Below are 57671 nucleotides of genomic sequence, written 5' to 3' on the forward strand. Positions count from 1 at the left end.
GGCGGCGCGGGCGCCGACACGATGATCGGCGGGATGGGCAACGACACCTACTACGTCGACTCGGCCAATGACAAGGTCATCGAGACCTCGGCCAAGGGCGGCATCGACACGGTCATCTCCAGCGTCACCCGTACCCTGGGCGACTACCAAGAGAACCTGACCTTGTCCGGCAACGCGCACCTCAATGGCACCGGCAATGCCTTGGCCAACACGCTGATCGGCAACGCCGGCAACAACGTGCTCAACGGTGGCGCAGGTGCCGACACGATGATCGGCGGGATGGGCAACGACACCTACTACGTCGACTCGGCCAACGACAAGGTCATCGAGACCTCGGCCAAGGGCGGCATCGACACGGTCATCTCCAGCGTGACCCGTACCTTGGGCGAGTACCAGGAGAACCTGATCCTGTCCGGTACGTCCGCGCTCAACGGGACGGGCAACGCCCTGGCCAACACGCTGACGGGCAACGCCGGCAACAACGTGCTCACCGGCGGCGCTGGCAATGACACCCTGATCGGCGGTGCCGGCAATGACCGACTGATCGGCGGGCTGGGCAAGGACACCCTGACCGGTGGCACCGGCAAGGACACCTTCGTCTTCACCACGCTGAACGACATGGGGCTGACGCGTGCCACGTGGGACGTCATCACCGATTTCAAGCGCGGCGAGGACAAGATCGACCTGGGGGCGCTGGACGCTAACGCCGCGACGGCGGCCAACGAGGCGTTCCATACCTTCATCAAGGGCACGGCGGCGTTCACCAGCGCCGGGCAACTGAAGTTCCAGGACGGCGTGCTGTACGGCAACACCGATACGGACAGCGCGCCGGAGTTCGCCATTCAGATGGTGGGCATCACCAGCCTGACGGCGTCGGACTTCGTGCTCTAGTCGAAGCACAGGGCGGCCAGCAGACGCCTGGCCTATGGTCGCCCCTTCTGACTCATCAGCACACTGGCAGCTCAGTCGACGCTGGGCAACCGCAGTTTGCGGATGCTCAGGCAGTCGCGCTGCTGTTGCTCGAGCGAGGCACGGGTCTGTTGCAGGGCCGTGTCGGCGGCGTCTTTGAGCAATTGCCAGTCTTGCTCGCCAATCAGGCCGCTGGCCTTCATTTCATCGGCGCGCTCGAGAAGCGTGGCGTGGTAATCGTCCGGCCAGTCCAGGCGGTAGCTGTCGTCTTCCAACAGCAGGCGCCAGGCGGTGATGGCGTTTCGCAGGGTGGTGTCGGTCATGGCGGGTCTCCAGAATGGCTGGCTGCAAGCAACAGACTGCCAGAGGTTTGGAGCGATTGAATGGATTGCATGGGTTCGCGACAAGTGGTGATAAGGCTGTCGCATTAGCGAGATCAATGAACACTGCGCGCCGGCAGAAGGTGCTTCGTTGCGGTATCTGTACAGGTAGATCTGACGCATCGCGTGGCTGATTTCATGGGCCCTTCGGTCCCAATCGCGGTACAGGGGCCGCTCCCCGTAGCTACACCGTAGTGGGAAAGCTTCGCTATTCCCTGTGAGCGGCCCCTGTGCTGCGATTGGGCCTGAAAGGCCCACATTGGCCTCCTGTCGAACCGCATGCAGCGCCCCATACTCGCCTGTTCCGCTCACCACCGATGATGCGCCATCAGGAAATCCACGAACACCCGCACCCGCGCCGGCATTGCCGCGCCGCCGACGAACACGGCATGGATAGGCTCCTGGTCGCCCGGATTCCAGGCCTCGAGCAACGGCACGAGCACGCCGCTGCGCAGGTCGTCGGCCACGCTGAAGGCGCCAATGCGGGCGATGCCAGCGCCCTCCCGGGCCAGCTGGGCCAGTGCTTCGCCGCTGTTGCACTGGATGTTGCCGGAGATCTTCAGGGAAAACGTCTGGCCGTCGCGCACGAAGGGCCAGTCCGGTTCGGCGCGGCGAAAGTTGAACCGCAGGCAGTTGTGCTGCAGCAGGTCCTCGGGCGTGTGCGGGGTGCCGTGGCGGGCGAGGTACTGGGGTGAGGCCACCACCACCTGGCCCGTGACGCCCAGGTAACGCGCGGTCAGCGGGCTGTCGGCCAGCTGGCCGAAGCGGATCGCCACGTCAGCCTGACCCGCCAGGATATCGACCACTTCGTCGCCCAGGGCCAAGTCCACCACGATGTTCGGGTAGCGCGCACTGAACGCCGCCACCAGCGGCACGATGGTCTTGCGGCCATGGCCGAGGGCGGCGCTGACCCGCAATCGCCCTTGCGGCACGCCCTGGTCGGCGATGGCCTCCTCCACTTCGGCCAGGTCCGCCAGGATGCGCCGTGCCGCGCGCAGGTAGGCCTCACCTTCGGCCGTCAGGGCGATGGCGCGGGTCGTGCGCAGCAGCAGGCGCGTGCCCAGGCGCTGTTCGGTGCGCGCGATAGAGCGGCTGATGGCCGAGGGCGTCACGTGCAGCGCCCGTGCGGCCGCCGACAGGCTGCCTTCTTGTACCACACGGTCGAACACGACCATTTCTCCCGACCGTCCACCCAGGTCCATTCGTGCCTCCCACGCACAGGTGCATACCAGAATCACCGGCTACCGGCTTTCGTGGCGGTAGCTTAGCATTCACCGCATAGATAAGGAGCTGTTCACATGCGTATCAACCCCCCTCTTCTGGCCTTGGCCACCGGCGCCTTCGGCATCGGCGTCACCGAGTTCGCGCCCATGGGCATGCTGCCCGGCATCGCGGCGGACCTGGGCGTCTCCATCCCGGCGGCTGGCCTGCTGATCAGCGCCTACGCCCTTGGCGTACTGGTCGGCGCGCCGCTCATGACCCTGACCACCGGCCGCATTCCTCGCCGGTACCTGCTGATCGGCCTGATGGCCATCTTCACCTTGGGCAACGTGATGTCGGCCCTGGCTACCGACTACACCAGCCTGCTGATCGCCCGTGTGGTGACCTCGCTGAACCATGGCGCCTTCTTCGGCGTCGGGGCACTGGTGGCCGCGAGCGTGGTGGCGCCCGACAAGCGGGCCGGGGCGGTGGCCGCCATGTTCATGGGGTTGACGCTGGCAACCATCGGCGGCGTGCCCCTGGCCACCTGGTTCGGTGAGCTGCTCGGCTGGCGCCAGGCGTTCTGGGGCATTTCCGGGCTGGGCGTGCTGACCATGGCGGCGCTCTGGTTCGCCTTGCCCAACGTGGCCCTGCCCCCCAGCGACGGCGTACTGGCCGAGCTGCGCGTACTGGGCCGTGGCCCGGTGCTGGCGGCGCTGGCGCTGACTGTGGTCGGCTCGGGCGCCATGTTCACCGTGTTCACCTACATCGCGCCGATCCTGACCCGTGAGACCCAGGCCTCGACCCTGTTCGTCACCGCCATGCTGGTGCTGTTCGGGATCGGCCTGACCCTGGGCAATCTCTGGGGCGGCAAGGCGGCGGACCGCTCCATCGACCGCACCCTGATCGCCTCCTTGAGCGTGCTGATCGTGGTGCTGCTGGCCTTCACCGTGCTGATGCGCTGGCCACTGCCGGCCGCCGTGGCCATCCTGGTCTGGGGCATCGCCAGCTTCGCCCTGGTACCGCCGCTGCAGATGCGCGTGATGGAAGCGGCCAAGGATGCCCCCAACCTGGCCTCGGCGGTCAACATCGGGGCCTTCAATTTGGGCAATGCGGTCGGTGCCGCCTTGGGCGGTGCGGTGATCAAGGCAGGTTGGGGCTACCCGGCCATTTCGCTCGCCGGCGCTGGGGTGGCGGCCCTGGGCTTGGCAATGGTGCTGGTCTTCGCCTGGCACGGCAAAAGCCGGTCGCGTCTGGCCGCCGCCCAGCCTGGCATCACGCCGGGTTGAGCAACCCTGTCACCCCTGCGCGAACGCGTGCCTGGCGCAAGGTGACGGCGCGGGCACTCAGCCTGCCATGCCGCCCACCCACTGCCGCCAGGCCGCCGCGCTCATGCGGCCAAGAACGCGCGCCTGGCCACTGCCGGTGACCGACACGAACAGCGCGCTGGCAAAGGCGCCGTGGTGCTCACCGAGGGGCACCGGCGAATGTGGTCGTGAATCGCCGAGGTCCACCTCCGTGCCCTGCTCTGCTGGCACCTGCGCAAGGCGCCTGCCCGCGTCGGCATCGCACCAGGCAGGCGAGGCCACCAGAAAATGCGCTCTGCGCAGGTGCAGCCTCTCGGCGGGGCCGTCCATGCAGATCGGCAGGGCTTCGTCACTCTCCCTGGCCAGGCCGATCAACACCCTCCCCCCTTGCTCGGCCCACGACCCTTCGAGGCCTTGAAGACTCAACGTCATCTGCTCTGTGCTCAACGGCATGGGGCAACCCTCGGTGACGAACACGCACGCCAAGCGAACGCCCCTGCTCCCTGGACATCGACGCCGTCGATCGCGTTGGCATTGAAAACACGAACCCGCGCTCCTGGAACCGTCATGGCGTGCGCGACGACGGCCTCAAGGCCTGGCCCCACGCTTGGTCCTTGTCATGCCGCCAGGCCCGGTCGGCCTCGCTGTCGCGCGCCAGGCGACGTTCGGTCTCGCTGTCGGCGCGCGCCTGGCACTGGCGAAAGCCATCGTCCCAGCCCAAGGCGTAGTCCGGTTGCTGGAGGTAAGCCGGCACGTTCTTGCGAAAGGCATCCAGCTCGCCAGCGGCATGGCGACCACTGGCGCAGCCATCGGCGAACCCGTCGACGAACACGGGTGGATAGCCTTCGGCCAGCAACCGCTCGGACGTGCTCTGGCAACCGCCCGAGAGGCTCAGCGCCATCAGCACGATCAGACCACGACCGACGGCAAGGCCCCTGGAAGCGCTGGACTCACGTCGGACACTGCATTGCTTCATCGCGTTTCTGGCCAAGGCCCACCTGCTCGCATCGAACCCCGGGTTGGGGTACCGCCAAGGTTAGGCACGCACGCCTTGCGAAGACGTCAACGCGATGTCAAAAAAATCGTGACATGGATCAAGGAAATCAATAATGGCGATAGACACAACCTAAAGATCGCCAGCCATGAGCCGAGTCAATATAAAACGCCCAGGGTTCACGCCATGTTACTACGCCAGCTCAACCTCGCCCCCCGCTCCATCCTCTGCTTCGGCTTCTTCTGCGTGATGATCGTCGCGCTGGGGCTGATCGCGCTCAAGCAGGCCTCGAGCCTGAACGACTCCGAGAAGTTCGTGGAGACCAACGTGGTGCCCAGCATCGCCTTGCTCGGCTCGCTCGACCGTGAGTTCGTCAGCATCCGTGGCGACAACGCACGCCTGCGCAACCCCGTCGAACCCGAGAGCCGCAAGGCCCAGGCGTTGGCGGACGTGCGCAAGACCCGCGCCAATATCGTGGAACTGCTGGCACGGCTGGAGCTGTTCATCGTCACGCCGGCCGGCAAGCAGCAGTTCGGCCAGCTGTCCCAGCACTTCACCGCCTACGAGCAGTCCCAGGACCAGTACCTGACGCTGATCACCGCCGGCAGCCTGGATGAAGCCGTCACCCTGGCCAGTGGCTCGATGAAGCAGGTCGCCGATACAGTAGCGGACGACATCAAGGGCCTGATCCAGCTGAACAACGACAAGGCCAAGCGGGCCGGTGAAGAGGCCACCCGCACCTACGAGCAGGCCACCTTCATCGTGATCGCGTTCATCCTGGTCGGCACATTGGCCGCCGTCGTGCTCGCCCTGCTCTACACCCGCAGCGTCACCACGCCGATCAGCCAGTCGCTGGCGATTGCCGAACGCATCGCGGCCAATGACCTGAGCGAAGTCATCGACGCCCAGGGGCAGGACGAAGTGGCGCGGCTCATCCAGGCCCTGAGGGCCATGCAGCAGGGTCTGCGCACCACCTTGGCGTCGATCTCCGACTCGTCCAATCAACTGGCCTCCACCTCCGAGCAGATGCACGCGGTGACCGAGGATGCCAGCAAGGGCATGGTGCGCCAGAACCACGAAGTGGAAATGGCCGCGACTGCCGTCACCGAGATGAGCGCGGCCGTCGAAGAAGTCGCCCGCAACGCCTCGGCCGCCTCGGAAGCCGCCAACCGCTCCAACGATGCCGCCGTTGCCGGACGTGAGCGCGTCGACGAGACCGTGCAGGCCATCAACGTGATGGTCGCGCGTGTCCAGGACGCGTCCCACGAAGTCCAGGGGCTGGCCAGCATGGCCACCGACATCAGCCGCGTGCTGGACGTCATCCGGGCGATCGCCGAACAGACCAACCTGCTCGCGCTCAATGCCGCGATCGAGGCTGCCCGTGCCGGTGAGGCCGGACGGGGCTTCGCGGTGGTGGCCGACGAGGTGCGCGCGCTGGCCCATCGCACCCAGCAATCGACCAGCGAAATCGAGCAGATGATCAGCTCGATCCAGAAAGGCACCGAGGCTGCCGTCTCGGCGATGGACCACACCACGACCCAGGCGCAGAAGACCCGCGACACCGCACAAGGCGCTGGCAGTGCCCTGGTGGAGATCACCGAGTCGATCGGCAACATCACCGAACGCAACGTGCTGATCGCCACCGCGTCGGAAGAGCAGGCCCAGGTGGCCCGTGAAGTGGACCGCGGCCTGATCAGCATCCGTGACCTGTCCAGTCAGGCGTCGGAAGGCGCCGGCCAGACCGCGATCGCCACCTCCGAGCTGTCGCGCCTGGCGGTGGAGCTGAACAGGCTGGTCAAGCAGTTCCGCATCCAGGGCTGACCGGGCGCCCCACGACCGCCGCCTGCGTTGGACAGCTGGCGGTCAGAGCGCTGGATCGGTCTGCGGCACGCCATGAATCGAGCGCCAGTGGGCGATCTGGCGGTCGATGTTCCAGTGGATGATGGCGGTGTACAGCGACTCGATGAACGCCGCGTCCAATTCGCTGCCGGCTGCCCAGCGCACACGGTCCTCGAGCATCGCCGCCACCCGCCCGGGCGCCGGTATCGCCTGTTCGTTCGGCTTGAACCGGGTCGCGGCCTTCACGTAGGTCAGGCGCTGGCACAACGCCTCGAAGATCTGTCGGTCGTGGAAGTCGATACCGGCACGGATGTCGGACAGGCTGGTGCAGGCGTCGGCCGCCTTGAGGTCGGGCATGGTGGAGTCCTTGGACATGGAAAAAGCCTCAGATGACATCGAATTGTGCAGAGGTCGTTCGCTCGCACGCCAGGCGCTGGCTGGCCGAGGCGGCAGGCCGGCCGTTCGACGGCCGGGTCAGGATGCGGTGCTCGGCGATCAAGGCATCGATCAGCGCATCCAGCCGACTGCGATCGTCATGGTGCGGCGTGGTGATCAGGTGCGCGACATCGCCGGAGGTGGCCAGGCTGTAGTCGTGTGCGATGGCGGCCGAGGGCCGTGGGAAGACCACGGTGATCGAGTTGTCATGACGCCAGGCAGGAATGCCCCCGGCTTGCAGGCGATCGACCGCGTACTGGGCCGCTTCCAGGCTGCGCCGGATGCGCTGGCGCCATTGCGTCGGTGAGTGGCTGCGCAGCGCGGCCCACAGGATCATCGGCGTATGCCCGTTGCGCGAACCGCTGATGGTCTTGTCGTGCGCGGCGATGTAGTCGACCTCCACCGAGATCCGCTCGACGTTCTCGCGCTTGGCCACCACGATGCCGCAGGGGATCGGCGAACCGATCATCTTGTGCCCGGACACGCAGATCGAGTCGATGCCATCGGCGAAGGTGAACGGCTGTGGCCGGTCGACGAAGGGCAGGATCATGCCGCTGAGCGCGGCGTCGGCGTGCAGGTAGTAGTCGTCGCGGGCGATGCCGGCCTGCGCCATCAGGTGCTGGATCCGGGCGATGTCGTCCACGGCACCGCGCACGGTGGTGCCGATGTTGGCGAAGATGATCGGGTGACGCTCGCCGTCGGCCACCACCTTGTCGTACAGGTCCTGATAGTCGATTTCGCCGTTCGGCAGCGACGCGACCGCGCGGTACGGAATGCGCAGCAGCTTGACGATCTTGGCCACCGAATAGTGGGTGTCCCTGGAGTAGTACAGGGTGCCGTCCGGGAACAGCTCGCGCGCCAGGTAGCAGCCGAACATGTTGCCCTCGGTGCCGCCGTTGGTGACGTAGCCCCAGCTCTCGGCGAGCGGGATGCGGAATAGTTCGGCGAACTGCGCCATCACCTCGCGCTCGAAATCGAAGGAGTTGAGCACGTAGTTGCTCGACTCGCCCCAATCGCCGCAGTTGTTGATGGAGAACCGGAAAAAACGGTGCAGCGGCGCATAGTCGAAATCGGCGTTTTCCGGGTAACCGATGTTGAAGTACTGGTTTTCCAGGCAATGCTGCCAGAACGCATCCAGTCGGCGTTGGTCCTCGTGGGTCAGGATCATGTTCAACTTCCTTGAATGAACCCGCCGGCCATGCCCGATGAAGGCACGGCCGGCAGGGGGCGTCAGGCGGCTTTCTGACGTGACTCGACCAGCGACCACCACTGCTCGAGGGTGGGCGAACGGGCCAGCTCCTCGAAGCTCACCTCGACCCCGCGGGTCTTGAGTTCGGCGGCCAGCTTCATCACGCTCAACGAATCCAGCCCGTAGAAGATCAGGTTTTCCTGCGGGTCGAGCGTTTCCCCGTCTTCGATCAGCTGGCGCAAACGGGCCTGCAGCCAGGTGCGGGTCGTGTCCACGCTCAGCAGATGGCGCAGGCGCTGCTTGTCGATCTTGCCGACCGGGGTCAGCGGCATGCGCTCGATCAGACGGATGCGATCGGGCAGCTTGTACTCGGCGATCCCCAGCTCGAGCAGATGCCGGCGCAGCGTCGACGGCTTGAGGGCGGGGTCGCGCGCCACGACGAAGGCGCAGCTTTTTTCACCCAGTGCCTCGTCCGGCATGGCCACCAGGCCGGCGTGGGTGACGTCCGGATGCAGCACGATCAGGTTCTCGATTTCCTCGGAAGCGATCTTCTCGCCGCCACGGTTGACCTGGTCCTTGATGCGCCCGACCACCCGCAGGTCGCCGCTGGGCGTGAGCTGCACCAGGTCGCCCGAGTAATAGAAACCGTCCTGGTCGAAGGCGCTGGCGTTCTGCTCGGGGCTTTCGTAGTAGCCGCAGAAGGTGTACGGGCCGCGTGTGGCGAGCATGCCGGGCTGCCCAGGCGGGACCGGCGCACCGGCCGCATCGACGATCTTGATCTCGTCCGCCGGGCTGATGGGACGGCCCTGGGTGGTGAAGATCTGCTCCTCGCTGTCGTCCAGCCGGGTGAAGTTGATCAGCCCTTCGGCCATGCCGAACACCTGCTGCAACTGGCACCCCAGCACGCTGGGCACCTGGCGCGCCAGCGAGTCGGCAAAGACCGCACCGCCCACTTGCAGGTAGCGCAGCGAGGCCAGCTGCTCGCGATGCTGCGGCGCGGCCTGCAGCCACAGGGCGACGGCGCTCGGCACCAGGGCCACGGTGTTGACCGCGTGGCGCTGCACCAGGTCGAAGCAGGTGGCCGGTTCGGGGTTCGCCGCCATTACCACGCACCCACCGGCATGGAACACCCCCAGGGCGCCCGGCGAGCTGAGCAGGAAGTTGTGCGGCGCCGGGACCGCGCAGAGAAAGCGTGTCTCGGTATCGAGCGCGCACACTTCGGCGCAGGCACGCGCGTTGTAATGGTAGTCGTTGTGGGTGCGCGGGATGAGCTTGGGCGTGCCGGTACTGCCGCCGGACAACTGGAACAGTGCCACCTCCCCCGCTGGCGTCGGCGTCAGGGCGACCGGGCGCTCGCTGGGGCGCTCCAGCCAGGCCTGCAGGTCTTCATCGGTCGGGGTGGCGTGCAGGAACAGGCTCAGCCGTGGTTGCGCGTCGCCCTGCGCCAGAGCTTCACGGTAGGTATCGTCCTGGAAGAACGGGTGCTCGCGCGAGGCGATCAGCACGGCCGGACGGATCTGCCGGGCATAGGCGGTCAGCTCCAGCTTGCGGTGGCTGTACAGCGCATTGAGCGGGACGATGCCGGCCTTGAGCAGGGCGAACAGCACGAGGTAGAACTCGGCCAGGTTGGGCAGCTGGACCAGCGCCGTGTCGCCCTGGCCCAGGCCCTGCTCCGCCAGGCGCGAGGCCAGGTTGGACGACAGCCGGTCCAGGTCGGCGTAGGTGAAGCGGCGCTCGCCACACAGGATGGCCGGCGCGTCGGGGGCGACCTGGCAACGGTCGGCCAGGATCCGGGTCAGGGGCTGGTCGATCCAGTAGCCGCAGTCACGGTAGCGTTGCGCCCGTTCGGCGGGCCAGGGGGTGAACTCGATGGTCATGGGTCGGTTTTCCAGAAGCGTTGAAATCAATGGGTCAGGCCACAGGCCCGCAGCATGGTGCGCAGCTTGGTCTGCACTTCGGTCCACTCGGCGTCGGGCTGCGAGCTGTCGACGATGCCGGCGCCTGCGAACAGCCGTACACGCTCGTCCTTGAGGGTGCCGCAACGGATGGTCACCACCCACTCCCCGTTACCTTGGGCGTCGCACCACCCGACCATGCCGGTGAACAGGCCGCGTTCACCGGGCTCGACGAAGCGGATCAGGTGCCGGGCCCGCTCGGTGGGATGGCCGCACACCGCCGGGGTCGGGTGCAGCCGACACGCCAGGTGCAACGCCCCGAGGGCAGGGTCGGCCAGGGTGCCTTCGATGCGCGTGGACAGGTGCCAGAGCGCGGGCGTGCTGATCAGCGAAGGCCGCGCCGGCACGTCCAGCGCGGTGCACAGCTCACCGATGCGCGCGGCGATGTCTTCGGTGACGAAGCGGTGCTCATGGTGGTCCTTGTCCGACGCCGCCAGGGCTTGGGCGCTGCGTCGATCGGCATCAGGGTCGGCCATGCGCATCGCCGAACCTGCCAGCGGGTTGGAGACGAAGCGCGTGCCCTCCTTGCGCACCAGCAACTCGGGGCTGACGCCCAGCAGCGTCGCGCCATCGGCCATGGGCACGCGGAAGTGATACCCGGTCGGGTTCTGCACACGCAGGTTGTGCTGCACGGCGTCGACGCTCACCGGCTCGGCGAACACCAGTTCGCGCTGCACCGAGAGCACCGCCTTGCGCACGTCGCTGAGCTGGAAGTTGACCAGCGCATGCTCGACCGAGCGTTTGAAGGCCTGTGCTTCGGGGCAGTTGCGCTGCTCGAGCAGGCTTGGCAACGCCTGCAGCGCAAGGTCGCTGACCGGGGCCAGGGCACGCCACTGGGCGTTTTCGGGCACGAACAGACACGACGGCTCGCCCGCATCGAAGGGAAGCGCGCCCACGACGATCGGGTTGGGCTGGCCGGCATGACGTGCCTGCTCGAACGCGTCCGCGATCGCCTGGGCAAACACGCTGCGCGCTGCCTCGCTGTGGCCTGCCGGCGTACTGACACGCTGCGCGATGCCCGTGCAGAGCAGCTCGCGCTCACCCGACACGAACGAGAAAACATCATTTTTTTCAACGGCTTGTGATGGCTCCCACACTGGAGCCTTGAGTGTGGCTGTACTCATCGAACGACCTGCCTCCCTGCAAAAAGATTAACAAATTGTTTAAATCTAAACACGAATCGTTTTTAATACGGGACGACATTATGTTTGGTTTGTCAATCACAAGGAACGCGTGAGTCATGAAAACATTGACGCCGATGCAGGCCGCCTGCTGGAGCGGGCGGGCCGCTTCCGCCGAGTTGGGCAACGTGGCAGCGCACCTGTACGTCGAGTTCGAAGGGCCTGCCCTGGAGGCCGAACGCCTGGAGCGAGCGCTGGCGCACGTCTCTCGTCGTCACCCTATGCTGCGCCTGCGCCTGACCGCCGACGGGGCGCAGGTCATCGCCCCGCTGGACGCCGGCCCCGTGCTCGAGGTGGAAGACCTGGGCGCGATTCCTGCCGGACAGGCGGCCGCGCACCTGGCGCGCAAACGCGAGCGCTGGACCCACCAGCAGCTGGACCTTCGCCAACGGTCCGGCCTGCGCATCGGCCTGACCCGCCTGCCCGACCGGCGCACACGCCTGCACATCGATGCCGACATGATCGCCATCGACCCTTCGAGCCTTCGGGTGCTGGTCGAAGACCTGGCCATCGCCTATGAAACGCCTGAGGCAGCCTGGCCGGCTGCGCCCGCTTTCTTCGACTGGTGGGACGTCGCTCGGCACGACGCTGCGCTCGCCGCTGCCCGTGACCGCGATCGCCAGTGGTGGCGCCAGCGTCTGGATCGGATCGCTCCAGCGCCGAGCCTGCCGCGGCTCGAGGACCCCCGCCCCACACGGCCCCACAGTGAACGCCTGCATGCCTGGCTCTCGCCTGTGCAGCGCCAGGCCCTGCAACACCTGGCGCGGGCACAGCGGGTCAGCCTCTCGACACTGATGCTGAGCCTGTTCGCCACGGTACTCGGCGCGCACACCGGTGACCGCCGACTGCGCCTGAACGTGCCGAGCTTCTGGCGAGCGCCGCTGGTGGCGCAGGTGGAACGCATCGTCGGCGAATTCGCCAATGTCCTGATCGTCGATGTCGACCTGGAGGCCGCTGCACACCCGGCCGCGCTGTGCCAGCAACTGGCCGACCAGTTGATCGAACGGCTCGAGCACAGCACCTGGTCGGGCGTCGACCTGATGCGCGAGCTGTCGCGTCACCACGGCTCGCCGCAGTTGACACCGGTGGTCTTCACCGCCGCCCTGGACGTGCCCGGAGGGTCGCTGTTCTCGCCACGCGTGCATCGGCTCTTCGGTCAACTGGCCTGGACCATCTCACAAGGGCCGCAGGTCGCCCTGGACGTGCAGGTCGCCTGCGCCGATGACGGCATCCTGATCAACTGGGACGTGCGCCTGGATGCACTGCCGCGTGCCTGGGTAACGCAGCTGTTCGATCGTTTCATGCACCTGGTACAGACGGTGAGCGCAGACCCCGACGCCCTGACGCGGCCGCTGCCCGATCGCGCCCATGAACGCCCGCTCAACCCGCTGCAGCAGGCCTACCTGCTGGGCCGGGGTACGCAAGTGCCGCTCGGCGGCGTGGCGATGCAGGAATTTCGCGAATACCGCGGCCCCCTGAACGTCGCGACCCTGCGCGAGCGCCTCACAGGCATGGTGCGGCAGCACCCCGGCCTGCGTACCCACATCGACGCACATCGACGCGTGCAGTTCGTGCACCCCGACGTCGTGCTCAACCTCGACGAGGTCGACCTGTCGCACCTGCCCACGGCCGAGGCCCTCGACGCCATCGCTGCCCGGCGCGAGGCCTACGCCCACGCGCACTTCGCCCTGGATCGCTCGCCCTGGAACGTCACCGTCTTTCGTCTGCCGTCGAACGAATGCGTGGTCTTCGCCCGCCTGGACGCCTTGATCGTCGATGGCCGCGCCATCGCCGCGCTGCTGGTGGAGCTGCTGCAAGGCCAGGCGGCCGACGTCCCTGCCGCGCCCACGCCCGCCCCGGACGTCGCACCGACGCCTGAACAACGTCAGGCCGACGCAGCCTACTGGACGCACAAACTGGCGCCGGTGACCGGCGTTCCTCGCCTGCCCTGGGCCCGCCCGCTGGAACAGCTCGGCTCTTCGCGCTACCAGCGCCAGCGCCTGCGACTGCCGAAGGCGGACTTCGCTGCGCTGTGCCGGCTGGGCGCTCGGCAGGGGCTGTTCAACCATGCCACCTTGACCGCCGTGGTACTGGACGTGTTGTCCCACTGGCTGCGTGACGGTGACCTGTGCGTGGCCATGCCGGTGGCGGCGCCGAGCGAGGCCGCGCTGGCCAACCGTTCGAGCTTTCTGGCGATCAACTGGGCCAGGGCCTCAGGCGATTTCGCCAAGCGGGCCGCCGCGCTGCAGACCGATGTGCTCGAAGGGTTGCAGCACCTGGCGTTCTCGGGCGTCGACCTGGCGCGCCTGCTGTTCGAACGTCACGGCCCCGGCCCGGTACTGCCCGTGGTGATCACCAACGGGTTGTCCTGGCCGGCACTGCCGGCCGACAGCCCGATGCGTCTGCTGGGCGGCCTGACGCAGACCCCGCAGGTGGCGCTGGACGTGCGTTTCTCACGCGATGCCAGCGGCGACCTGCTGCTGGAGATCGACCACGCCGTCGAGGCGCTGGCACCTGCCTGCGTGAGCGCCATGCTGCAGGCCCTGGAGCGTACCTTGCACCAGATCGTGGCCAGTGGCGACTTCGCGATCGCGCCCGGCACCGTGGTCGACACCCGCCACTACCGGCTCAACAGCCCGCTGGAGGAAGCCTGCGAAGCGCCCTTCCTGCGGCAGATCGCACAGCGATTGTTCGACCCGGACAACACGGCAACGGCCTTGATCAGCGGGGAACGTCAGCTCAGCTACGCCGAGCTGGGCCAGCAGGTGGCGCGCGCCATCGCGGCCTTGCGCGGGCGTGGCCTGAGCGCAGGCCAGGTCGTGGCGATCTGCCTGCCCCGTGGCCCGGCCCACACCACCCTGACCTTGGCCTGCGCCCTGACCGGCCTGGTCTGGGTGCCGATCGATGCCGCCGCACCGGCCCAGCGTCGCCAGTACCTGCTGGACAACTGCCGGCCCGCGCTGGTGGTGCTGGGCGACGGCGAGGCCCAGGGGCATCCGGCGAGCGATGTCGAGGCCCTGCTGGCCACGCCTGCGCCACTGCCTGCCGACCTGCCGGACCTGTCGCTCGACGAGGCGCCGGCGTACTACCTCTACACCTCTGGCACCACCGGCCGGCCCAAGTGCGTGGTACTCGACAACCGCGCCACCGCCAACGTGATCGGCCATACGCTCGCCGACTGGGCCGTGACCGCCGACGATGTCCTGCTGTCGGTGACGCCGCTGCACCACGACATGTCGGTGTTCGACGTGTTCGGCAGCCTCGCGGCCGGAGCCACGCTGGTGCTGCCGCTCGCCGATGAAGAAAAGGACGCGCTGCGCTGGCACGCGTTGATCGCGCGCCATCAGGTCAGCCTGTGGTGCTCCGTCCCGGCCATGCTCGACATGCTGCTGGCCTGTCGGGGCGACCGGGCGATGACAAGCCTGCGCCTAATCGCCCAAGGCGGCGACTACCTCAAGCCAACGGTCATCGCCGAGCTGCGCGCCCAGCTGCCGAGCGCACGCCTGGTGTCCCTGGGCGGGCCGACGGAAACCACAATCTGGAGCATCTGGCACGCGATCACCGCACAGGACCAGGGCCAGGTGCCCTACGGCCGCCCCTTGCCAGGCAACCGCTACCTGGTGCTCGATGCCCAGGGCGAACATTGCCCGGTCGGGGTGGTGGGTCGCATCCACACGGCGGGCGTCAACCTGGCGCTGGGCTACCTGCAGGACGGCCATCTGCTGCAGACCGACTTCGTCACGGTCACCGACGAGCACGGCGAACCTGTGCGCGCCTTCCGAACGGGCGACTGTGGCCGTTACCGCGAGGACGGCGTCCTGCTGTTCGACAGCCGGGTCAACGGCTACGTGAAGATCCGCGGTGTGCGTGTCTCGCTGCCGGATGTCGAAGCCGCACTGGCCAGCCATCCGGCGCTGCGTCAGGTGCTGGTGGTCGATCACCAGGCGCCAGGCTCGGACGACCCGTGCCTGGGAGCCCTGTACGTCTGCGCCGAGGGTACCGCCCCCAGCCTGGCCGAACTGCGCGCCCATGCCCGCCAGCACCTGCCGGGTTCGCACGTGCCGACCCGTCTGCTGCCCGTGGCAGCGCTCCCGCTGTCGCAGAACGGCAAACCTGACCGATCTACCGCACGCCAGTGGCTGGAGGTCGCGCCGCCGGCCGCGACCCGCCTCCTGCCTGCCAACCCGGTGCTGGACGTCTACGCCAAGGTACTGGCCCTGCCGCCCGGTCAGGCGACGGATGCGTCGGCGAGCTTTCTCAGCCTGGGCCTGCGCCCCCAGCACCTCAAGGCCATCGCGGCAGGGCTGCACCAGCGCTTCGCGATCAGCCTGTCACCGGCGCAGCTGCTGCGTTGCCGCGATGCCCGGGACGTGGAACGCCTGCTGGCCGACGCGCGTGCCTGAACCATCGGACATCGACGTCACGGGCGTACCGACCACAGGGTCGGTACGTACACCGACCCCACCTAAGGAGAGGGATCGCATGAACGACACACCCCTGGTAGACATCACCGGGATTGGCCTGGGGCCTTTCAACCTGGGACTGGCCGCACTGCTGGAAGACCAGCCTGCCCTGAGCGCGACCTTTCTCGAGCGCAAGGCCGCGTTTCGCTGGCACGAAGGCCTGCTGCTGTCAGGCACGACCCTGCAGGTCCCCTTCCTCGCCGACCTGGTGACCATGGCCGACCCGACCCATCGCCTGAGCTACCTCAATTACCTGCATCAGCACGATCGCCTCTACGGCTTCTATTACTACGATCATTTCCAGGTGCCGCGCCGCGAGTACGACCATTATTGCCGCTGGGCCTCGCAGCAGTTGCACACCTGCCGTTTCGGCGAGCACGTCAGCGACGTTCGCTACGAGGCCGACGGTGAGTACTTCCGAATCGAGACCCAGTCGCTGTCCGGGTTCAAGCGCCATTACCACAGTCGCCACCTGGCCGTGGGCGTGGGCACCGCGCCGATCCTGCCAGCGTGGGCACGCCTGAGCGGCACGGCACCGATCATGCACTCGGCCGAATTCGGCAAGCGCCGCGCCGAGCTGGCGCACTGCAAGCAGGTCACGGTGGTCGGGTCGGGCCAGAGCGCCGCCGAATGCGTGCTGGCGCTGTTCAGCGAACTGACGCCCGAACAGGTGGCCGCCGGGGCGTCGATTCGCTGGATCACCCGCTCGCCGGGCTTTCACCCGATGGAGTATTCCAAGCTCGGGCAGGAATGCTTCACGCCGGCCTACATGCGCTACTTCCACAGCCTGCCGCGCGAGCGCCGCCGGGACGTGGTCGCGGATCAGGGCTTGCTCTACAAAGGCATCAGTTTCTCGACGATCGCGGCCATCTACGACCTGATCTACGAACGCTCGATCGGTGGGATCGAGCCGGGCCTCACCTTGCTGTCGAACTGCGAGATCGAACGTGTCGAGCAGGTCGATGGCACGTTGCGCCTGGCCTACCGCCACCGCGAACTAGAGCAGACCAGCACCCTGCAGGCCGATGCGATCGTGGCGGCCACGGGCTACGGCCATGCCTGGCCGAGCTGGTTCGAACGGCTCAAGGACGAGGTACTGGTCACCGACGCGCACGGCGACTGCATCGTCGAGGAGGACTTCACTGCACGCCGACGCGACGAGGGCGCGGGCCGTGTGTTCGTGCAGAACGCAGAAATCTTCCAGCACGGGGTCGGCTCGCCCGACCTGGGCATCGCCGCCATTCGCAACGCGACGATCGTCAACAAACTGCTGGGGCGGGCCCATTACCGGCTGCCGCGGCGCTCATCGTTCCAGCACTACGGCATGCACGACGCCTGACGCAGCGCCCCTGCCGGCAACCCGCGCCGACAGGGGCATGACGCCTTCACACCTTCATGCCATGACGTGCTGCACCGACAGCGCGGCCGTCTCGTCCCGGGTGAACGCCGCAAACACCTGCTCGATGGCCTGGCGGACACGGGCCATCTGCGCCTCGCTGTAGCGCGCCGTCAGGTAGGTCACCACCAGGCGCAGGGTGCGCTTGCCGTCCAGGACGTTTTCCAGGATCTCGAACTGGAGGCCGAACATGGACTGGCTCTTGTCCGGGTCGATCTGCCGATAGCGGATCGCCTCGCCTGCCGGCGTGGACAAGGCGCCGTTGAGTGCATTGTTGGCGTGGATCTGGATGTACACGTCGAACAGCAAGCCCTGGTCGGGCGTGCGCCCGAGCGCCTGCTGGATCTGCTCCAGCGGCACGTCGGCATACGCCATGGAATCGTTGATCAACCGGCTGACGCCTTCGATCAGCTCGCCGACCGGCTGGCGGGGCTCGAAACGCACCGGGTGCGCGACCATGGTGGTGAAGTAGCCCACGGTGTCGTAGTAGACCGGGTCGGTGCGCCCCGACGCCGACGTGCCGATCACCAGCTCGCGCAGGTTGCCTACCTTGTGCAGGGCCAGGGCGATCCCGGTGTAGAGCACGCCGAACAGGGACGCGTCGTTTTGCCGGGCAAAGGTGTACAGCCCATCGATGGTGGCCTGGTCAGGCTGGATCTCGAACCAGCGTGCCTCGGTCGAGCCCGCCTCGGCCGGCGCTTGGGCGGCGCCTGTGGGCGATGTGACCGCAGGCAGGTGCAGGCCGGGCGTGACATCGCGCAGCAGGTCGGTCCAGTACGCCAGGTGCCGAGCGTCGATCCCGCGGGCGCTGGCCTGCTGGGCATAGACCTGGAACGCCGGCGCCGGCGCCGCCCAGACCGGGGCGCGGTCGGCCGCCCTGGCGGCGTACGCCTGGGCCAGTTCCTGCATCATCACGTTGAGCGACCACTCGTCGATGGCCATGTGGTGCACCAGCAACGACAACTGTTGGCGGCCGGTCTGCGGGTCGCGCAGCACGCGCACGCGCAGGGGCAACTCGCGGGACAGGTCGAAGCAATGGGTGGCTTCGCTGGCCAGGGTAACGCCCTGGCTGCGCGCGCTCGACCAGAACCAGCTGTACGGCCCCAGCCGCTCAACCGGCACCTGGCGCTGGCAGGGCGTCGGTGCGTCGAAGTGATAGGTGGTGCGCAGGCTGGCATGCCGGTGCAGCAGGTCGGTGAAGGCCTGCTCCAGCACCGCTTCGTCCACCGGGTCGACAAAGTCCATGGCGAACGGCAGGTTGAAGATCGTACCGAAGTCGAAGGCCTGGTAGGCGCGCCCGAGCGAGGCCTGGGCCGGCGCGAACGGCGCCTGCGAGACATCGTCCGACAGTGCCAGGGACGCTTCGTCGTGCTCGGCCTCGGCCAGTTGCGCCCGAGCAGCCAGGGCCGCTGCCGAAGAGGCACTGAAGAAGTCGTTGAAGCGCACCTGCACGCCATGGGTGCCGGCGAGCCGCCCGACGATGCGCGTGGCCAGCAGCGAATGCCCACCAAAATCGAAGAAATCGTCGTTGGCGGTCATGCCCGGCTCGCCCAGCGCCTGACGGAACTCGTCGAGGATCAACGCCTCGACGTGCGTCTGCGAGGACGCCTGCGGCGCGCCAGCAGGCGTCTGCACGTCGGTCTGCGCAGGCGCCTGCCTGCTGTCCAGCCAGGGCAGGTCGGGCCGCCCGACCGGCTGCCCGGCATAGGCGTTCAGGGTCATGCGGTACAGGTCGTCGGCCCGGCAGACGGGGTCGAGTATCGAGTGCAGCACGAAGGCCAGCAGCAGACTGTCGCCCGTGTCCACGATCCGTGCCGCGAGCGGCGGCTCGCTGGCCGGGTCCCAGGGCTGCGCCTGCAAGGCCGACAGGCGTTCACGGGCCTGCGCATCGCCCGAGACCTGCCACACGTGCACGCAGTCGCGCCAGTGCGCGCCGGCCAGCTTGAGCAGGTCGCCTTGATCGTCGAACCGGTAGCGCGCGTTGAGCACAGGCAGGCTGTCGATCACGGCGGCGAGCGCCGCTTCCAGCCGGGAAGGCTCGAGCGTGTCGGTCAGGCGCCAGGCCGTGACGTGCTTGAGGGTGAGTTCAGGGTACTGCGTCTGGAGCAGCCACACATGGGCTTCGTGTGGCGTGGCGGACAGCGCCGGGGGCGTGTCCGGAGAGCGTTCCATCATGGAAATATCCACCTTGTCGAACGGGACCCAGGTCGGCAGAGACGGCCAGCAGGCCGGCAGACCCCTCCTCGGTCTGGCGAGAAGCCCGCGCATGCGGGCCGTGCAGAGTGACCGACACGTTGCATCGCATCGGCCGACGGCGTAACCTTAATGCAAATCATGTCTATTTGCACGCTGCTTCGGCGTCATCCCAGGAGGGTCTCGTGGACAACGGAACGTTCGCGCTCAGGCAACAGGTCGAGCGGCTGTACATCGAGCATCATCGCTGGCTGACCACGCTGCTGCGCCGCAAACTGGGCAACTCGATCGACACGGCCGACCTCGTCCAGGACATCTTCCTGAAGATGATCCGGCGTGGCGTCGTGCCGAACGCTGCCGAATCGCGTTGCCACCTGGCGCAAATCGCCAAGGGCCTGGTGATCGACCTGTATCGCCGAAGACGCCTGGAAGCCAACCACCTGGCCGGACTACGCGAGCACAGCGAACCCCTGGTGCCCTCCGAAGAGGTGCGTGCCCTGGCGCTGGAACGGCTCGCCCACATCGATCGTACGCTGCGCACCCAACCGGCCAAGGCCCGGGAAGCCTTGCTGCTGCACCGCCTGGCCGGCATGCCGCATCGGCAGATCGCCGCTGAGCTGAACGTCTCGGTCTCCTCCGTCGAAAAATACATCGCCGCCGGCATGCGGGCCTGCAGTGCGCATGCCTGATGGCGAGCGATTGAGGATCCTGCGCGCTCGTACGGAATACCCCGCAGCACCCGTCAGCGTCGCGACAGCCCCTGACACCCAGGACACTGCCGGTCATCGCCGGCCGCCATGAACAGGAGAGTCGATGAGCGTCACCGAACACCCCCAAGCCACTGTCGCGCCCAGCACGGGCGTGTCCGACGTCCTGCGCCCCGTCCGTGGCCGCTTGATCCAGGCCGGCCTGCTGGCAGCGGTAGGCAGCCTGCTCACCCTGGTGCCACTGGCCGGTATCGCGTACCTGGCCCGGCTGATGCTGAGCCCACCTGCGTCCGGACCCAAGACAGGGCTGCTCGCCGACACCTGGCTGGTGATCGGTGCCAGCCTGGTCTGCCTGTTCGCGGGCATGGCGCTGATGGCGCTGGCCGAAACGCGTGCCCACCTGGCGGACAACCAGATCACCGGTCACCTGCGCCAGGCCATCGCCGAGCGGTTGGCCAGGGTGCCCCTGGGCTGGTTCACCCAGCAGGCCTCCGGAGAGGTCAAGCAGGCCATGCAGGACGACATCGATACCCTGCACAGCCTGACGGCGCACTTCTACACCACGCTCGGGCGTGCGCTGGGTGCGGTCCTGGGGGCAGTGGTGTACCTGTTCGCCATGGACTGGCGCATGGCGCTGGTGGCGCTGCTGCCCTTCCCGCTGTTCTTCCTGTTCGTCAAGCGCGCCACCCGCGCCAGCGCTGCCAACCTGCCAGCCTTCGGGGCCGGCATGGCCCGGATCAACAACGCGGTGGTGGAGTTCGTCCATGGCATCCCGGTGGTCAAGGCCTTCGGTGCCGAGGGCCAGGCCCATGCCAGCTACCACGGCGCAGTGGACGCCTTCGCCGCGGCGTTCACCGACTTCACGCGCCCGCTGGTCAACGCCATGGCCAATGCCCATGCGCTGCTGACCCCGGTCGCGGTACTGGGCGTGATTCTCACGGCCGGCCTGCTGTTCACCACCCTGGGCTGGATGCAGCCGCTGGACCTGCTGCCCTTCGTCCTGGTCGCACCCGGCCTGTGCGCGCCCCTGCTGCTGCTGAGCTACATCACCCACGACCTGCAGAATGCCACGGGTGCAGCGCAGCGTGTCGGCGCGCTGCTGCGCACGCCGGTGCTCGAGACCTTGCCGGCCGATCCGTCCACCGTGCCGCAGGACAACGCGATTGGAGTGGAGCGGGTGAGCTACCGCTACGGCGACACCCCGGTGCTCGAGGACGTCAGCTTCACCCTGGCCCCCGGCACGGTCACCGCCCTGGTCGGCCCATCCGGCGCTGGCAAGTCGACCCTGGCACGCCTGCTGCTGCGATTCTTCGACCCCGACAGCGGGCGCATCACCCTCGGCGGTGCGGACCTGCGTACGCTGGACAGCACCCAGCTCTATCGCCACGTCGGCTTCGTGCTGCAGGACGTGCGCCTGATCGACGCCAGCCTGCGCGACAACATCGCGCTCGGTCGGCCGACCGCCACCCAGGACGAGGTCGAGGCGGCCGCCCGCACCGCCAACATTCACGAACGCATCCTCGCCCTGCCGCGCGGCTACGACTCGGTGATCGGCGAAGACGCTCACCTGTCCGGGGGCGAACTGCAACGGGTGAGCATCGCCCGTGCCGTGCTGCTCGACCCGCCGGTACTGGTGCTGGACGAAGCGACCGCTGCCGCCGACGCCGAGAACGAAGTGCAGATCCAGAGCGCCCTGTCGCGCTTCGCCCAGGGCCGCACCGTGCTGGTGATCGCCCACCGTCTCGACACCGTGATGCACGCCGACCAGATCCTCCTGCTGGCCGACGGCCGCATCGAGGAGCGTGGCACCCACGCGCAACTGCTGGCGCACCAGGGCCACTATGCCCGGCTCTGGGCGCTTGGAGATGAATCGCAGAACCGCCAGGAGGCGCCCTCGCCATGCTGAAGACCTTCATCGCACTGCTGGGCGCGGACGCTCGCGTGCTGTACCGCTACCTGGGGCTGACCCTGGTCTACGGCCTGCTCAGTGGCCTGACCATCGTGACCGTGGTGCCCGTGCTGTCCCATCTGCTGATCGGTGCGCCCGGACCCGCTGCCGGCTGGCTGGCCGTGCTGCTGGCTGGCGTGGCACTGTGCTGGTGGCTGCGCCGGGTCGTGGAGAAACTGGGCATCCGCGTCGGCATCGCCGTGTTGCAGGGGGGCCGTCACCGCCTGGGCGAACACATGGCGCAGCTGCCGGTCGGCTGGTTCGATGCGGCCAACACCGCACGCCTGAACCACGTCACGACCCAGGGCATGATGACCCTGGCGCAGTTGCCCGCCCACGTGTTCACCCCGCTGCTGACGGCGATCGTCACGCCGATCACGGTTGGCGTGGCGTTGTATGTACTGGACGCGCGCCTGGGGATGATCGCCCTGGTGGCCTTGCTGGTGCTGCTGGCGTTGTTCGCCGTCACCGCACGCCTGGGTCAGCGCGCAGACGCCCGTCACCATGCACAGACCGCACGCGCCAGCCAGCGGATGATCGAGTTCGCCCAGGCCCAGTCCGTGCTGCGCGCATTCAACGGCGATGCCGGGGGCACACGCTTCTTGCAGCACGCCCTCGACGAGCAGCAGCGCGCCGGCAAGGACCTGATCCGGGTGTCGGCCATGTCGGTGGTGGTCAACACCGGCGCGGTACAGGCGGTGTTCGCCCTGTTGCTGGTGGGCGCCGTGCTGACCCTGGGCCATCTGGGCGGTTCGGGTATGCCGGCCAGCACCAGCGTGGCGTTGGTCATGGCCCTGCTGCTGACCACGCGTTTCGTCGACCCGCTGCTGGAGGTCGCCAGCTACAGCGACGTGTTGCGTGGCGCGCGCAGCCAACTGGCCACGGTTGCCGACCTGCTCGCCGCGCGTCCCCTGCCCCTGCCCCTGCCCCTGCCCGAGCATGCCCAGGCGCCAGCCGACGCCAGCGTCGAACTGCGCGGCCTGAGCTTCGCCTATGGCCCCGACCAACCCCGAGTGCTCGACGGCATCGACCTGACCTTTCCGGCCGGCAGCATGACCGCGCTGGTGGGCGCCTCCGGCTCGGGCAAGAGCACGGTGATGCGCCTGATCGCACGGTTCTTCGACGCCGAGCAAGGCAGCGTGCGCATCGGCGGCGTGGACGTCCGGCAGATGAGCAGCGCCCAGCTGGCCGGGCAGATCAGCCAGATCTTCCAGGACGCCTACCTGTTCCAGGGCAGCATCGCCGACAACATCCGCCTCGGCAAACCCGATGCCACCGATGACGAAGTGCTCGAGGTGGCGCGTCAGGCAGGGATCACGGAAATGCTCGAACGCCTGCCCCAGGGCCTGGCGACGGCCGTCGGCGAAGGCGGCGCGCGCCTGTCGGGCGGCGAGCGTCAACGCCTCTCCATCGCACGCGCGCTGATCAAGCCGGCGCCGATCCTGCTGGTCGACGAAGCCACCGCAGCGCTGGATGCGCACAATCAGGCAGCGATCACCGAGACCTTGGCGCGCCTGAAGGGCCAGCGCACGGTGATCGTGATCGCCCACCAGCTGTCCACCGTGGCCATGGCCGATCGCATCGTGGTGCTCGACCAGGGTCGGGTCTGCGAGCAAGGCACACCGACAGCGCTGCGTGAGGCAGGTGGGCGGTATGCGCACTTCCTGGCTCAGCGCCAGGCCGCCAAGGGGTGGCGCATCGCCGGGCAGCCTGTGGACGAGGCCTGCGTTTGAGACCGTCCGTACTCGTGGTGCTGTTCGGCGTGCTGTGCGGCGTGTCGCTGATGGTCGGGGTCGGCCGGATGACCTGGCTCGACCTGGCGGGCCTGTCGGAGGACGCGTGGCTGACACTGACCGCCAGCCGCCTGCCACGCCTGGCTGCCCTGGTGCTGTCCGGTGCCGGCCTTGCGGTGTGCGGGGTGGTGCTGCAACAGATCGTGCGCAACCGCTTCGTCGAGCCGGCCACCAGTGGTGGCCTGGACGCGGCCAAGCTCGGCATCCTGATCGCCGTGAGCGCCTTTCCGGGCGTCGGCACCGTCGGCAAGATGCTGATGGCGCTGGGCGTCAGCTTCGCCGCCAGCCTGGCCTACGTGGCGATGATTCGGCGCATCCGCTTCAAGAGCCTCGTGCTGGTGCCGGTGCTCGGCCTCATGTACGGCAGCGTGCTCAGCGCCGTCGCCGAATTCTGGGCCTACCGTCACCAGTTGCTGCAGAGCCTGCAAGGCTGGTTGATGGGCGACTTCTCGCGCATCGTCCAGGGCAACTACGAAATCATTTTCGTCATCCTACCGGTGGTGGTGCTCATCTACCTGTTCGCGCAACGCTTCACCGTCCTGGGCATGGGTGAAGGCATGGCCAGCAGCCTGGGCCTGAACTACACGGCGACCGTCACCCTCGGGTTGCTGCTGGTGGCGCTGACGGTGTCGGTCACGGTGATCACCGTCGGCGCGATTCCGTTCGTCGGCCTGGTGATCCCCAACCTGATCGCCCTGCGCTATGGCGAGAACCTGCAGCGCACGTTGCCGCTGGTGGCCCTGTGCGGCGCCTCGATGCTGCTGTGCTGCGACATCCTCGGGCGTCTGTTGATCTACCCCTTCGAGGTGCCCATCGGTCTGGTGGCCGGCAGCGTGGGCGGCGTGCTGTTTCTGGTGCTGCTGCTGAGGAAATCGACATGAGCCGCCTGAACGCGCGCCAGGGCATCTGGCTGCTGGTCGCTGTCCTGGCGGTGGCGTTCGTCCTGCTGGGTTCGGGGCTGGACACGGCCTACGTCATCCCCCGGCGCCTGACACGCCTGGCGGCGATCGTGGTCGCCGGCGTGTGCATTGGTTGTGCCTCGGTCATCTTCCAAACCTTGACCGGCAATCGCATCCTGACCCCGGCCATCATGGGCTACGAGGCCATCTACCTGTTGTTCCAGGCTCTGCTCATCCTGCTGCTCGGCACCCACAGCCTGGTGCTGCTCGGCCGGCACGGCAACGTCTGGCTGTCGATCGTGCTGATGCTCGGCTACTCCTGGCTGCTGCACCGCTGGCTGTTGCGCGACGGCCGCCAGAACGTCTACCTGCTGTTGCTGGTGGGGCTGGTGCTGAGCCTGGTGCTGAGCACCCTGACGCAGTTCATCCAGCTCAAGGTCAGCCCTGGGGAATTCTCGATCCTGCAAGGCTTCAACTACGCCTCGTTCAACAAGGCGCAGCCGCTGCAAGTGGCCTACTCCGCCGTCCTGGCCGCCCTCGCCTGCCTGGTGGTACGGCGCACGCTGCCGGTGCTGGACGTGCTGGCCCTGGGGCGCGACCAGGCCATCGTGCTGGGGGTCGATCACGGGCGTGCGGTCAGCCTGCAGATGGCCGTGATCGCCGTGCTGGTGGCGGTGTCCACCAGCCTGGTGGGGCCGACCGCCTTCATGGGCGTGTTCGTCGCCAACCTCACCTACGCACTGGCACGGACCTTCCGCCACCGCGCGACACTGCCGCTGGCCAGCGGGGTGGCCATGGCGCTGTTCATCGTCGCGCAGTACCTGGTCGAGCAGGTCTTCAACTACAACATGTCGGTCAACATCCTGATCAACCTGGTCTGCGGGGTGTATTTCCTGGCCCTGATGACGCGCACACGAGGTACCGCATGATCACCCTGAGCCATGTGTCCAAGGCCTATGGCCAGAACGCCGTGCTGACGGACGTCAACGTGCGCTTTCCGAGCGGACGGATCACCTCGCTGATCGGCCCCAATGGCGCGGGCAAGACCACGCTGCTGATGCTCATCGCCCGGCTCCAGCAGGCATCGGCCGGCGAACTGTGCATCGACGGGCAGGCAATCGGCCAACTGGCCGTGCGCGACTACGCCAGGCGCGTCGCGACCCTGCGCCAGACGCCGGACTTCAACCTCAGGCTGACCGTGGACGAGCTGGTCGCCTTCGGCCGCTTTCCCTACAGCCAGGGCGCGCTCACTGTTGAAGACAGACAGGCCATCGACGAGGCCATCGCCTTTCTTTCGCTGGAGCACCTGCGCGGGCAGTACGTCGACGAGCTGAGCGGTGGCCAGCGGCAGATGGCGTTCCTGGCCATGACCATCGCCCAACAGACGCCCTACCTGTTGCTGGACGAGCCGCTGAACAACCTGGACATGAAGCATGCCGTGCTGATCATGCGCGCGCTGCGCCGGCTGTGCGACGAGCAGGGCCGCACGGTGATCCTGGTGGTGCACGACATCAACTTCGCCGCCAACTACTCCGATCACATCGTGGCCATGAAACGGGGCACGGTGTGCTTTTGCGGCCCGGTCGCCGAGGTGATCGACGAGGCGCGCCTGCGCGAGCTGTTCGACCTGGATTTCGAGATCCTGCCCGCCGGGCGTGGATTCGTTTGCAACTACTTCAACCCATCGCTTTCGCCGGAGCTGCCATGAAACCCTTCGCCACGTCCCTGCTGACCCTGGCCGTCGCCCTGTCCCTGGCCGGATGCGACCAGCCCAAGGCCGATGCGCCGAGCGCGGCGGCCACGTCCAGCGCCGACTACCCGCCGGTGCGCATCGAGCACGCGCTCGGCACCACCGTGATCGAGGCGCCGCCACAGCGCGTGGTGGCCTTCGACATGAGCGAGGTCGACAGCGTCGTGCAGTTGCAGGCGCCCCTGGTGGGCATGGCCAAGGACTACGTGTCGACGTTCCTGCTGCCCTACCGCGATGACCCGGCCATCGCCGACGTCGGCACCACCATCCAGCCCAACCTGGAGCGCCTGCACGCGCTCAAGCCGGACCTGATCCTGATCTCGCCGCTGCAGGCGCAAAGCTATGCCGAGCTGAGCGAGATCGCGCCGACCGTCTATGACGATGTCGACCTGACCAACCAGCGCAGCGACTTTCTCGACACCGCCAAGGCCCATGTGCGAACGCTCGGGCGCATCTTCGGCAAGCAGGCCCTGGCCGAACAGAAGGTCGCGCAGATGGACGCCACCATCGCCCGCACGCGCCAGGTGACCGAGGGCCGCCCGGAAAAAGCCCTGATCGTGCTGCACAACAATGGCGCCTTCACCTCCTACGGGGTCAAGTCGCGCTATGGCTACGTGTTCGACACCCTGGGGGTCAAGCCGGCCAGCACCGACCTCCAGGCGAGCCTGCACGGTCAGCCGATCTCCAACGAGTTCATCCGCGAGGCCGATCCTGACATCCTCTACGTGATCGACCGGACCGCCGTGATGGAGCGCCGGCCCGCGCTGAACCTCGACAGCCTGGACAACCCGCTGCTACGCCGCACGAAAGCCTGGAACAGTGGCCGCGTGGTGTTCGTCGATGCGCAGACCTGGTACCTGTGCACCGCCAGCGTGACCTGCCTGGAGCGCATTGCCGACGACGTGGTGAAAGGCTATCGCGTTCAAGATACCCAGGCGGCGCGCTGAAGACGTTCCACGTCTTTCAACTGCTAATGATTTGCATTGCGGGATTTCGCGACTGGTTCGGATAGTCAGTGCATCACTTCCATTCTGGGTCGAAGCCAAAGGAATCCCGCAATGTCGTCACGCTGCACCCCTGTTTGCCTGGCGCCCGCCGCCTGCCCGTCGCCCCTACCGCGCCTGGCGCCTGATCGCACCTGCCTGGCTGTGCGCCTGGCCTTGCTAGTGAGCCTGGGGGCGACGACGCACTCGGCACTCGCGCAAACGCCCGCCCCCCAGGCCCCGAGCGAATCGACGCAGACGCACCTGGTCCTGTCGGACATCACCGTCGAGGCGACCGAGGACGCGGCAGACGATCTGCCGCCGGTCTACGCTGGCGGCCAAGTCGCCACCGGCGGGCGCATCGGCCTGCTGGGCAACAAGGACCTGATGGAAACCCCCTTCAGCACGCTCAGCTACACCGAGCAGTACGTGCAGGACCTCCAGGCCCGGGACATCACCGACGTGATCGCCGCCACCGACCCGTCGGTCTTCACCAACGGGGTGAAGAACACGCACAGCGAGAGCTACGCCATCCGCGGCTTCAACACCAGCCCCAGCGACATGACCGTCGAAGGGCTGTTCGGCATGGCGCCCTTCTACCGCGCCTCGCCGGAGATCTACGAGCGGATCGAAGTGCTCAAGGGCCCTTCCGTGCTGCTCAACGGCATGCCGCCGAACGGTTCGGTGGGCGGCACCATCAACCTGGTGCCCAAACGCGCCGGCGACACGCCGTTGACCCGCGTGACCGGCACTTTCGAGTCCGACTCGCAGCTTGGCGGGCACTTGGACATCGGGCGCCGTTTCGGCGAGGGCAACCAGTTCGGGGTGCGCTTCAACTCGGTCTACCGTGACGGCGATACGGCCACCGACGACCAGAGCCACCGGGTCGGCGTGAATGCCCTGGCACTGGACTGGCGCGGCGAGCGGGCGCGGTTGTCCCTCGACCTGTTCGACAGCGACGACACCACCGTCGGGCAGAACCGCGGCATCGGCCTGGCCGCTGGCCTGTCGGTACCCAAGCCCCCCAGCGCGGACACCTTGCTCAGTCCGGACTGGGGACGTGTACGCACCCAGGACAAGGGTGTGATCCTGCGCGGTGAGTACGCGCTGAGCGATCGACTGACCGCCTATGGCGCGGTGGGCACCAGCAAGACTCACTACCAGTACAGCGGGGCCATGTCGGCCACCGTGATCAATGCCCGGGGTGACCTGTCCACGACCCTGGGGCAACTGCGCCAGGAGTTTCACAAGACGTCCGCCGAAGTCGGCCTGCGCGGCCAGTTCGACACGTTCGGCATCGGCCACCAGTGGTCGGTCAACGCGACCCAGTACAGCGACAAGGAGCGCGACTGGGGGCGTCGCGGCATTCCGAACACGACCTGGGTCACCAACCTCTACCACCCCGTGTGGGGCCCCAAGGCGCCGGAGGCATGGCCCTACATCATTCATAACGAGAACGACCTCAAGAGCTACGGCATTGCCGATACCTTGTCGTTCCTCGACGAGCGTGTGCAGTTGACCCTGGGGGTGCGCCGTCAGGAAGTGGTGTCCGACACGTACAACACGGGCACCGGCGCGCGCAACCGACCGGGCTACGACGAACACGCCACCAGCCCGGCGGGGGCCATTCTGTTCAGGCTGACCGATGAGCTTTCGCTGTATGCCAACTACATCGAAGGCTTGAGCAAGGGCAGCTCGGCCCCCTTGACCGCGGCCAACGCCGGCGAGATGTTCGCACCCTACGAGTCCAAGCAGCGCGAGATCGGCGCCAAGCTGGACCTCGGCACCTTCACCCATACCCTGGCGCTGTACGAGATCAAGCGCCCCAACGGCTACACCGACCCGGCCACCAACCTCTACTCCTTCGGCGGCGAGCAGCGCAACCGCGGCGTCGAATGGAGCTTCTTCGGTTCGCCGATGATGGACGTGCGCCTGATGGGCGGCGTCGCCTACGTGGACCCGGAGGTGACCAAGGCCAGCACGAGCACCCAGGAAGGCAAGACCGCCACCGGCGTGCCGAAGCTGCAGGGCAAGCTGGGGGTCGAATGGGACACGCCCTTCGTCGAGGGCCTGACCCTGACCGCCAACGCCACGTCGTTGTCCAAGCAGTACATCAGCGCCGACAACGCCCAGTCGATTCCCGGCTACACGATCTTCGACGCCGGCGCGCGCTATGCGATGAACGTCAGTGGCAAGCCGGTGGTGGTCCGCGCCGGCGTCTCGAACCTCGCCAACAAGAACTACTGGGGTGTGCCGCAGACGTCCAGCCTGGCCCTGGGCGAGCCGCGCACATACCAATTGTCGGCGACGGTGGACTTCTGATCCCTGCCTGACGCCGCCCGTGCGCACGCCTTGAGCGAGCAAGTGGCGCCGATCGGCCACCGGGCTCGGCCACCAGGCTACAACGCCGTGCGCAGCGCCTGTTCCAGGCGTTCGCCCTGCGTGTCCTGGGCCGGGCCGACCACGGCGAAGTTGTAGGCGCCGTGGGACCAGTAGCGTGCCTCGAGCGCGCCCTCGCGCCGCTGCCCGCTGGCCATGTGGCCGAAGTGCCGACCCGGCGCACGCAGAAACACGCTCAGGCGCCCGCCCTGGGCGTCTTCGTACAGCAGCAAGGCTGCCGGGCCATTTTCGTTGGCGAGCAGGCGCGCCCCGACCGGGACCAGGCCTTGTTCGGCCAGGTCCGGCAGGTCGCCGACCTGGGTGAAATGCCGGGCGAGCCAGGCACGCAGGCGGGCCGGGTCGCGCGCCTGGATGTCCAGAGCCGCCGTCTCGGCGAACAGCCGGTGGGCCTGCACGGCATCCGCCATCGGCGGCGTACCGGCCAGCCAGGTGGCTTCGCGGGCCTGCCAGCCTCCCAGGCTGCCCAGGCCCAGGGTCAGCAGCAGGAGAGCTGCCGTGGCCAGGTGCTGCCGGCGCCGCCTGACCAGTCGCTGGCGCACCGTCGCCAGCGACGGACCGGCATCGGCACGGGCGTCGTACCCGCCGGCCAGGGCCGCGCGCAAGCGCCGGGCATCGTCGCGCCAGCCATCGACCATGGCCTGCTCCTGGGGATGCGAGGCCAGCCACAGGGTGATCTGCGCGCGCCGCGCCGGGTCGAGACGGTCGTCGACATAGGCGTGCAGTTCATGCTCGCTCGGGGCCGAAAAAATCATTTGAGCCTCCGCAACGCCATCGGCGCGGGCGTTTCTTCGGTCAGTTCACGCAGTGCCGCACGGGCACGGGACAGCCTCGACATCACCGTACCGATCGGGATGTCCAGGGCCTGGGCGACCTCCTTGTAGCTCAATCCCTCGACGCTGACCAGCAACAGCAAGGCGCGCTGTTGCTCCGGCAGGCGGGCGAAGGCCTGCAGGTCGGCCTGGGCGAAGACGCTCGACTCGGTGGCGTCATGTCGCGATGCCTCGCTGGTGCTACCGAGGCCGATCCAGCCCAGCCAGCGGGCATGCCGCTTCTCCCGGCGCTTGCCGTCCAGGAACAGGCGATACAGGATGGTGAACAACCAGGGCCGCAGGCCGTCGCGCTCGCGTTGCTGAGCGCCGCGGCTCAGGGCGCGCTCCAGGGTCGCCTGCACCAGGTCGTCGGCGCTGGTGGCATCGCGGGCCAGCCACAGGGCGAAGCGACGCAGGCTGTTGAGCAGGTCGCGCCATTGACGTTCATCCAGGTCATGCATGTTCAGGTTCGAGGCTCGGGGAAAAGGACTGACAACAGACGCCTGGCGAGCGAAAGCATTCCCTCGGGAATAGAATTTTCGCTCGAGCGTCGTACTGGCCTGTCCCCTCACGAGAACCTGCGCATGACCACTCCCCTGCAAGGGCGCCGCAAAGCCCTGCGCTTGTTCGGCATCGGCGCGGTGCTGGCGTCGGCCGGTGCCGGCTTCGCCTATGCCGCCGGCTGGATCGGCGCTCCGGCACTGACCCCGCAACGCATCATCGACACCTTCGAAGCCCAGGCCGGGCATCACCCGGGGTATCGCAAGAACCACGCCAAGGGCCTGTGCGTCAGCGGGTACTTCGAAAGCACCGGGCTCGCCGCGCCGCTCTCGAGCGCCCGGGTCTTCAGCCAGCCGCGTGTGCCGGTCATCGGACGCTTCGCCCTCGGTGGCGCCAACCCGCACGTTGCCGACGCCGCCGTGCCGACGCGCAGCCTGGCCCTGCAACTGAGCACCGACGACGGGCAGCGCTGGCGCACCGGCATGAACAACCCGCCGGTGCTGGCCGTCAACAGCGTCGAAGGCTTCTATGACCAGGTCCTGGCGAGCACACCGGACCCCACGACCGGCAAACCCGACCCGGCACGGCAGACAGCCTTTGCCAAGGCGCACCCGGAAGGCGCCGCGTTTCGTCAGTGGGCGGCCCAGTACCGGCCCAGCGACAGCTTCGCCAACACCGCCTACAACAGCATCAATGCGTTTCGTCTGATCGACGGCCAGGGGGCGGTGCAGCCGGTGCGCTGGCGCCTCGAGCCTCACACGCCGTTTCAGAACCTGCCCACGGGCATCGCCGACCCGGACTACCTGCAACATGACCTCCAGGCCCGCGTGAAGCAGGGCCCACTGCGCTGGACCTTGCGCCTCACCCTGGCCGAGCCTGGCGACGACATCGACGACCCGGCCCAGGCCTGGCCGGCGCAACGGCGCACGGTGGACGCCGGTACCGTGGTCATCGACCGGGTCGAAGCGCCGGAGCAAGGCGCCTGCCGTGACCTCAACTTCGACCCCCTGATCCTGCCGACCGGCATCGCGCCGTCCGATGACCCGATCCTCGCGGCCCGCTCGGCCGCCTATGCCGAATCCTTCAACCGCCGCAGCCGCGAACGCCTCGAGACAGGAGCACGCCCATGACCCCCAGCACCTTTCATCCACTGAGCCGGGCGGTGCACTGGCTGATGGCCGTGCTGATCCTGGCGATGCTGTTCATCGGGGTGAACATGGTCGGCAACCTGTCGCCCTGGCACCCCACCCTGGTCACGCTGCACAAGGCCACCGGGCTGGCGCTGCTGGTGCTGGTGCTCCTGCGTATCGTGCTGCGCGTGAGCCTGCCGCACCCGCCCCTGCCACGCGACCTGCCGCCGCTGCAGCGCTGGGCCGCCGGCGCCTCGCACCTGGCCCTCTACGGGTTGATGCTGGGCATGCCGCTGCTGGGCTGGGCGATGTTGTCGGCGGGTGACTACCCTCGTCCGCTGGGGCTGCCGGCGATCGCCCCGCACGACCTGTGGCTCTATGCCGTGCTGCGCCAGGCGCACGGCTGGGCCGGCTACCTGCTGTTCGCCACGATCCTGGTGCACGTGGGCGCCGCGCTGATGCATGCGCTCGTGCGGCGGGACGGGGTGATGCGTGCGATGTGGCCCGGTCGGGCCGGGCGTGCGCCGGCGCCGCCGCCGGTCGAGCGTTCGCGCTCTGAACGGTGACCGGCTCGGACGACCCAGAGAGACGGCCCGTCGATGAAGGATTCGTCATGCACGAAAATAACTGCGCGCCCCGCTCAAGGCCGGACACGGATGACCGATAACCGAGCGAGTGCCCAGGTTTTCTGACCTGTGGCAATTCGCTCTCTTTCGGTCCCTCTTCCTGGATGCCTCCATGCACTGGCTACGCGATGCAAAACTCTCCACCAAACTGATCGCCGCCTTTGGCTTGTGCGCGCTCATCACCCTTGCGGTGGGCGTGCTCGGCAGCCGCGGCATTTCCCAACTGTCGGACAGCCTCCGGTCGGTCTTTTCCAACAACCTGGTGTCGGTGTCCAAGGCCGCTGAAGCCAAGAGCAAGGCCATCGCGCAGCAGAGGGACCTGTACGCATTGATCGGCGCCATTGCCTCGAATGCTCCACAGGCGAGCCGTGATCAGGTTCTGCAGAGCCTGGAAGCCAACCGCACCGACAGCGAAAAGGCCTTCGCCCTGTACCGCACCACGCCCCTGGCAGACGATGAACGCGCTGCCGGTGATCGCATGGAGCGTGATTGGCCGGCCTATCAGGCCCAGGTACAGCGTGTGCTCACGGCGCTGCAGGCCGGTGATGTGGACACCGCTCGAAGCATCATCGGCAGTGACGTGCAACAGCACTATCGGGTCATCCTCGATGAATTCAGCGTGATCATCGAATCCAATAACCGCCAGATCGTCGAAGGCGGGCAACAGGCCAGCGCCAGCGAACGCGCGGCGACGACCGTGCTGTACACCGGCGTCGCCGTGGCCTTCATTGCCGCGCTGCTGCTTGGCGTCTTCATCAGCCGTCTGATCAGCCGCCCCATCGCCCAGGCCGTGGTAAGCGCCCAGGCTATCGCCCGTGGCGACCTGACGCAGCAGGTCCGTAGCGAAGCCGCCGACGAGACCGGCCAGTTGCTCAATGCTCTCGGCGACATGCAGCAGAGCCTGAAGACCACCATCCAGCAGATCGCCGATGCGTCCAACCAGTTGGCGTCGGCGGCCGAAGAACTCAATGCGGTGACCGAGGACAGCAGCCGTGGCCTGCTGCGCCAGAACGACGAGATCCAGCAGGCTGCCACGGCGGTGACCGAGATGACCTCAGCGGTCGAGGAAGTCGCCCGCAACGCCATGTCCACCTCCGAAGCCTCGCGGGGCGCCAGCGCCCAGGCCGGCGAAGGCCTGGGCCAGGCGCGTCATGCCGTGTCGGCGGTCGATGACGCCACGCGCGAGATCGGCACCTCCACCACCATCGTCGAACAGCTGGCCACGCAACTGCGTGACATCGGCAAGGTACTGGACGTGATCCGCGGCATCGCCGAGCAGACCAACCTGTTGGCGCTCAACGCCGCCATCGAGGCAGCCCGCGCGGGCGAGCAGGGTCGCGGGTTCGCGGTGGTGGCCGATGAGGTACGCGCACTGGCGGCACGCACCCAGGCCTCCACGGGCGAGATCGAAGGCATGATCAACGCCGTCCAGGCCAGCTCCGACCAGGCCGTGGTGGCCATGGGCAAGAGCCAGACCCTGGTGACTACCACCCAGACGCTGGCCCGTGCCACGGGCGATGCGCTGGAGCAGATCGCGGTGGGCATCGGCCAGATCAACGACCGTAACCTGGTGATCGCCAGTGCCTGCGAGGAGCAGGCCAACGTGGCGCGCGAGGTGGACCGCAACCTGCTCAACATCCAGGACCTGTCGACCCAGACGGCGACGGGTGCGCAGCAGACCAGCGCTTCGGCGCAGGACTTGTCGCGCCTGGCGGTGTCCTTCAACGAGCTGGTACGACGCTTCAAGCTCTGAATGGGGGCGTGAGGGCTCATCCTTTTGGGAGTGGGCTTGCCCGCGAGACAGGCGGCGACGGGCCGGACGCCATCGCGGGCAAGTCCGCTCTCATAGAAAATAAAATATCTTGTTGATTTTAAAAGAAATAACTTCAGGATTTTGTGGGCCCTGCGGGCCCACATTAGCACTTGGCAGAAACCATAAAATCTCCCACAGGTGACCGCGATAGCCTGCAACCCCACGGTGGGGCTACCGGTGTAGGAGCGGCCCCCGTGCCGCGATGGGCCGCAAAGCGGCCCCAGAAATCAATCAGCGACACAGTATCTGAGCACTGCCAGCTATCGTCATGTTCTCTGCGCGACAGCGCGGCGCCAAGGCGGCGGGCAAACTCCCACAGGTTGGAATACAGGCCTGACAGCCCGTTTCAGTGCGGCGTGCCTTCAGGGGTTGATGAAATGCACCAACACCCGCTTGATCGCCGGCCAGTTCACCCATTGCCAGAGTTTTCCGCTCGACAGGTGTTCGACGATGCGGTTGGAGCCACCGGTCAGGCTGACCACGGTGATGTAGACGAACCACTTCCTGATGAAGCTCGATAATCGTTTTCTCTTGTATCTGGGCAATCCACACATCCAGGCTGGGGGTCTTAAGAAGCGCTTGCAAGGTGACCGTGCGGGTCGCTCGGTCATCGGCCGAGCGCTCGATCAGGCAACCTGCCACCCACACAGTCCCTGCCGTCTGGCAAGCCTGTCTGGCTAGGACACCGCCACGTCGCCAGGAATGCCATCGACGTGAACGTCAAGGCCATGGCCGCACGAAACGGGCGCGCACGGTCGCTCAGCCCGAGGCCCGTGTCAACGGGTAGGCCCTGCCTTCTTCACAAGGTATGAGCACTGCGCCGACGATCAGCGCCAGCCGTCAATCCTGCGCCAGGCCGAGCAGACGCACCAGGCCTTGCCCGGCGAAGACCACGCGGTCGCACCAGAGCACTTCATGCAGCAGCACGATGGCCCAGACGATCACCTGAAACGGCACCTTGCGGGTCTTGTGTCGGCACACCTGCTGGGCGACCAGCGCGCCGGGCCAGCCGCCCAGCAGCTCGCTCAGGTGCAGGTACTTCTCAGGCACGCGCCAGCCCTGGGTGCGGGCACGATGCTTGTCATGCCAGTACAGGCCGAAGGCGATCAGGCTGGCCAATGGGTAGAACGCCAGCCACAGTGGGCTGGCACCCCCGAGCACCGCCTGCACCACGCCGAGCGCCGGCAAGGTGCACAGGGCGAGCAGAAGGGCCACCTTGGGCCAGCGCAGGTGCACCTCTGCCCTCCCCCGAGGTGCGGCCCGGGTGGTGCGTTCACGACTCACGTCAGCCCTGCGCCGTGGTCCAGTCGATCCAGCCGAACAGCCAGGTCGCCAGGATCAGCAGGCCGAAGCCGATGCGGTACCAGGCGAACACCGCATAACTGTGGTGGGCGATGAACTTCAGCAGCCCGCGCACCGCGATCATGGCGAACAGGAACGACACCACGAAGCCCAGGGCGAACACCGGCAAATCGGCGGGCTGGAATAGCTCACGGTACTTGTAGCCCGAGTACACTGCCGCGCCGACCATGGTCGGCATGGCCAGGAAGAACGAGAACTCGGTGGCCGCCGTGCGCGACAAGCCGAACAGCAGCCCGCCGATGATGGTCGACCCGGAACGCGACGTGCCGGGGATCATCGCCACGCACTGCACCAGGCCGATCTTCAGCGCCTGGTGCCAGCGCATCTGGTCGACGTGCTCGACCGTCACCTGATGGTCACGTCGCTCGGCCCAGAGCATGATCACCCCGCCGATCACCAGCGCTGCAGCCACGGTGATGGGGTTGAACAGGTATTCGTGGATCAGGTCGGCGAACAGCACGCCAAGCACCACCGCTGGCATGAAGGCCAGCAGCAGGTTGGCGGTGAAGCGACGCGCCTGGCGCTCACGCGGCAGGCCGACGACGATGTCGAGGATCTTGCGGCGAAACGCCCAGACCACGGCCAGGATCGCGCCGAGCTGGATGATGATGTTGAAGGCCATGGCCCGTTCGCCGCCGAAGTCGATCAGGTCGGCGACGATGATCTGGTGCCCGGTGCTGGAGATCGGCAGGAACTCGGTGAGCCCTTCGACGATACCCAGAATGATTGCCTGCAAGGCGCTCCAAAGATCCATCGTTCCCCCACGGGGCGCTGGTGCGTTCCAGGCCCGCTGTACGTTGAGTGGTGTGTTCTACCGCGAGCGGCGGGCCGTTTTACAGCGAAGGTTGGAGTAAAGCCAGTCGAAAAGTTCCGCTTCGATGAAAGTTTCATCTTAAGCCGAACAGCATGTTAGCAGAGGGTTTGCGAGCCTGGCGGAAATTTGACACGCGCGTCGCTTTCCGCTCGACGTGGGACTTGGCGTACAATCGCGCCCCTCTTCACTGACCGAGGATCCTCCATGTCCGGCCTGGAACTGTTCGCCGCCGCCCTCGGTGTGCTCGCCGTGTGGCTGACCGTCAAGCAGAACCCCTGGTGCTGGCCGATCGGCCTGGTCATGGTGCTGGTGTACAGCTGGATCTTCTACGACGTGCGGCTGTATTCCGACATGCTCCTGCAACTGGTCTACGCCGTCCTGCAGCTGTATGGCTGGTGGCAGTGGACGCGCCCAGGGCACCTCGAACGCGCCCGTCAGGTCAGCCGCCTGTCGGCGCCGGCCATGGGCCTGAGCCTGGGCGCTGGCCTGCTGGTCAGCCTGGTGCTGGGCGCGGCCATGGCTCACTGGACCGATGCCGCGCAGCCCTGGCTGGACGCCGCGCTGACCGGCTTCAGCCTGGTAGCGCAGGTGTGGATGGCGCAGAAGCGGCTGCAATGCTGGGCGCTGTGGGCCGTGCTGGACACGGTGTTCGTCGGCCTGTTCCTGTACAAGGGGCTTTACCTGACCGCAGCGCTGTACGCGCTGTTCACCTGGCTGGCCGTGCGCGGCTGGCTCGCGTGGCGGCGTGCGCCCAGCGTGGCCTGCGCATGAAGGTGCTGGTGCTGTGCGGACCTGAATCGAGTGGCAAGAGCTGGCTGGGCGGTGAACTGCAGGCGCACTTTGGCGGCTGCCTGGTCGGCGAGTACGTTCGTCATTTCATCGACCTGCATCGGCGCGACACCTGCCTGGCCGACATTCCGGCCATCGCCCATGGGCAACTGGCCTGGGAGGACGAGGCGCGTCGGCAAGCGCCCGAGCTGCTGATCCTCGACACGCATCTGCTGAGCAACCTGCTGTGGAGCCGGACGCTGTTCGGTGATTGTCCGGCCTGGCTGGAGCAGGCTCTGTTGGCCAGGCACTACGACCTGCACCTGCTGCTCGACCCGCGTGGCGTGGAATGGGTGAGCGACGGTCAACGCTGTCAGCCCGAGCTGGCGCACCGGTACGTGTTCTTCGAACAGAGTCGCCAGTGGCTGCTGGCCCACCATCAGCCAGTGCAGGTACTCGAGGGCACCTGGGCGCAGCGACGGGCAGCGGCCTTCGAGGCAGTCGAGCGGTTGTTGGCGCGCCCGACGACCACGACACGCTGATCCACGGTAGCCAGGCGTGCGCTTGCCATGAAAATGGCGGGCGAGATCAGCCTGCCTGCGAGCCGGCCAGCGGAACCGAGGCCGTTTGCCGGCCCTCCTCGGCCTGCGCCAGGCAGACGATGAAACGCGTGCCGTCGACCGTGTCCGAACTGACGCTGACGGTGCCACCATGGGCCTCGGCAATGGCCTTGACGATGAACAACCCCAGGCCCACGCTGCGCCCCACGCTCTGCTCGCTGCCGCGCACCATCGGCTCGAACAGCACGTCCAGGGTGGCCTGGGGGATCGGCTGGCCGTAGTTGAGGACGGTGACCTGCGGGTGCCCCTGGGAGAAGTCGGAAATCACATGGATCGGCTGGGCCGGGTCACCGTACGCCACGGCGTTGCCGACCAGGTTGCCGATCAGTTGCTGTATCCGGTCGGCGTCCAGGGGCGCGCGGCCATGGGCGACGGCCTGGTGCAGAAGCTTGACGTCCGGGAACGCCACACGCAGCTCGTCCAGGCTCTGGCGTACCACCTCGTGCAGGTCGAGCGGCGTCGGGGAGATGGCGATGCCGTGACCGATGCGTTCCAGGGTGAAGTCCAGCAGGTCGGCGATCATGCGCTCGGCGCGCCCTGCCGATTGGCCGATGTGCGACAGCATGCGCGCCTCGCGCGGTGAGCGTTCGGCGCGGCCGAGCATTTCGGACGCCATCTGGATTGCGGCCAGGGGCGTTCTCAGGTCATGGCTGACGATACCGACCATCTGCTCGGCATACACGGCGCGTTGCTGGGCGCTCTGGTACGCCTTCTTCAGCTGGGCCTGCGCTTCGTCCAGGCTCGCCTGCGCCAGGGTCTTTTCTCGCAGCAGGTTCTCTGCCAGGTTGCGTGCATGCAGCAGCTCGCGCTCGTAGCGGTCACGTTCGGTCGTGGTGAACACCGACAGCTGGTAGTAGGCCAGGCCTTCGTGAACCTGCCGCACGCCGTTGAGCAACATCGTGACGGCACTGCCATCGTGGTGCAGCAGCTGCAGCTTGACTTCGCCGACCGACCCTTGCATGTGCATGAGGGGCGCCCAGTGGGTCTGGTAGAAGATCCGCCCGCCCATGGTCAGCAGGTCCTGGAAACGCTGACCGCACAGGGTGTCGCAGGTATGCCCCAGCCACTCGGCGAAGGTTCGGTTGACCTGCAGCAGCGTGCCGTCTTCGCGCGTGGTCAACAGGCCGCAAGGGGCCTGGTCGAACAGCGTTCGCGCGTCCGGCAGCCCGGAGGTGTCAACCGTCATCACGGCTACCGAGCCTGGCGAGGAAGGCGTTCATCGCCTCGACGCAGGCACTGGGGGCGCTCATGTGCGGGCAGTGGCCGATGTTCTCGACCTTGCACAAGGTACTCCCGACGATGACCCGGTTCAGGTATTCGCCGACCTGCACCGGTGCGATCAGGTCTTCGCTGGCCTGCAGGATCAAGGTCGGGGTGGTCAGGCGCGCCACGTCCTCACGGTTGTCGGACAGGAAGGTGACGCGGGCGAACTGCTTGGCGATGTCCGGCCGCGTGCTGCAGAAACTCTGGGTCAGCTCGTCGGCCAGGGCGGGTTGGCCAGGCGCGCCCATGATCACCGGCGCCATGCTGCTGGACCAGCCCAGGTAATTGCTGTCGAGGGTTTCGAGCAGGGCATGGATGTCGTCGCGCGAGAACCCGCCGACGTACCCATCGTCATCGATGTAGCACGGGGATGGCCCGACCATGACATGGGCCGCGACCCTGCCGGGCGTGGCCAGGTCGCTCAGCACGCCGATCATGGCACTGACCGAGTGCCCGACCAGCACCACCGGCCCCTTGCCGTAGGCGTCGATGAGCTGCGACAGGTCATCGGCGTAGCCTGCCAGGGTTTCGTAGCGAACCGGGTCGTAGACGCTCAGGTCGGAGCGCCCCGAGCCGATCAGGTCGTGCAGGACCACCGTGAACCGGTCGGCGAAAGGTTCGACCAGGTAGCGCCACATGGTCTGATCGCAACCGAAGCCGTGCGAAAAGATCATCGTCGTCGGGCCATGCCCGAGGATGTTGACATTGTGGCGTTGCTGCAGGGTCATGGACGGTCTCGTGCGCAGTGGATGGGAAGAAGATGAAGGCCCTTGAATGCGAGTCGAAACGGCACGACAGGGCTCGGGACAGGCAGCCGGGGGGCAGGATAACGTACCTGCGCCGGTTGGAGTAGCCGCTTGCCGATCCGTGCGCTACAGGCGGCCGGTAGTGCCACGATCCTGAGTGCCTGAGCGCTCAAGTCCCGTCCATTCGTTACCGGGCTTGTAAGCGGCCTGGGTCACAAGGCAGGCCTGTTATCATTGATCACATTCCTGTGACCGTTCGATGACAATAAGGACATTTTCGTGAAGCACTGGTTCGGCCTCCTTCGTCATCCTGCCGCGCGGCTGACCACGCTCGCCCTTCTGGTGATCGTGATCCCCCTGGTGGCACGCAGCCTGCTGGGGTGGTCTCATCCCTTCGGCTACCTGTCGGACCTGGCCATCGGCAGCGGGCTGCTCCTGCTGCTGCAACGCCAGCGGCCCTGGCTGGCGCTGTCCGTGCTGCTGGTCTGGGCCCTGTTGAGCGTCGCCGCCGCCGAGCTGGTCAGCGCCGTGGGGCGGCTACCCGCCAGCAGCGATCTGGCCTACCTGTTCGATACACAGTTCGTGGAGAACTCCACCGGCGGTGGCCTGGCGCACCCGTGGTTGCCATGGGCCCTGGCCCTGGGGATCGCGTCATGGCTGCTGGCCTGCCGCCTGAGCCGCCGGCAGACGCCCCGCCTGCTGCCGCGACGCGCCTGGAGCGTGCCTGCGGCGCTGCTGGTCGTGCACTGGGCCGGGCAGCACCTGTCGCCTTCCGAGGCCGACCCGTGGCGTCAATTCAACCTGCCGCACCAGTTGCTCGCAACGGGCACCGGTACGCTGCAACAGCACGCCGAGCGGTGGGCCGGGCTCGCGCCCCAGGCGCCACCGCCGTCGATGACCGGGCTGGTGGGCGTCGACCTCGACGGCCAGCGCCTGCTGACAGGCCCCGGCCAGGCACGCAACCTGCTGATCGTCACCCTGGAAGGCATCCCGGGCGCTTATGTGCGCGCCAACCGCCAGGCGCTGCACAGCCCGTTCGATGACGACCTCATGCCCCGGCTCAGCCAGTGGGCCGAACGCGGCATGAACACCCCGGACTACGTGCTGCACACGCACCAGACCATTCGCGGCCTGTACGCGATGCTGTGCGGCGACTACGACAAGTTCGACAACGGCACGCCCAAGGGCGTCGAGCTGCTCAACCAGCAGGCCCGCAACCAGGCCTGCCTGCCAGCGCAGCTGCGTCAGCACGGTTTCACCACCCATTACCTGCAAGGCGCCGGCCTGCGCTTCATGGCCAAGGACCGCATCATGCCGCACATCGGCTTCGAGGCCGTGCATGGGCTGGAGTGGTTCACCCACGACAACTACCTGAGCTTCCCGTGGGGCAAGGACGACAAGGCCTTCTTCGAAGGCGCCGCGCAGTACGTGGGGCAACTGCGCCAGCAGCGCGAGCCCTGGATGCTCACGCTGCTGACGGTCGGCACGCACCAGCCCTACTCGGCACCCGAGGCTTACCTGGCGCGCTACCCCAGCGCCAAGCAGGCAGCGGTCGCCTACCTGGACGATGCCCTGGGCGACTTCCTGGAAACGCTGGAGCGCCAGGGCGTGCTCGAAGACACCCTGGTGGTGATCACCTCGGACGAGTCCCATGGCATCGACGGCGTGCGCCTGGCGTCGGCCTGGGGCTTCAACCTGATGCTCGCGCCCGACCAGGCGGCACTGCCACGGCTCAAGTCGGGCACCTATGGTCACGTCGACCTGACGGCCTCGCTGCTGGACTACTTCGCCCTGCCCGTTCCGGCCGAACTCAACGGGCGCTCGCTGCTGCGCGACTATGCCAGCGGCCGGCCCATGCTCTCGTTCACCAACGGTCAGTTGCGCCATCACGATGGTCGCGGCACGCTGACCGAATGCGATTTCCAGCAGCGCTGTCGTCGCTATGCCAGCGAGGGCTTCATTGCCAGCGCGGCGCGCTACCTGGGCCAGGGCGACCGAAACGCCGCGCAGCAGGTCACGGCCATGGCGGGGACCCTGGACCGTTCGTTGATGAGCACGCCGCTGAACGTGCGCTACCAGTTCGGCAGCGCGACGCCCGTGCCGTTGAACCCACGCGTGCGTGACGACTGGGTCGACAACCTGATCGGCGCCCAATACCTGGAAATGCCAGAGGGCTCACGCACGCGCGTACGCCTGAAAATCCGCTCGCTGGCCTCAGGCGACCCTGCACAGATCCTGCTCAAGGCCAAGGAGTTCGAGCAGGACGTGGCGCTGGGGCTGCCTGAACGGATGACCGTGAGCGCTGAGCAGCCGCTGGTCATGGAATTCGACTTCGACAACCCCACGGTGCGCAAGGCGTTCTCGTTCCACCTGCTCGGCTATGGCACGGGTGCCGTGGAAATCAGCGACTTCAGCGTGATCACTGCCCTGCCAGGGGAGGACGATCCGTACCGCGACGAGGAACACCCGCCCGCGTGATGGGGCGGGCTCGCCTAACGGATCTGGTGCTTGTGCAGCAAACGATAGAACGTCGGCCGCGAGACGCCCAGGACCTTGGCCGCCAGGGTCATGTTGTCCCCGTGCCGATGCAGCACGTCGCACAGCGCCTGACGTTCGGCCCGGTACTTGTAGTCTTCCAGCGTGGCGATCGGCGCTTCTTCTCCCTCCAGCGTACGCAGGCCCAGGTCCTGGGCCTCTACTTGCCGGCCTGCGGCCAGCACCAGCCCACGCCGGACGCGGTTGGCCAGTTCACGCACGTTGCCCGGCCAGTCGTGTCGCCCCATGGCGCTTAGCGCGGCCTCGCTGAACGCGCGAGGGGTGCGGCCGGTTTCCTGGCTGTAGAAACGCGCGAAGTGCTCGGCCAGCGTCGGCAGATCGGCGTGACGCTCGCGCAGGGCCGTGGTGGCGATGCGTGTCTCGGCCAGGCGCTGGTACAGGGCTTCGTCAAAGCGCCCTGCCTGCACGGCGGCCTCCAGATCAACCCGGGTCGCGGCCAGAATGCGTGGCTCGACCTCGCCCGAAGGCGCGTCCCCGGTCTGGCAAGCCCCCTGCGCGTCGATCAGATGCACGAGCGCAGCCTGTGCAGCAGGTGAAAGGTCGGCAATTTCATCGAAGAACAGCGTCCCGCCGGTCGCCGCCTGCACCCGCGACGGCAGGGACGGCTGCCCCCCGTCGCCTGCCTCGCTCGACGGGGCGGACAGCGCATACTGAGGCGCCTGCGTCGACAATCGGCTGCAATGGACCATCAGGAAAGGACGGTCTCGACGGGGCGACAGGCGATGCAACGTGCGCGCGACCAGCTCCTTGCCCGTGCCGGGCTCACCGTGGATCAGCACTGCAGACCCCGCAGGCGCCAGCTTGATCAGCCCTTTGCGCAGCTCGCGCATCGCCCGGCTGTCGCCCAGCAATTCGTGTGAAGACTCATCGGCCTTGACCGAGCCCTTGCCGCGCGAGCGCGATTTGCCATGGGCACGGGTCAGGGTGGCCTGCACGCGCGCCGGGTCGAACGGCACCGTGTGAAAGTCGAAGAACCACTCGCACACGAAGTCGCCGACGTTTTGCAGGCGCAGTTCTTCGGCGCTGAGCACGGCGATCCACTCGAGGGTGCTGTGCTTGATGAGCGCCTTGACGGCGTCTGGCTCGCGCAGGTGTTCGGCGCGCAAGCGCAGCAGGCCAACACCTGCCGCAAGGCTGCTGGCGCTGGAAAAGTCCCCGATATCGACCTCCCACCCGGCGCTGCGCAAGCTAGGCAAGAGCACGTGACACGCATCGCAGGGGTCGATGATCAATAGACGGCGGTGGGCTACAGCGTCGGACATGGACGGTTCCTTGGCGCCAAAGAGTGATTTTTCTTTCTTAAACAGTAAGTTGCAGCGCCTTCATGAAAAGTAGCAATTAACCGTCAAAAAAACGAATACCATTCGTCGGCCACGCCTGTTGGCAAGGAACTTTGACGCTCGCTGTGATCGTGAAATTTTTTCTCCGCGCATGTGACTTGGTAGTGTCATGCGCGCATCACTACCCAACACCCGACGACGATGATGTGCAGGGTCGTCGTCGACCTTTTCCGCTGTTCAGGATCATAGAGAGCCAAACCATGAACGCCCCGCTCCGTGTCAACGACGCCTTGCTGATCGCCGACCACGCCTTCGAACCGTTCCAGTGCGTTGCCTGGGATGCGCCCAACGGCACCGGTGAACTGAGCCTTGCCGTGATCGACCGGACCAACACCCGCATTGGCAGCAAGCAAGTGCCTTCGCGCGTGTACACCGATACCCAGCAATGGCTCGGGCTGATCGAACAGGTCAGAAGCGAGCTGAGCGAACAAGGCTATGCGCTGCAGCCTTGGGTGATGCCCAAGTAAGGGCCGCGCACTCAGCAACGAGGATGGGGCGGCATCAGCGCGGCGCGAAGGCGTCCAGGGTCCGGTAATCCGCCTCGAGCTGCTCGGCCAGCAGGCGAGCACGCCCTACGCGAATGGGCGAGCGCTCCATGTCCACCACCAGGCTGGCGCAGGGCAGCGGCTGCACGGGCGCCCACTGCGGGAGACGGCCATCGGTCAGCACCAGGCAGCGCTGGCGTTCTTCAGGCAGACGCTTCTGTCGGGCCAGCAGCCAGTGACGTGCCTGGGCCAGCGCGGCCAGCAACGGTGTACCGCCGCCGGCGCCCAGGTCGTCCAGCCAGCCCTGCAAGGCCTGCGAGGCTTTCAGGCCGTGGCACTGCCAACGGGGCGTGTCCCCGCTGGCGGTCAGCAGCGCCAGGCGCGCGCGTTGTCGGTACGCGTGATCGAAACATTCGGCCAGCAAGCCTTTGGCCTGAGCGAGCGCGCCATGCCGATGCGTCGAGGCGGAACTGTCGACGATCACCACCCAGAGCTCGGCAGGCCGTGCCTGCCGCCGTTGCCAGCGCACATCCTCACGCACGCGCGGCCTGCCCTGCCCCAGGGTCGCGGCCCAGGCCACCTGCCCTTCGCTGGCCTGGCGTGCCCGACCGCGCGGTGCGCCTTGCAGCGCGCCCTTGCCCTGAGAGGCGTCCGGCCGGTCAGTCCGGACGCGGACGCTCAGGGCTTTTTTGCCCAGGTCGGTACCTCGCGCCGCGGGCCGCTGGCCACAGGTCGGGGCGGCAGCGCTCCCCAGGCGCCCTGCCCAGGCGAGGGATCGCCTTCAGGCTCGCGCGGCGTGTGCCCGGCCTCATGGGGTGAGGGCGGGGACGAGGCCGCCTCGGGCGTGGGCGGTGACGCGACCCGACGGCGATGGCGCAAAGCGAACTCCGCCACGGCCTCGATATCCTCGACCTCGATGCGCGACGCGCTGCGCCAGGCCGCATGCGCCCGGGCAGCGCGCAACCAGACCAGGTCGGCACGCAGGCCGTCGACGCCTGCGGCGAAGCAGCGCTCGGTGATGTCGGCGAGCGCCGTGTCGTCCAGCGCAATGGCGTCGAGCCGCTGCCGCGCCGCGTGGCAGCGGGTGCGCAGTTCGGCCTGCGCCGTGGCCCATTCGGCGAGAAACGCGTGCGGGTCGCTGTCGAACGCCAGGCGCCGACGAATGATCTGCTGGCGCGCTTCAGGTGGCGGCTGGCCGTCCAGGGCGACGTTCAACCCGAAGCGGTCGAGCAACTGCGGGCGCAGCTCGCCTTCCTCGGGGTTCATGGTGCCGATCAGCACGAAGCGCGCCGAGTGGCGATGCGAAAGGCCATCGCGTTCCACCCGGTTGGTGCCACTGGCCGCCACGTCCAGCAGCAGATCGACCAGGCCATCGGGCAGTAGGTTGACCTCGTCCACGTAGAGCACACCGCCGTCGGCCTGGGCCAGAACGCCGGGCGCGAAGCGCACCTTGCCCTCGCCCAGCGCTGCATCCAGGTCGAGCGTGCCCACCAGGCGGTCTTCGCTGGCGCCCAGCGGCAGGGTCACGAACGGGCCGTCGCCGAGCAGGTCGGCCAGGCCGCGGGCCAGGGTGCTCTTGGCCATGCCGCGCGGGCCTTCGATCAACACACCGCCGATCTTCGGGTCGATGGCGGTCAGGCACAGCGCCAGCTTCAGCGCCTGCGCGCCGACCACCGCCGCCAAGGGGAACTGCACAGGTTCGGTCATTTCAGGTCTCTTCTTCGCCGGCGATCAGCTGTTCTTCCAGCGCTTCGCGGTAGGGACCGGGCGCAGCCCAGAGCCCACGCTGCTGCGCTTCGATCAGCCGCTCGGTCATGTCATGCAGCGCCTGCGGGTTGTGTTCGCGCAGGAATTCACGGGTTGCCGGGTCGAGCACATAGGCATCGGCCACGCCCTGGTAATGGTGATCGTCGATCAACCCGGTGGTGGCGTCGAAGGCGAACAGGTTGTCCACCGTGGCCGCCATCTCGAAAGCCCCCTTGTAGCCATGCCGCTTGGCACCGGCGATCCACTTGGGGTTGAGCGCGCGGGCACGGATCACTCGATTGAGCTCTTCTTTCAAGGTGCGCACGCGCGGGCGGTCGGCCTGGCTGTGATCGCCGTGGTAGGCGCTGACCGCCCCCTCCCCCAGCGTCTGCGCCGCTGCCAGCATGCCACCCTGGAACTGGTAGTAGTCGTTGGAATCGAGCAGGTCGTGCTCGTGGTTGTCCTGGTTCTGCACCACGGCCTGCAACTGGCCCAGGCGCTGGGTGAGGGACGCGCGCGCAGGCGTGCCGTCATCGTGGGCACCGTAAGCGTAGCTGCCATGGTTCAGGTAGACCTCGGCCAGGTCGGCACGCGTGTTCCACAGCCGCCCGTCGATCGCGTTCTGCACGCCGGCCCCGTAGGCCCCGGGCTTGGCACCGAAGACCCGCCAGCCGGCCTGACGCGTGGCCTGTTCGGTGTCCAGGCCGGTGGCCTGCAACGCCTGGCGCTCGGCACGCACCTTGGCCGCCAGCGGGTTGAGGTCGTCCGGCTCGTCCAGCGCCGCGACCGCTTGCACGGCCGCATCGAACAGGCGGATCAGGCCACCGAAGGCATCACGGAAGAACCCGGACACGCGCAGGGTGACGTCTACCCGTGGCCGATCGAGCAGGCTCAGGGGCAGGATCTCGAAGTCGTCGACGCGCTGACTGCCGTTGGCCCACACCGGCCGCACGCCCATCAGGGCCATGGCCTGGGCGATGTCGTCACCGCCCGTGCGCATGGTCGCGGTGCCCCAGACCGACAGCCCCAGGCGACGCAGGTGGTCGCCGTGGTCCTGCAGGTGCCGCTCGAGGATCAGGTTGGCCGAGGCGAACCCCAGGCGCCAGGCGGTGGTGGTCGGCAGGTTGCGCACGTCCACCGTGTAGAAGTTGCGGCCGGTCGGCAGCACGTCCAGACGTCCCCGGCTGGGGGCGCCACTCGGGCCGGCCGGCACGAAGCGCCCTGCCAGGGCAGCCAGCAAGCCGTCCATTTCCGCCGCGCCGCAGGCATCGAGACGTGGCGCGACCTCGCTCGCCAGCGCGTCGAGCACCTCACGCACGGGCTGCCAGGCCGGAGTGGCCGGCAGGTCGAGCTCGCCAGCCAAGGTCTGCTCGATCAACACCAGTGCCAGACGCTCGAGCCGCTCGCGGGTGTCGCCACAGGTGCGCCAGGGTTCGTCGCTCTGCGCCTGCAACCGAGGGTCGCGTACGCCCTGCCATGGCTGACCGAGGTCGCAGTCCAGCGGGTCGAAGCCCGGCGCCAGGCAGGCACCCAGCGTGCGCAACAGGCTGGCGTTGCCGCCCTTGCCATCGCCACGCGCCACCCGCAGCAGGGCCAGCAGCGTGTCGAGGCGCAGACGCCCCTCGGGCGACTGGCCGAACACGTGCAGCCCATCGCGGATCTGCGATTCCTTCAGGTCGCACAGGTAGGTGTCCAGGCGTGGCAACCACACGTCGGCATCCTCGAGCGTGCCTTCGAGCTGCAACTCGCGGTCGATGTGGTTGGCCTTGACCAGCGCCAGGATGTCGCGCTGCAACTCGCGCGCACGGCGCGGGTCGAGCAGCTGCGCTTCGTAGTATTCATCGGCCAACTGCTCCAGCTCGCGCAGCGGGCCGTAGGTCTCGGCACGGGTCAGCGGCGGCATCAGGTGGTCGATGATCACCGCCTGGGTCCGGCGCTTGGCCTGGGCACCCTCGCCGGGGTCGTTGACGATGAACGGGTAGATGTTCGGCAGCGGGCCGAGCAGCGCATCCGGCCAGCACTGCGCCGACAACCCGACCCCTTTGCCGGGCAGCCACTCCAGGTTGCCGTGCTTGCCGACGTGAATGACCGCATCGGCCCCGTAGGCATGCCGCAGCCAGAAATGAAACGCCAGGTAGCCGTGGGGTGGCACCAGGTCCGGGTCATGGTAGACCGCGCTGGGGTCGACCTGGTAGCCACGGGCCGGCTGGATACCGACGAAGGTCAGGCCCAAGCGCAGGCCGGCGACCATCAGCCGACCGTCGCGGTGCATCGGGTCCTGCTCGGGCGGGCCCCAGCGCTCCAGCACGGCGCGCTGATTGGCCTCGGGCAGCGCGGCGAAGGCCTGGGCGTAGTCGTCCAGCGCCAGGCTCTGGGCGCAGGGGCGCTGGTCGAGGTGTTCAAGGTCGTTGGTGACGCCGCCGAGCAGGGCCTGGATCAACGCCGTGCCGCTGTCGGGCAGCCCCTGGACCGGGTAGCCCTGCTGCTGCAGGGCCTGAAGGATGTTGAGCGCCGCGCCTGGGGTGTCCAGCCCGACGCCATTGCCGATACGCCCATCGCGGGTCGGGTAGTTGGCCAGCACCAGCGCCACGCGCTTCTGCGCATTCGGCAGGCGTGCCAGCTCGACCCAGCGACGCGCCAGTTCGGCGACGAAATCCATGCGCTCGGGGTGCGCGCGGTAACAGACGACGTCCGATTGGCTGCGCTCGCTGCGCCAGGCCAGGTCCTTGAAGCTGACCGGGCGGGTGATGATGCGACCATCGAGCTCCGGCAGCGCGATGTGCATGGCCAGGTCCCGCGCCCCGAGGCCCTGCTCGCTGGCTTCCCAGGCGGGCTGGTTGTCCTGGGCGCAGATCGCCTGCAGCACCGGGACGTCCCGGCGCAGAGGGCGCAGGCTGGGCCGCTCCGGGCTGGACAGGGCGAAGCCGGTGGTGTTGAGCACGACCTCGGCGCCCGCCTCGTCCAGCCAGGCTTCGACCTGGGTCAGGCAGGCCGGCTCCTTGAGACTGGCCACGGCGATCGGCAGCGGGTTCAGGCCTGCCGCCTGGAGACGCTCGCAGAACCGGTCGATGAAGGCGGTGTTGGCCGCCTGCAGGTGCGAACGGTAGAACAGGATCGGCGCCACCGGCCAGTCGGGTTGCCACTGGGCGAACCACGTGTCCAGGTGCGTACTGCCGTGGGCGGGGTGATAGACCGTGGTGCGTGGCAGTGTTTCAGGCTCGGCCCAGGCGCCCTCACGCCCGAGATAGCTGCTCGCCAGACACCTGAACAGGTTCAGGGCATTCTGCCGACCGCCCTGGCGCAGGTAGTGCCAGAGCCGCTCGGCTTCGGCGCCACGCACGTTGCCCAGGTCGGTCAGCTCAGGGTCCGGGCGATCGTCACCCGGTACCAGGATCAGCGTCAGGCCCCGGCGCGCCAGTTCGACCAGCTGCTCGACGCCATAGCGCCAATAACCGACCCCGCCGTGCAGCGAGACCAGCACCACCTTGGCGTGACGCAGCACCTGGTCGACGTACAGGTCGACCGAGGCATGATTCTGCACCTGCATGGGGTTGGCCAGGCGCAACGAGGGGTAGTCGTCGGGCAACTGCTCGGCGGTGTCGGCCAGCAGCGCCAGGTGCGAATCGCCGCTGCACAGGATCACCAGCTCGGCCGGCGTCTGCCCGAGGTCGGCGATGCTGTCGTCCGGTACGAAGCCCCCCGGCTGGGTCCTGAGCAGGTGCATGGGTCAGGCGCCCAGGGCCTGACGCAGGCGCGTTTCGAGCAGCGCCGCATCCAGGTCCTGGCCAATCAGCACCAGGCGCGTCAGGCGCGGCTCGTCGGCACGCCAGGCGCGGTCGAAGTGCTTGTCGAAACGGGTGCCGACGCCCTGGATCAGCAGGCGCATCGGCTTGCCCGGAATGGCCGCGAAGCCCTTGGCGCGCAGGATGCCGAACTCGACCACCAGCGTGGTCAGCGCTTCCAGCAGGCGGTGTTCGTCGGCTTCGGGCAGGTCGATGGAGATCGAGTCGAAGGCGTCGTGGTCATGGTCGTCCTCGCCTTCGCCGTCATGGTGGCTGTCGTGGTGCGTGCGCCGTCCATCGATGTGCACTTCGGACTCGGCGCCCAGGCCCAGCAGCACCTCCAGCGGCAGGCGGCCGCTGCTGGCCTCGATCACCTTGACCGCCGGCGGCAGCTCTTCCATCACCTCGGCACGGACCTTGGCCAGGTCGTCGGCCGCGATCAGGTCGGCCTTGTTCAGCACCACCAGGTCGGCACTGGCCAACTGGTCGGCGAACAGTTCGTGCAGGGGCGATTCGTGGTCCAGGTTCGGGTCGAGCTTGCGCTGGGCATCCACCTGGTCGGGGTAAGCGGCGAAGGTGCCGGCGGCCACGGCCGGGCTGTCGACCACGGTGATCACGGCGTCGACCGTGCAGGCGTTGCGGATCTCCGGCCACTGGAAGGCCTGCACCAGCGGCTTGGGCAACGCCAGGCCGCTGGTTTCGATGAGGATGTGGTCCAGGTCGCCGCGCCGGGCCACGAGCTCACGCATCACCGGGAAGAACTCTTCCTGCACCGTGCAGCACAGGCAGCCGTTGGCCAGCTCGAAGACCCGGCCCATGGCCTCCTCTTCGGTACAGCCGATGCTGCATTGCTTGAGGATCTCGCCATCGATCCCCAGCTCGCCGAACTCGTTGACGATGACCGCGATGCGGCGGCCCTGGGCGTTGTCCAGCATGTGCCGCAGCAGGGTGGTCTTGCCCGAGCCGAGAAAGCCGGTGACGATGGTGACGGGGAGCTTGGCCAGTGTTTTCATGTCGATGCCCTTGGCAGGATGGCGGGCATGCGGGACGACAGCACGGGCCTCGGGCCAGGCTGGCTCGCCACCGGGACACCCCGCCCGGTTGAAGTCGCAAACGTGTCGAGGCAGGTCTCCTGGCTTGCACCCTGCCAGCCTGGGGCTGACCGGACGACGCCTTCCCGCGTCGCGCGCAGTGGCCGTGTCGTCCTTGGGGTGTCTACAGTTGCGGGGGCAGCCGCGGCCTTGAACCGCGTTCCCGTCTTAGCCCCGACCCGGCCAGGCGCAGCGTGCAGCGTCGAACGGCCGGGGGCCTGGAGCGACGGGATGCGTACCGGCGATGAAGCGGCGGTCGGAGAACCTCGAACCAGCAAGGCTACGCAGTGGCTGGCAAGCGGTCAACCGCCACCGCGCCGGGCGCGTGCACCCTGGGCCGATGAATCGACGCCTCGGGCCGCCATTGACGCCTGGGGGCGCGCATGCTTTCCTACGGGCCTGCGTAAGGTGCCCCTCGGGGTGAAACGGGAAACCGGTGCGTCGCGGGCCTCTCGAAGGCTCACGACAAGGCCGGTGCTGCCCCCGCAACGGTATGCGAGCCATGCGTCATCGTGCCACTGGGCCTGTCCGGCCTGGGAAGGCGATGCGTGCCAGGAGAGCCCTGCTCTCGCTCGTCAGCCCGGAGACCGGCCTCACGCCTGATCAACACCCCGCGGTGGGCGGGCGCTGTCGCATGATCCCGGATTCGCCCCGAGCCTGACCTCGGCGCCCAGTGGCGCCCGTCCATTGGCCGACGGGCCTGAGGGGCCCATGGCGCGTGCCTGTTCGCCCTCACCCGTAGCAGAGGAACGCGTCCATGGCTTCGACTCTCACCCCTTCCAGCCTCGTGCGGCCAGCCAGCCTCACCCAGCGCCTGGTCATCGCCACCGGTGCCGGCCTGCTTGGCCTGGCGCTGGTCTGGTTCGCTGGCTTCTCGCACATCGACGCGGTCCACAATGCCGCCCACGATACGCGCCACAGCGCAGCCTTCCCCTGCCACTGAGGCCTTTCGCATGATCACGCGTATCGCCCGCACCGCCGCCTTCAGCGGCCTGCTCGCCGCCCTGCTGCTGACGGCGCTGCAAAGCCTGATGGTCACGCCCTTGATCCTCGAGGCCGAAACCTACGAGCATGCCGAACCCCACGTGCACGCCACCGAGAGCGCCATGCCGGCGCACGCCCACGAGGAGGACGCCTGGTCGCCCGAGGAGGGCTGGCAGCGCGTGCTGTCGACCACCGGCGGCAACCTGGTGGTCGCCGTCGGCTTCGCGCTGCTGCTGGCCGGCCTCTACAGTGTGCGTGAACCCACCCGGATCGGCACGGGGCTGGCCTGGGGCCTGGCAGGCTTCGCCGTGTTCTGCCTGGCGCCGACCCTGGGCCTGCCGCCCGAGCTGCCGGGCACCGCCGCGGCCGACCTGGGGCAGCGCCAGTCCTGGTGGATCGGGACTGCCGCCGCGACCGCCGTGAGCCTTGCCCTGCTGGTGTTCACGCGGCACTGGCTGTTCAAGCTGGTCGCGCTCGCCCTGCTGGTGCTGCCCCACATCATCGGCGCCCCGCAGCCCGAGGTGCATGAAAGCCTGGCGCCTGAAGCGCTGGCGCAGCAGTTCAGGCTGGCGTCGTGGGCCACCAACGCGGTGTTCTGGGTGGCTCTGGGGCTGATCAGCGCCTGGCTGTATCGCGGTCGCCAGGCCTGATGACATCCGGCCCTGCAGCCCCGGCTTTGTTCGTCGGCATCGGCTGTCGCCGGGGCTGCTCGGTCGATGAACTGGCGAGCCTGCTCACACAGACCCTGCAGGCCCAGGGTGGGTCGATGGCAAGGCTGGCCGGGCTTGCCAGCATCACGCTCAAGGCCGAGGAGCCTGGGCTGTGCGCCCTCGCCGAGCGGCTCGCCGTGCCCTTGCGCTGCTTCGACCCCCACGCGCTGCAGGCTTTCGAACCTCGGCTCACGCACCGATCGCACGCCGCCTGGCGCGCCACCGGTTGCTGGGGCGTTGCCGAGAGCGCCGCGCTGGCCCTGGCTCATCAGCACACGGGCGCTGCCTGGCTGATCGTGCCACGCGTGGCCAGCGCCCAGGCCACCTTGGCCATGGCGTGCGGCCCTGGCTTTGCGGGATAATCTAGGTTTTTCGCAAGGATCCAGCATGACGGTGTATTTCATTGGCGCCGGCCCGGGCGACCCGGAACTGATCACGGTCAAGGGCCAGCGACTCATCCGCCAGTGCCCGGTGATCATCTACGCCGGCTCGCTGGTGCCCCCTGGCGTGCTCGACGGCCACTGCGCCACCCAGGTGATCAACAGCGCCGAGCTGCACCTGACCCAGATTATCGACGCCATCGCCCAGGCCCATGCCCAGGGCCTGGACGTGGCCCGGGTGCACAGCGGCGACCCCAGCCTGTATGGCGCCATCGGCGAGCAGATCCGTCACCTGCGCGCCCTCGGCATCGACTACCAGATCATCCCCGGCGTCACCGCCACCGCGGCCAGTGCCGCGTTGCTGGGCTGCGAGCTGACCCTGCCGGACATCGCCCAGACGGTCATCCTCACCCGTTACGGGGACACCTCGCCGATGCCTGAAGGCGAAGCCCTGGCCGACCTGGCCCGACACCGCAGCACCCTGGCCATTCACCTAGGCGTGCGCAACCTGCCGCGCATCGTCGACGAACTGTTGCCCGCCTACGGCCCCGACTGCCCGGTGGCCGTGGTGCACCGCGCCACCTGGCCCGACCAGGACTGGGTCCGGGGCACCTTGGCGGACATCGTGGCGCAGGTCGACGCCAAGGGCTTTCGCCGCACGGCGTTGATCCTGGTGGGGTTCGTGCTGGGCGATGCGCCGTTTGCCGAGTCGGCGCTGTACCGGGCCGGGCACGCGCACCTCTACAGGCCTTGACCCTCCGGGCCTGGAAGGTCTGAAAGCTCGGCACACGAGCGCGCCGAGTGTCGCCGTCGCGCAGCGATCCGATACGCGCCGCCTTCCAGCCACCGGCTGCCTGGGCTCAATGCGCTGATCTTCAGCGCTCATGTAGGAATTTTCTACAACTCTGTCTGCTTTTTTCAACAACCCTATACTGCCCATTACGTGCACCGGGGAGTTCGACGTATCGTGCCGCCCGCCGTCAGCCCTTGCTGACAGAATGATTCCTACAACTGACGGGAATCGGACTCATTTCCGACAGGAGTTTCTGATGACAACTGTATTGGTGGTGGACGACCATCCCACGGTACGTCTGGCCTTGCGCATGCTGCTCGAGCGTGAGCGGTTCATCGTGGTGGGCGAGGCCGAGAACGGCGCCGACGCCGTTCAGATGGCGCGGCGCCTGGCGCCCGACGTAGTGATCCTCGACATCGGCCTGCCGGGCCTGGATGGCATGGAGGTGATCAAGCGCCTGAAACTGTTCGAGACGCCACCGCGCATCATGGTGCTGAGTGGTCAGCCGGCGGATCTGTTCGTACGTCGTTGCCTGGACGCAGGCATCGCTGCGTTCGTCAACAAGAACGAGGACCTCGACTCGGTGATCTTCGCCCTCAAGGCCATGGTCAAGGGGTACTCGACCTTTCCACAACTGTCGGTCAACAGCCACACGCTGGAAAGCGAAAGCGTGCGCCTGGGCTATCTGTCCAACCGTGAGATGGAAGTACTGCGACGCTTGTCGCGCGGTGAGAACAACAAGAGCATCGGCGTGAGCATGAACTTGAGCGCCAAGACCATCAGCACCTACCGCGGGCGCATCATGGAAAAGCTCAAGACCGAGTCGCTGGTGGAAATGGTCGACCTGGCCAAGCGCAACCAGGTCACCTGAGCCTTGAATGCCCTGATCCTGCTTATCGCGCTTGCCCTCATGGGCGGCTATGCCACCGAGGCCGACGCCTTCGAGCCCCGTCAATTGCTGGCACGCTCGCTCAGCGTCAGCCAGCCGCTGTCGCTGAAGCCGGCCGATCGGCACTGGCTGGCGCAACGCCAAGCGCTGATCCTGGGCAGCTCCAGACCGGACTACCCACCCTTCGACATCAACATCAGCCCGCTGGACTATGAAGGCCTGACGGCCGATTACGCAGGGCTGATCAGCCAGGTGCTCGGCATCCCCGTCCAGGTGCGACGCTTCGACGACCGTCAGCAGGCGATCGCCGCCTTGCATGCCGGGCAGATCGACCTGCTGGGCAGCTCCAATGGGTTCGAGGCCGCGGATGCCCACCTGGCCCTGACCCACGCCTACGCCGATGACCTGCCGGTGATCGTCGGCACCCCCGCCCGCCCCCTGGGCAGCGGGCACACGCTGGCCGGCCTGCGCCTGGCGATGGTCGACCACTACCTGCCGCACGCGCGCGTGCGTGCGCTCTACCCCGATGCCACGCTGATGCCGGTGCGCTCGACCCTCGCCGGGCTGTCGGCGGTGCTGCTCGGGCAAGCCGATGCCTATCTGGGCGATGTCATCAGCAGCGATTTCATGATCAGCAAGAATTACCTGGGCCAGCTGCGTGTCGATCACTTCGTCAAGGCGCCGCGCGAGGCCTTCGCCTTCGCCGTGGACCGCCGCGAGACGACCTTGCTGCGGCTGCTCGATCAGGCCCTGCTGGCCATCGGCGACAGCGAACGCCTGAATATCCTGCGCCGCTGGACCAGCGGCACCACGCGCACCCTGCTCGAGCAGAATGCCGCCCTGCTGACCGACCAGGAGCAGCGCTGGATCGCCACTCACCCCACGATCAAGGTCCTGATGACCCCGACCCTGCCGCCGCTGGCCATGGAGGACGATGACCGACGGCTGAGTGGCATGACCGTCGACCTGCTGGCGCAGATCGGGCGCCGTACGGGCCTGCGCTTCGAGATCCAGGCGCGCGACTCGGTACAGGCCATGGTCGATCAGGTGGCCAGCGGCCAGGCCGACCTGATCGGTGCACTGGGCTATGGCGACGAGCGCGCTTCACGCCTGCTTTTCACACGGCCCTACCTGGTCAGCCCGCGGGTGCTGGTGACCCGGGTGGGTACGCCGCTGTCCGACACGACGCTGGCCGGTCAACGCGTGGCGCTGCTGCGTGGTTCACCGCTCAAGGCGCCGTTGCTGGCCCGGTTTCCCGAAGCCCGTATCGTCGAGGTGGAAAACCCCTTGCGCATGTTCGAGGCCGTCGCCAACGGCAAGGCGGATGCCACCTTGAGCGCGCAGGTCAACGCCAATTACCTCATCGGCCGCCTGTTCAAAGGGCGTCTGCAGATCGCCTCGACCTATGGCGACGAACCGGCCATCGCAGCGTTCGCGGTCGGGGCGACGCAACCGATCCTGGGGTCGATCCTGGACAAGACCTTGCTCAGCATGCCGCCCGAAGAACTCGACGCCCTCTTCGGCCCGTGGCGCAGCACGGCCCTGGTCAATGCCAACCCCTGGCACGATTACCGCACCCTGGCCCTGTGGGTGCTGGTCCTGTCAGGCCTGCTGCTGGCCGGCGTGCTGCTGTGGAATACCTGGTTGCGCACCCTGATCCAGCAGCGCACCGTCGCCGAGCAGGCCTTGCAGAACCAGCTGGTGGTAAGCCGGGACCTGCTCGAGCAGTTGCGTCAGGCCAAGAACGGCGCCGAGCAGGCCAACCGGGCCAAGAGCAGCTTCCTGGCGATCATGAGCCACGAGATCCGCACGCCAATGAACGCGATCATCGGCCTGCTGGAGATGGCGCTGCAAGAGCACGAGCAGGGCCGCAGCGATCGACGCGCCTTGCAGACGGCGCACGATTCGGCCATGGGCCTGCTGGCGCTGATCGGCGATATCCTCGACATCTCGCGAATCGAAGCCGGGCACATGGCGCTGCACCCGGTGCCGACCGACCTGGTCGCACTGGTCGAGTCGACCGCTCAGGTGTTCGCCGTCAACGCGCGGGCCAAGGGCTTGCAGCTGACGGTCAACCGGCCGCCGGTGGCGGTCTGGGTGCGGGTCGACCCGCTGCGCATTCGGCAGGTGCTGTCCAACCTGCTGAGCAATGCCATCAAGTTCACCCCCCATGGCGACGTGCAGGTCTATCTCGACGCCCAGGACCCACAGGACGGCAGTGCGCTGACCGTGCACCTTCAGGTACGCGACAGTGGTATCGGGATCCATCCGGCCGATCAGGTGAAGCTGTTCGCCGTGTTCTCGCAGGTGGAGCAACCGGGCGCCCATCAAGGCGCCGGACTGGGCCTGGTGATCAGCCGCACCTTGTGCGAGCTGATGGGCGGCAGCCTGGCGTTGCGCAGCACACCGGGCCAGGGCACGCAGATCGACGTGCGCCTGACACTGGACCCTGCGCAACCGAGCGAACCGGCCCGTGCGATCGACGCAGCGCCAGGCCACGTCAGCAGGCAGGCCCTGCAGGTGCTGGTGGTCGATGACTACC

The 57671-nt window shown here is 67.5% G+C and carries 47 protein-coding genes, 2 pseudogenes and 2 riboswitches (1 of these 51 running past the window's edge); of the genes and pseudogenes, 28 read left to right on the forward strand and 21 right to left on the reverse strand.

The features are described 5' to 3' along the window. Positions 1 to 891, forward strand: an 891-nt coding sequence (locus tag G7Z99_RS15370; protein ID WP_181095231.1) for a calcium-binding protein, incomplete at its 5' end; no start/stop codon positions are given. A gap of 71 nt (positions 892 to 962) precedes the next feature. Here the strand turns inward: G7Z99_RS15370 and G7Z99_RS15375 are convergent. Both G7Z99_RS15375 and G7Z99_RS15380 read right to left on the reverse strand, forming a co-directional pair. Beyond that, positions 963 to 1232: a hypothetical protein gene (locus G7Z99_RS15375; RefSeq protein ID WP_181095233.1), complete on the reverse strand. Its 270-nt coding sequence runs from the start codon at positions 1230 to 1232 to the stop codon at positions 963 to 965. Between the two features lie 365 nt (positions 1233 to 1597). Continuing rightward, positions 1598 to 2491 (reverse strand): LysR family transcriptional regulator, encoded by an 894-nt coding sequence (locus G7Z99_RS15380; protein WP_181095235.1) that lies wholly within the window; start codon positions 2489 to 2491, stop codon positions 1598 to 1600. A gap of 96 nt (positions 2492 to 2587) precedes the next feature. On the opposite strand from G7Z99_RS15380, the gene G7Z99_RS15385 reads away from it, so the two are divergent. Further along, positions 2588 to 3778, forward strand: coding sequence for an MFS transporter (locus G7Z99_RS15385; protein WP_181095237.1), 1191 nt, complete (start codon positions 2588 to 2590; stop codon positions 3776 to 3778). 57 nt (positions 3779 to 3835) lie between these two features. On the opposite strand, the gene G7Z99_RS15390 is transcribed toward G7Z99_RS15385, so the two are convergent. Further along, positions 3836 to 4282: a hypothetical protein gene (locus tag G7Z99_RS15390; RefSeq protein WP_181095239.1), complete on the reverse strand. Its 447-nt coding sequence runs from the start codon at positions 4280 to 4282 to the stop codon at positions 3836 to 3838. Between the two features lie 79 nt (positions 4283 to 4361). Next, on the reverse strand, positions 4362 to 4772 hold the full coding sequence (locus G7Z99_RS15395; RefSeq protein ID WP_375139161.1) for a hypothetical protein: 411 nt from the start codon (positions 4770 to 4772) through the stop codon (positions 4362 to 4364). A 204-nt stretch (positions 4773 to 4976) separates the two neighbouring features. Between G7Z99_RS15395 and G7Z99_RS20210 the strand changes: the two are divergent. Further along, positions 4977 to 5747, forward strand: a pseudogene (locus tag G7Z99_RS20210) (MCP four helix bundle domain-containing protein); the annotation flags it as partial. Between the two features lie 129 nt (positions 5748 to 5876). After that, on the forward strand, positions 5877 to 6611 hold the full coding sequence (locus G7Z99_RS20215; protein ID WP_375139163.1) for a methyl-accepting chemotaxis protein: 735 nt from the start codon (positions 5877 to 5879) through the stop codon (positions 6609 to 6611). A gap of 42 nt (positions 6612 to 6653) precedes the next feature. Here the strand turns inward: G7Z99_RS20215 and G7Z99_RS15405 are convergent, their stop codons facing one another. The 4 genes from G7Z99_RS15405 to G7Z99_RS15420 form a co-directional block, all read right to left on the reverse strand. Continuing rightward, complete coding sequence (locus G7Z99_RS15405) at positions 6654 to 6986, reverse strand: isochorismate lyase (protein WP_181095337.1); 333 nt, start codon at positions 6984 to 6986, stop codon at positions 6654 to 6656. A 28-nt stretch (positions 6987 to 7014) separates the two neighbouring features. Continuing rightward, positions 7015 to 8232 (reverse strand): histidine decarboxylase, encoded by a 1218-nt coding sequence (locus G7Z99_RS15410; RefSeq protein WP_181095243.1) that lies wholly within the window; start codon positions 8230 to 8232, stop codon positions 7015 to 7017. A gap of 62 nt (positions 8233 to 8294) precedes the next feature. Then, a complete protein-coding gene (locus tag G7Z99_RS15415) occupies positions 8295 to 10130 on the reverse strand; it encodes a (2,3-dihydroxybenzoyl)adenylate synthase (protein ID WP_181095245.1) in 1836 nt (611 codons plus the stop codon). A gap of 26 nt (positions 10131 to 10156) precedes the next feature. Next, the gene (locus tag G7Z99_RS15420; RefSeq protein ID WP_181095246.1) at positions 10157 to 11332 is read right to left on the reverse strand and encodes an isochorismate synthase; all 1176 of its coding nucleotides are present in this window, start codon (positions 11330 to 11332) and stop codon (positions 10157 to 10159) included. 116 nt (positions 11333 to 11448) lie between these two features. Here G7Z99_RS15420 and G7Z99_RS15425 point away from each other — a divergent pair, with 116 nt between their 5' ends. Further along, positions 11449 to 15792 (forward strand): amino acid adenylation domain-containing protein, encoded by a 4344-nt coding sequence (locus G7Z99_RS15425; protein ID WP_181095248.1) that lies wholly within the window; start codon positions 11449 to 11451, stop codon positions 15790 to 15792. Positions 15793 to 15871: 79 nt separating this feature from the next. Beyond that, positions 15872 to 17191, forward strand: a complete 1320-nt coding sequence (gene basC / locus G7Z99_RS15430) for a putative histamine N-monooxygenase (protein WP_181095250.1) — start codon at positions 15872 to 15874, stop codon at positions 17189 to 17191. Positions 17192 to 17245: 54 nt separating this feature from the next. On the opposite strand, the gene G7Z99_RS15435 is transcribed toward basC, so the two are convergent. After that, positions 17246 to 19423 (reverse strand): condensation domain-containing protein, encoded by a 2178-nt coding sequence (locus G7Z99_RS15435; protein ID WP_181095252.1) that lies wholly within the window; start codon positions 19421 to 19423, stop codon positions 17246 to 17248. Between the two features lie 203 nt (positions 19424 to 19626). Here G7Z99_RS15435 and G7Z99_RS15440 point away from each other — a divergent pair, with 203 nt between their 5' ends. The 8 genes from G7Z99_RS15440 to G7Z99_RS15475 all read left to right on the forward strand — a co-directional run bounded on the left by G7Z99_RS15440 (position 19627) and on the right by G7Z99_RS15475 (position 29843). Next, entirely contained in the window at positions 19627 to 20130 is a 504-nt protein-coding gene (locus G7Z99_RS15440) for a sigma-70 family RNA polymerase sigma factor (protein ID WP_181095254.1), read from the forward strand. 124 nt (positions 20131 to 20254) lie between these two features. Then, positions 20255 to 22054 (forward strand): ABC transporter ATP-binding protein, encoded by a 1800-nt coding sequence (locus G7Z99_RS15445; protein ID WP_181095256.1) that lies wholly within the window; start codon positions 20255 to 20257, stop codon positions 22052 to 22054. After that, positions 22048 to 23829 carry an ABC transporter ATP-binding protein gene (locus G7Z99_RS15450; protein WP_181095258.1) on the forward strand — a complete coding sequence of 594 codons (1782 nt, stop codon included), beginning with the start codon at positions 22048 to 22050 and terminating at the stop codon, positions 23827 to 23829. The genes G7Z99_RS15445 and G7Z99_RS15450 overlap by 7 nt, the downstream gene beginning before the upstream one ends. Beyond that, a complete protein-coding gene (locus tag G7Z99_RS15455; RefSeq protein WP_181095260.1) occupies positions 23826 to 24770 on the forward strand; it encodes an ABC transporter permease in 945 nt (314 codons plus the stop codon). The genes G7Z99_RS15450 and G7Z99_RS15455 overlap by 4 nt, the downstream gene beginning before the upstream one ends. Next, entirely contained in the window at positions 24767 to 25717 is a 951-nt protein-coding gene (locus tag G7Z99_RS15460) for an iron chelate uptake ABC transporter family permease subunit (RefSeq protein WP_181095262.1), read from the forward strand. The genes G7Z99_RS15455 and G7Z99_RS15460 overlap by 4 nt, the downstream gene beginning before the upstream one ends. After that, on the forward strand, positions 25714 to 26496 hold the full coding sequence (locus G7Z99_RS15465; RefSeq protein ID WP_181095264.1) for an iron ABC transporter ATP-binding protein: 783 nt from the start codon (positions 25714 to 25716) through the stop codon (positions 26494 to 26496). Before G7Z99_RS15460 ends, G7Z99_RS15465 begins: the two co-directional genes overlap by 4 nt. Beyond that, a complete protein-coding gene (locus tag G7Z99_RS15470) occupies positions 26493 to 27485 on the forward strand; it encodes a siderophore ABC transporter substrate-binding protein (protein ID WP_181095266.1) in 993 nt (330 codons plus the stop codon). The genes G7Z99_RS15465 and G7Z99_RS15470 overlap by 4 nt, the downstream gene beginning before the upstream one ends. A gap of 111 nt (positions 27486 to 27596) precedes the next feature. Then, the gene (locus G7Z99_RS15475; RefSeq protein WP_181095268.1) at positions 27597 to 29843 is read left to right on the forward strand and encodes a TonB-dependent receptor; all 2247 of its coding nucleotides are present in this window, start codon (positions 27597 to 27599) and stop codon (positions 29841 to 29843) included. Positions 29844 to 29920: 77 nt separating this feature from the next. Here the strand turns inward: G7Z99_RS15475 and G7Z99_RS15480 are convergent, their stop codons facing one another. Further along, a complete protein-coding gene (locus G7Z99_RS15480; RefSeq protein WP_181095269.1) occupies positions 29921 to 30673 on the reverse strand; it encodes an anti-sigma factor family protein in 753 nt (250 codons plus the stop codon). Beyond that, entirely contained in the window at positions 30670 to 31191 is a 522-nt protein-coding gene (locus tag G7Z99_RS15485) for a sigma-70 family RNA polymerase sigma factor (protein WP_181095271.1), read from the reverse strand. The genes G7Z99_RS15480 and G7Z99_RS15485 overlap by 4 nt, the downstream gene beginning before the upstream one ends. A gap of 117 nt (positions 31192 to 31308) precedes the next feature. On the opposite strand from G7Z99_RS15485, the gene G7Z99_RS15490 reads away from it, so the two are divergent. From G7Z99_RS15490 to G7Z99_RS20305, 4 genes and pseudogenes are all read left to right on the forward strand, one after another. Continuing rightward, entirely contained in the window at positions 31309 to 32361 is a 1053-nt protein-coding gene (locus G7Z99_RS15490; RefSeq protein ID WP_181095339.1) for a catalase family peroxidase, read from the forward strand. Beyond that, the gene (locus G7Z99_RS15495) at positions 32358 to 32927 is read left to right on the forward strand and encodes a cytochrome b (RefSeq protein WP_181095273.1); all 570 of its coding nucleotides are present in this window, start codon (positions 32358 to 32360) and stop codon (positions 32925 to 32927) included. Before G7Z99_RS15490 ends, G7Z99_RS15495 begins: the two co-directional genes overlap by 4 nt. Before the next feature lie 172 nt (positions 32928 to 33099). Continuing rightward, positions 33100 to 33882, forward strand: a pseudogene (locus G7Z99_RS20300) (MCP four helix bundle domain-containing protein); the annotation flags it as partial. After that, the gene (locus tag G7Z99_RS20305) at positions 33877 to 34740 is read left to right on the forward strand and encodes a methyl-accepting chemotaxis protein (RefSeq protein WP_445675012.1); all 864 of its coding nucleotides are present in this window, start codon (positions 33877 to 33879) and stop codon (positions 34738 to 34740) included. The pseudogene G7Z99_RS20300 and the gene G7Z99_RS20305, both read left to right, overlap by 6 nt. Positions 34741 to 35162: 422 nt before the next feature. Here the strand turns inward: G7Z99_RS20305 and G7Z99_RS15505 are convergent, their stop codons facing one another. The 3 genes from G7Z99_RS15505 to G7Z99_RS15515 form a co-directional block, all read right to left on the reverse strand. After that, the gene (locus tag G7Z99_RS15505) at positions 35163 to 35345 is read right to left on the reverse strand and encodes a hypothetical protein (RefSeq protein WP_181095277.1); all 183 of its coding nucleotides are present in this window, start codon (positions 35343 to 35345) and stop codon (positions 35163 to 35165) included. A gap of 295 nt (positions 35346 to 35640) precedes the next feature. Further along, a complete protein-coding gene (locus G7Z99_RS15510; protein ID WP_375139162.1) occupies positions 35641 to 36036 on the reverse strand; it encodes a DUF1294 domain-containing protein in 396 nt (131 codons plus the stop codon). 49 nt (positions 36037 to 36085) lie between these two features. After that, a complete protein-coding gene (locus tag G7Z99_RS15515; protein WP_181095279.1) occupies positions 36086 to 36916 on the reverse strand; it encodes an undecaprenyl-diphosphate phosphatase in 831 nt (276 codons plus the stop codon). Positions 36917 to 37180: 264 nt separating this feature from the next. Here G7Z99_RS15515 and pnuC point away from each other — a divergent pair, with 264 nt between their 5' ends. Together pnuC and G7Z99_RS15525 are read left to right on the forward strand one after the other, a co-directional pair. Beyond that, on the forward strand, positions 37181 to 37747 hold the full coding sequence (pnuC, locus tag G7Z99_RS15520) for a nicotinamide riboside transporter PnuC (RefSeq protein WP_181095281.1): 567 nt from the start codon (positions 37181 to 37183) through the stop codon (positions 37745 to 37747). Continuing rightward, a complete protein-coding gene (locus G7Z99_RS15525) occupies positions 37744 to 38286 on the forward strand; it encodes an AAA family ATPase (protein ID WP_181095283.1) in 543 nt (180 codons plus the stop codon). Before pnuC ends, G7Z99_RS15525 begins: the two co-directional genes overlap by 4 nt. Positions 38287 to 38332: 46 nt before the next feature. On the opposite strand, the gene G7Z99_RS15530 is transcribed toward G7Z99_RS15525, so the two are convergent. Beyond that, positions 38333 to 39550 (reverse strand): PAS domain-containing sensor histidine kinase, encoded by a 1218-nt coding sequence (locus G7Z99_RS15530; RefSeq protein WP_181095285.1) that lies wholly within the window; start codon positions 39548 to 39550, stop codon positions 38333 to 38335. Then, positions 39540 to 40355: an alpha/beta fold hydrolase gene (locus G7Z99_RS15535; protein WP_181095287.1), complete on the reverse strand. Its 816-nt coding sequence runs from the start codon at positions 40353 to 40355 to the stop codon at positions 39540 to 39542. The genes G7Z99_RS15530 and G7Z99_RS15535 overlap by 11 nt, the downstream gene beginning before the upstream one ends. A 297-nt stretch (positions 40356 to 40652) precedes the next feature. Here G7Z99_RS15535 and G7Z99_RS15540 point away from each other — a divergent pair, with 297 nt between their 5' ends. Next, positions 40653 to 42851 (forward strand): LTA synthase family protein, encoded by a 2199-nt coding sequence (locus G7Z99_RS15540; RefSeq protein ID WP_181095289.1) that lies wholly within the window; start codon positions 40653 to 40655, stop codon positions 42849 to 42851. Between the two features lie 14 nt (positions 42852 to 42865). Here the strand turns inward: G7Z99_RS15540 and G7Z99_RS15545 are convergent, their stop codons facing one another. Next, the gene (locus tag G7Z99_RS15545) at positions 42866 to 44191 is read right to left on the reverse strand and encodes a sigma-54-dependent transcriptional regulator (RefSeq protein ID WP_181095291.1); all 1326 of its coding nucleotides are present in this window, start codon (positions 44189 to 44191) and stop codon (positions 42866 to 42868) included. 278 nt (positions 44192 to 44469) lie between these two features. Here G7Z99_RS15545 and G7Z99_RS15550 point away from each other — a divergent pair, with 278 nt between their 5' ends. Beyond that, complete coding sequence (locus G7Z99_RS15550; protein ID WP_181095293.1) at positions 44470 to 44736, forward strand: hypothetical protein; 267 nt, start codon at positions 44470 to 44472, stop codon at positions 44734 to 44736. A gap of 34 nt (positions 44737 to 44770) precedes the next feature. Here G7Z99_RS15550 and G7Z99_RS15555 read toward each other — a convergent pair whose 3' ends face one another. From G7Z99_RS15555 to cobW, 4 genes are all read right to left on the reverse strand, one after another. Then, positions 44771 to 45334: a vWA domain-containing protein gene (locus tag G7Z99_RS15555; protein WP_181095296.1), complete on the reverse strand. Its 564-nt coding sequence runs from the start codon at positions 45332 to 45334 to the stop codon at positions 44771 to 44773. Positions 45335 to 45432: 98 nt separating this feature from the next. Then, a complete protein-coding gene (locus G7Z99_RS15560) occupies positions 45433 to 46461 on the reverse strand; it encodes an ATP-binding protein (RefSeq protein WP_181095298.1) in 1029 nt (342 codons plus the stop codon). Position 46462: 1 nt separating this feature from the next. Next, positions 46463 to 50224, reverse strand: coding sequence for a cobaltochelatase subunit CobN (gene cobN, locus G7Z99_RS15565; RefSeq protein WP_181095300.1), 3762 nt, complete (start codon positions 50222 to 50224; stop codon positions 46463 to 46465). A gap of 3 nt (positions 50225 to 50227) precedes the next feature. Further along, on the reverse strand, positions 50228 to 51295 hold the full coding sequence (gene cobW / locus G7Z99_RS15570; RefSeq protein WP_181095302.1) for a cobalamin biosynthesis protein CobW: 1068 nt from the start codon (positions 51293 to 51295) through the stop codon (positions 50228 to 50230). Positions 51296 to 51387: 92 nt separating this feature from the next. After that, a riboswitch (cobalamin riboswitch) is annotated at positions 51388 to 51565 on the reverse strand. 197 nt (positions 51566 to 51762) lie between these two features. Beyond that, positions 51763 to 51983, forward strand: a riboswitch (cobalamin riboswitch). Between the two features lie 147 nt (positions 51984 to 52130). On the opposite strand from cobW, the gene G7Z99_RS15575 reads away from it, so the two are divergent. The 6 genes from G7Z99_RS15575 to G7Z99_RS15600 all read left to right on the forward strand — a co-directional run. After that, a complete protein-coding gene (locus G7Z99_RS15575; RefSeq protein ID WP_060393432.1) occupies positions 52131 to 52316 on the forward strand; it encodes a CbtB domain-containing protein in 186 nt (61 codons plus the stop codon). A 10-nt stretch (positions 52317 to 52326) separates the two neighbouring features. After that, positions 52327 to 53007 carry a CbtA family protein gene (locus G7Z99_RS15580; RefSeq protein WP_181095304.1) on the forward strand — a complete coding sequence of 227 codons (681 nt, stop codon included), beginning with the start codon at positions 52327 to 52329 and terminating at the stop codon, positions 53005 to 53007. Further along, complete coding sequence (locus tag G7Z99_RS15585; protein WP_181095306.1) at positions 53007 to 53429, forward strand: cobalamin biosynthesis protein; 423 nt, start codon at positions 53007 to 53009, stop codon at positions 53427 to 53429. The genes G7Z99_RS15580 and G7Z99_RS15585 overlap by 1 nt, the downstream gene beginning before the upstream one ends. Positions 53430 to 53454: 25 nt before the next feature. Next, positions 53455 to 54201: a precorrin-4 C(11)-methyltransferase gene (gene cobM / locus G7Z99_RS15590; protein WP_181095308.1), complete on the forward strand. Its 747-nt coding sequence runs from the start codon at positions 53455 to 53457 to the stop codon at positions 54199 to 54201. 295 nt (positions 54202 to 54496) lie between these two features. Beyond that, a complete protein-coding gene (locus G7Z99_RS15595; protein WP_181095310.1) occupies positions 54497 to 55111 on the forward strand; it encodes a response regulator in 615 nt (204 codons plus the stop codon). Between the two features lie 39 nt (positions 55112 to 55150). Next, a protein-coding gene (locus G7Z99_RS15600) for a transporter substrate-binding domain-containing protein (protein ID WP_181095343.1) crosses the window boundary here: on the forward strand, positions 55151 to 57671 show its 5' portion. Its footprint extends 731 nt past the window's final position; only the first 2521 of its 3252 coding nucleotides appear in the window; the start codon lies at positions 55151 to 55153; its stop codon lies beyond the right edge, outside the window.

Origin of the sequence: Pseudomonas entomophila, from assembly GCF_013523165.1 — a bacterium.
Classification (GTDB): Bacteria; Pseudomonadota; Gammaproteobacteria; order Pseudomonadales; family Pseudomonadaceae; genus Aquipseudomonas; species Aquipseudomonas entomophila_A.

What these genes read in the sequence shown, in the direction of transcription:
- G7Z99_RS15375 (WP_181095233.1), bottom strand. Translation starts at nt 1,232, where the DNA reads ATGACCGACACCACCCTGCGAAACGCCATCACCGCCTGGCGCCTGCTG.
- G7Z99_RS15380 (WP_181095235.1), bottom strand. Translation starts at nt 2,491, where the DNA reads ATGGACCTGGGTGGACGGTCGGGAGAAATGGTCGTGTTCGACCGTGTG.
- G7Z99_RS15385 (WP_181095237.1), top strand. Translation starts at nt 2,588, where the DNA reads ATGCGTATCAACCCCCCTCTTCTGGCCTTGGCCACCGGCGCCTTCGGC.
- G7Z99_RS15395 (WP_375139161.1), bottom strand. Translation starts at nt 4,772, where the DNA reads ATGAAGCAATGCAGTGTCCGACGTGAGTCCAGCGCTTCCAGGGGCCTT.
- G7Z99_RS20215 (WP_375139163.1), top strand. Translation starts at nt 5,877, where the DNA reads ATGGCCGCGACTGCCGTCACCGAGATGAGCGCGGCCGTCGAAGAAGTC.
- G7Z99_RS15405 (WP_181095337.1), bottom strand. Translation starts at nt 6,986, where the DNA reads ATGCCCGACCTCAAGGCGGCCGACGCCTGCACCAGCCTGTCCGACATC.
- G7Z99_RS15410 (WP_181095243.1), bottom strand. Translation starts at nt 8,232, where the DNA reads ATGATCCTGACCCACGAGGACCAACGCCGACTGGATGCGTTCTGGCAG.
- G7Z99_RS15415 (WP_181095245.1), bottom strand. Translation starts at nt 10,130, where the DNA reads ATGACCATCGAGTTCACCCCCTGGCCCGCCGAACGGGCGCAACGCTAC.
- G7Z99_RS15420 (WP_181095246.1), bottom strand. Translation starts at nt 11,332, where the DNA reads ATGAGTACAGCCACACTCAAGGCTCCAGTGTGGGAGCCATCACAAGCC.
- G7Z99_RS15425 (WP_181095248.1), top strand. Translation starts at nt 11,449, where the DNA reads ATGAAAACATTGACGCCGATGCAGGCCGCCTGCTGGAGCGGGCGGGCC.
- basC (WP_181095250.1), top strand. Translation starts at nt 15,872, where the DNA reads ATGAACGACACACCCCTGGTAGACATCACCGGGATTGGCCTGGGGCCT.
- G7Z99_RS15435 (WP_181095252.1), bottom strand. Translation starts at nt 19,423, where the DNA reads ATGATGGAACGCTCTCCGGACACGCCCCCGGCGCTGTCCGCCACGCCA.
- G7Z99_RS15445 (WP_181095256.1), top strand. Translation starts at nt 20,255, where the DNA reads ATGAGCGTCACCGAACACCCCCAAGCCACTGTCGCGCCCAGCACGGGC.
- G7Z99_RS15450 (WP_181095258.1), top strand. Translation starts at nt 22,048, where the DNA reads ATGCTGAAGACCTTCATCGCACTGCTGGGCGCGGACGCTCGCGTGCTG.
- G7Z99_RS15460 (WP_181095262.1), top strand. Translation starts at nt 24,767, where the DNA reads ATGAGCCGCCTGAACGCGCGCCAGGGCATCTGGCTGCTGGTCGCTGTC.
- G7Z99_RS15465 (WP_181095264.1), top strand. Translation starts at nt 25,714, where the DNA reads ATGATCACCCTGAGCCATGTGTCCAAGGCCTATGGCCAGAACGCCGTG.
- G7Z99_RS15470 (WP_181095266.1), top strand. Translation starts at nt 26,493, where the DNA reads ATGAAACCCTTCGCCACGTCCCTGCTGACCCTGGCCGTCGCCCTGTCC.
- G7Z99_RS15475 (WP_181095268.1), top strand. Translation starts at nt 27,597, where the DNA reads ATGTCGTCACGCTGCACCCCTGTTTGCCTGGCGCCCGCCGCCTGCCCG.
- G7Z99_RS15480 (WP_181095269.1), bottom strand. Translation starts at nt 30,673, where the DNA reads ATGATTTTTTCGGCCCCGAGCGAGCATGAACTGCACGCCTATGTCGAC.
- G7Z99_RS15485 (WP_181095271.1), bottom strand. Translation starts at nt 31,191, where the DNA reads ATGCATGACCTGGATGAACGTCAATGGCGCGACCTGCTCAACAGCCTG.
- G7Z99_RS15495 (WP_181095273.1), top strand. Translation starts at nt 32,358, where the DNA reads ATGACCCCCAGCACCTTTCATCCACTGAGCCGGGCGGTGCACTGGCTG.
- G7Z99_RS20305 (WP_445675012.1), top strand. Translation starts at nt 33,877, where the DNA reads ATGCAGCAGAGCCTGAAGACCACCATCCAGCAGATCGCCGATGCGTCC.
- G7Z99_RS15515 (WP_181095279.1), bottom strand. Translation starts at nt 36,916, where the DNA reads ATGGATCTTTGGAGCGCCTTGCAGGCAATCATTCTGGGTATCGTCGAA.
- pnuC (WP_181095281.1), top strand. Translation starts at nt 37,181, where the DNA reads ATGTCCGGCCTGGAACTGTTCGCCGCCGCCCTCGGTGTGCTCGCCGTG.
- G7Z99_RS15525 (WP_181095283.1), top strand. Translation starts at nt 37,744, where the DNA reads ATGAAGGTGCTGGTGCTGTGCGGACCTGAATCGAGTGGCAAGAGCTGG.
- G7Z99_RS15530 (WP_181095285.1), bottom strand. Translation starts at nt 39,550, where the DNA reads ATGACGGTTGACACCTCCGGGCTGCCGGACGCGCGAACGCTGTTCGAC.
- G7Z99_RS15535 (WP_181095287.1), bottom strand. Translation starts at nt 40,355, where the DNA reads ATGACCCTGCAGCAACGCCACAATGTCAACATCCTCGGGCATGGCCCG.
- G7Z99_RS15545 (WP_181095291.1), bottom strand. Translation starts at nt 44,191, where the DNA reads ATGTCCGACGCTGTAGCCCACCGCCGTCTATTGATCATCGACCCCTGC.
- G7Z99_RS15550 (WP_181095293.1), top strand. Translation starts at nt 44,470, where the DNA reads ATGAACGCCCCGCTCCGTGTCAACGACGCCTTGCTGATCGCCGACCAC.
- G7Z99_RS15560 (WP_181095298.1), bottom strand. Translation starts at nt 46,461, where the DNA reads ATGACCGAACCTGTGCAGTTCCCCTTGGCGGCGGTGGTCGGCGCGCAG.
- cobN (WP_181095300.1), bottom strand. Translation starts at nt 50,224, where the DNA reads ATGCACCTGCTCAGGACCCAGCCGGGGGGCTTCGTACCGGACGACAGC.
- cobW (WP_181095302.1), bottom strand. Translation starts at nt 51,295, where the DNA reads ATGAAAACACTGGCCAAGCTCCCCGTCACCATCGTCACCGGCTTTCTC.
- G7Z99_RS15575 (WP_060393432.1), top strand. Translation starts at nt 52,131, where the DNA reads ATGGCTTCGACTCTCACCCCTTCCAGCCTCGTGCGGCCAGCCAGCCTC.
- G7Z99_RS15580 (WP_181095304.1), top strand. Translation starts at nt 52,327, where the DNA reads ATGATCACGCGTATCGCCCGCACCGCCGCCTTCAGCGGCCTGCTCGCC.
- G7Z99_RS15585 (WP_181095306.1), top strand. Translation starts at nt 53,007, where the DNA reads ATGACATCCGGCCCTGCAGCCCCGGCTTTGTTCGTCGGCATCGGCTGT.
- cobM (WP_181095308.1), top strand. Translation starts at nt 53,455, where the DNA reads ATGACGGTGTATTTCATTGGCGCCGGCCCGGGCGACCCGGAACTGATC.
- G7Z99_RS15595 (WP_181095310.1), top strand. Translation starts at nt 54,497, where the DNA reads ATGACAACTGTATTGGTGGTGGACGACCATCCCACGGTACGTCTGGCC.